General features: G+C 42.7%; 51 protein-coding genes, 3 tRNA genes and 1 other RNA gene (2 of these 55 running past the window's edge). 20 read left to right on the top strand and 35 right to left on the bottom strand.

The annotated features are described in order from the left end of the window. The 4 genes from B2863_RS13665 to B2863_RS13650 all read right to left on the bottom strand — a co-directional run. A protein-coding gene (locus tag B2863_RS13665; protein ID WP_296211517.1) for an SAM-dependent methyltransferase crosses the window boundary here: on the bottom strand, positions 1 to 65 show its 5' portion. It extends 1,387 nt beyond the left edge of the window; the window shows 65 of its 1,452 coding nt (coding positions 1-65); its start codon is at positions 63 to 65; its stop codon lies off the left edge, out of view. A 120-nt stretch (positions 66 to 185) separates the two neighbouring features. Continuing rightward, positions 186 to 1,196, bottom strand: a complete 1,011-nt coding sequence (locus B2863_RS13660) for a DUF1365 domain-containing protein (RefSeq protein WP_296211515.1) — start codon at positions 1,194 to 1,196, stop codon at positions 186 to 188. 84 nt (positions 1,197 to 1,280) lie between these two features. Further along, positions 1,281 to 2,999, bottom strand: a complete 1,719-nt coding sequence (locus B2863_RS13655; protein ID WP_296211514.1) for an NAD(P)/FAD-dependent oxidoreductase — start codon at positions 2,997 to 2,999, stop codon at positions 1,281 to 1,283. Positions 3,000 to 3,061: 62 nt separating this feature from the next. Next, positions 3,062 to 3,799, bottom strand: coding sequence for an SDR family NAD(P)-dependent oxidoreductase (locus B2863_RS13650; protein WP_296211512.1), 738 nt, complete (start codon positions 3,797 to 3,799; stop codon positions 3,062 to 3,064). A 551-nt stretch (positions 3,800 to 4,350) separates the two neighbouring features. Between B2863_RS13650 and B2863_RS13645 the strand changes: the two genes are divergently transcribed. Beyond that, positions 4,351 to 5,553 (top strand): pyridoxal phosphate-dependent aminotransferase, encoded by a 1,203-nt coding sequence (locus tag B2863_RS13645; protein WP_057760918.1) that lies wholly within the window; start codon positions 4,351 to 4,353, stop codon positions 5,551 to 5,553. A 256-nt stretch (positions 5,554 to 5,809) separates the two neighbouring features. Continuing rightward, a tRNA-Asn gene (locus B2863_RS13640) sits at positions 5,810 to 5,885 on the top strand. Positions 5,886 to 6,382: 497 nt separating this feature from the next. On the opposite strand, the gene B2863_RS13635 is transcribed toward B2863_RS13640, so the two are convergent. The 4 genes from B2863_RS13635 to B2863_RS13620 all read right to left on the bottom strand — a co-directional run bounded on the left by B2863_RS13635 (position 6,383) and on the right by B2863_RS13620 (position 9,332). Continuing rightward, on the bottom strand, positions 6,383 to 7,690 hold the full coding sequence (locus B2863_RS13635) for an arsenic transporter (RefSeq protein ID WP_296211511.1): 1,308 nt from the start codon (positions 7,688 to 7,690) through the stop codon (positions 6,383 to 6,385). A gap of 67 nt (positions 7,691 to 7,757) precedes the next feature. Further along, positions 7,758 to 8,531, bottom strand: coding sequence for an arsenical resistance protein ArsH (gene arsH / locus B2863_RS13630; RefSeq protein WP_296211508.1), 774 nt, complete (start codon positions 8,529 to 8,531; stop codon positions 7,758 to 7,760). Further along, positions 8,518 to 8,925, bottom strand: a complete 408-nt coding sequence (gene arsC / locus B2863_RS13625; RefSeq protein WP_296211506.1) for an arsenate reductase (glutaredoxin) — start codon at positions 8,923 to 8,925, stop codon at positions 8,518 to 8,520. Before arsC ends, arsH begins: the two co-directional genes overlap by 14 nt. Before the next feature lie 44 nt (positions 8,926 to 8,969). Then, positions 8,970 to 9,332, bottom strand: a complete 363-nt coding sequence (locus B2863_RS13620; protein WP_296211504.1) for an ArsR/SmtB family transcription factor — start codon at positions 9,330 to 9,332, stop codon at positions 8,970 to 8,972. A gap of 356 nt (positions 9,333 to 9,688) precedes the next feature. Between B2863_RS13620 and B2863_RS13615 the strand changes: the two genes are divergently transcribed. Next, positions 9,689 to 11,038 carry an MBL fold metallo-hydrolase gene (locus B2863_RS13615; protein WP_296211501.1) on the top strand — a complete coding sequence of 450 codons (1,350 nt, stop codon included), beginning with the start codon at positions 9,689 to 9,691 and terminating at the stop codon, positions 11,036 to 11,038. Between the two features lie 306 nt (positions 11,039 to 11,344). Here B2863_RS13615 and B2863_RS13610 read toward each other — a convergent pair. The 4 genes from B2863_RS13610 to msrB form a co-directional block, all read right to left on the bottom strand. Then, positions 11,345 to 11,421: transfer RNA gene (locus B2863_RS13610), tRNA-Asp, on the bottom strand. Between the two features lie 37 nt (positions 11,422 to 11,458). Next, a tRNA-Val gene (locus tag B2863_RS13605) sits at positions 11,459 to 11,534 on the bottom strand. 225 nt (positions 11,535 to 11,759) lie between these two features. After that, positions 11,760 to 12,245 (bottom strand): glutathione peroxidase, encoded by a 486-nt coding sequence (locus tag B2863_RS13600; protein ID WP_296211499.1) that lies wholly within the window; start codon positions 12,243 to 12,245, stop codon positions 11,760 to 11,762. A 137-nt stretch (positions 12,246 to 12,382) separates the two neighbouring features. Continuing rightward, complete coding sequence (gene msrB / locus B2863_RS13595) at positions 12,383 to 12,808, bottom strand: peptide-methionine (R)-S-oxide reductase MsrB (protein WP_057760931.1); 426 nt, start codon at positions 12,806 to 12,808, stop codon at positions 12,383 to 12,385. 444 nt (positions 12,809 to 13,252) lie between these two features. Here msrB and B2863_RS13590 point away from each other — a divergent pair, with 444 nt between their 5' ends. Next, the gene (locus B2863_RS13590) at positions 13,253 to 14,905 is read left to right on the top strand and encodes an aminotransferase class I/II-fold pyridoxal phosphate-dependent enzyme (protein ID WP_296211497.1); all 1,653 of its coding nucleotides are present in this window, start codon (positions 13,253 to 13,255) and stop codon (positions 14,903 to 14,905) included. Between the two features lie 288 nt (positions 14,906 to 15,193). Here B2863_RS13590 and B2863_RS13585 read toward each other — a convergent pair whose 3' ends face one another. Further along, complete coding sequence (locus B2863_RS13585) at positions 15,194 to 16,801, bottom strand: inorganic phosphate transporter (protein ID WP_191113934.1); 1,608 nt, start codon at positions 16,799 to 16,801, stop codon at positions 15,194 to 15,196. 569 nt (positions 16,802 to 17,370) lie between these two features. Then, a complete protein-coding gene (locus tag B2863_RS13580) occupies positions 17,371 to 19,062 on the bottom strand; it encodes an ATPase (RefSeq protein ID WP_296211494.1) in 1,692 nt (563 codons plus the stop codon). A gap of 320 nt (positions 19,063 to 19,382) precedes the next feature. Between B2863_RS13580 and B2863_RS13575 the strand changes: the two genes are divergently transcribed. The 4 genes from B2863_RS13575 (at position 19,383) to B2863_RS13560 (ending at position 23,891) form a co-directional block, all read left to right on the top strand. Next, positions 19,383 to 20,096 carry an FFLEELY motif protein gene (locus B2863_RS13575; RefSeq protein ID WP_296211493.1) on the top strand — a complete coding sequence of 238 codons (714 nt, stop codon included), beginning with the start codon at positions 19,383 to 19,385 and terminating at the stop codon, positions 20,094 to 20,096. A 107-nt stretch (positions 20,097 to 20,203) separates the two neighbouring features. Next, the gene (gene ubiE / locus B2863_RS13570; protein WP_414706953.1) at positions 20,204 to 21,304 is read left to right on the top strand and encodes a bifunctional demethylmenaquinone methyltransferase/2-methoxy-6-polyprenyl-1,4-benzoquinol methylase UbiE; all 1,101 of its coding nucleotides are present in this window, start codon (positions 20,204 to 20,206) and stop codon (positions 21,302 to 21,304) included. Between the two features lie 118 nt (positions 21,305 to 21,422). Beyond that, positions 21,423 to 22,127 carry a ubiquinone biosynthesis accessory factor UbiJ gene (locus B2863_RS13565; RefSeq protein ID WP_296211491.1) on the top strand — a complete coding sequence of 235 codons (705 nt, stop codon included), beginning with the start codon at positions 21,423 to 21,425 and terminating at the stop codon, positions 22,125 to 22,127. 102 nt (positions 22,128 to 22,229) lie between these two features. Next, entirely contained in the window at positions 22,230 to 23,891 is a 1,662-nt protein-coding gene (locus B2863_RS13560) for an ABC1 kinase family protein (RefSeq protein WP_296211489.1), read from the top strand. Positions 23,892 to 24,003: 112 nt separating this feature from the next. Here B2863_RS13560 and ruvB read toward each other — a convergent pair whose 3' ends face one another. The 5 genes from ruvB to B2863_RS13535 all read right to left on the bottom strand — a co-directional run bounded on the left by ruvB (position 24,004) and on the right by B2863_RS13535 (position 29,171). Beyond that, the gene (gene ruvB, locus B2863_RS13555) at positions 24,004 to 24,987 is read right to left on the bottom strand and encodes a Holliday junction branch migration DNA helicase RuvB (RefSeq protein WP_057760949.1); all 984 of its coding nucleotides are present in this window, start codon (positions 24,985 to 24,987) and stop codon (positions 24,004 to 24,006) included. Positions 24,988 to 25,162: 175 nt separating this feature from the next. Continuing rightward, a complete protein-coding gene (gene ruvA, locus B2863_RS13550; RefSeq protein WP_102090462.1) occupies positions 25,163 to 25,783 on the bottom strand; it encodes a Holliday junction branch migration protein RuvA in 621 nt (206 codons plus the stop codon). A 78-nt stretch (positions 25,784 to 25,861) separates the two neighbouring features. Then, the gene (gene fba, locus B2863_RS13545) at positions 25,862 to 26,899 is read right to left on the bottom strand and encodes a class II fructose-bisphosphate aldolase (protein WP_057760953.1); all 1,038 of its coding nucleotides are present in this window, start codon (positions 26,897 to 26,899) and stop codon (positions 25,862 to 25,864) included. Positions 26,900 to 27,312: 413 nt separating this feature from the next. Continuing rightward, positions 27,313 to 27,699, bottom strand: coding sequence for a hypothetical protein (locus B2863_RS13540; protein WP_296211485.1), 387 nt, complete (start codon positions 27,697 to 27,699; stop codon positions 27,313 to 27,315). Positions 27,700 to 27,956: 257 nt separating this feature from the next. Beyond that, the gene (locus tag B2863_RS13535) at positions 27,957 to 29,171 is read right to left on the bottom strand and encodes a phosphoglycerate kinase (protein WP_296211484.1); all 1,215 of its coding nucleotides are present in this window, start codon (positions 29,169 to 29,171) and stop codon (positions 27,957 to 27,959) included. Between the two features lie 501 nt (positions 29,172 to 29,672). On the opposite strand from B2863_RS13535, the gene B2863_RS13530 reads away from it, so the two are divergent. Continuing rightward, positions 29,673 to 30,002, top strand: coding sequence for a TraR/DksA family transcriptional regulator (locus B2863_RS13530; protein ID WP_296211482.1), 330 nt, complete (start codon positions 29,673 to 29,675; stop codon positions 30,000 to 30,002). 65 nt (positions 30,003 to 30,067) lie between these two features. On the opposite strand, the gene B2863_RS13525 is transcribed toward B2863_RS13530, so the two are convergent. Further along, complete coding sequence (locus B2863_RS13525; RefSeq protein ID WP_296211480.1) at positions 30,068 to 30,736, bottom strand: thiamine phosphate synthase; 669 nt, start codon at positions 30,734 to 30,736, stop codon at positions 30,068 to 30,070. An 87-nt stretch (positions 30,737 to 30,823) separates the two neighbouring features. Next, on the bottom strand, positions 30,824 to 31,906 hold the full coding sequence (locus tag B2863_RS13520; RefSeq protein ID WP_057760963.1) for a serine hydrolase: 1,083 nt from the start codon (positions 31,904 to 31,906) through the stop codon (positions 30,824 to 30,826). Positions 31,907 to 32,299: 393 nt separating this feature from the next. Here B2863_RS13520 and B2863_RS13515 point away from each other — a divergent pair, with 393 nt between their 5' ends. From B2863_RS13515 to B2863_RS13505, 3 genes are all read left to right on the top strand, one after another. Then, on the top strand, positions 32,300 to 32,935 hold the full coding sequence (locus B2863_RS13515) for a response regulator (RefSeq protein WP_101206382.1): 636 nt from the start codon (positions 32,300 to 32,302) through the stop codon (positions 32,933 to 32,935). Between the two features lie 33 nt (positions 32,936 to 32,968). Then, entirely contained in the window at positions 32,969 to 34,726 is a 1,758-nt protein-coding gene (locus B2863_RS13510) for a sensor histidine kinase (RefSeq protein WP_296211477.1), read from the top strand. Positions 34,727 to 34,804: 78 nt separating this feature from the next. Continuing rightward, on the top strand, positions 34,805 to 36,517 hold the full coding sequence (locus B2863_RS13505) for a sigma-54-dependent transcriptional regulator (RefSeq protein WP_296211474.1): 1,713 nt from the start codon (positions 34,805 to 34,807) through the stop codon (positions 36,515 to 36,517). 74 nt (positions 36,518 to 36,591) lie between these two features. On the opposite strand, the gene B2863_RS13500 is transcribed toward B2863_RS13505, so the two are convergent. After that, positions 36,592 to 38,061 (bottom strand): S41 family peptidase, encoded by a 1,470-nt coding sequence (locus B2863_RS13500; protein ID WP_296211472.1) that lies wholly within the window; start codon positions 38,059 to 38,061, stop codon positions 36,592 to 36,594. 234 nt (positions 38,062 to 38,295) lie between these two features. Further along, positions 38,296 to 39,954: a 2,3-bisphosphoglycerate-independent phosphoglycerate mutase gene (gpmI, locus tag B2863_RS13495; protein ID WP_296211470.1), complete on the bottom strand. Its 1,659-nt coding sequence runs from the start codon at positions 39,952 to 39,954 to the stop codon at positions 38,296 to 38,298. A gap of 247 nt (positions 39,955 to 40,201) precedes the next feature. Here gpmI and ssrS point away from each other — a divergent pair. Next, positions 40,202 to 40,397, top strand: a non-coding RNA gene (gene ssrS / locus B2863_RS13490) — 6S RNA. A gap of 106 nt (positions 40,398 to 40,503) precedes the next feature. On the opposite strand, the gene B2863_RS13485 is transcribed toward ssrS, so the two are convergent. Then, entirely contained in the window at positions 40,504 to 41,112 is a 609-nt protein-coding gene (locus tag B2863_RS13485; protein ID WP_296211468.1) for an FxsA family protein, read from the bottom strand. A 259-nt stretch (positions 41,113 to 41,371) separates the two neighbouring features. Here B2863_RS13485 and ruvC point away from each other — a divergent pair, with 259 nt between their 5' ends. Beyond that, a complete protein-coding gene (ruvC, locus tag B2863_RS13480) occupies positions 41,372 to 41,956 on the top strand; it encodes a crossover junction endodeoxyribonuclease RuvC (RefSeq protein WP_057760973.1) in 585 nt (194 codons plus the stop codon). Between the two features lie 144 nt (positions 41,957 to 42,100). Here the strand turns inward: ruvC and B2863_RS13475 are convergent, their stop codons facing one another. The 5 genes from B2863_RS13475 to B2863_RS13455 all read right to left on the bottom strand — a co-directional run bounded on the left by B2863_RS13475 (position 42,101) and on the right by B2863_RS13455 (position 47,757). Beyond that, a complete protein-coding gene (locus B2863_RS13475; RefSeq protein WP_296211466.1) occupies positions 42,101 to 43,033 on the bottom strand; it encodes an META and DUF4377 domain-containing protein in 933 nt (310 codons plus the stop codon). A 313-nt stretch (positions 43,034 to 43,346) separates the two neighbouring features. Continuing rightward, entirely contained in the window at positions 43,347 to 44,009 is a 663-nt protein-coding gene (locus B2863_RS13470; protein WP_101206376.1) for a glutathione S-transferase family protein, read from the bottom strand. A 219-nt stretch (positions 44,010 to 44,228) separates the two neighbouring features. Continuing rightward, positions 44,229 to 44,867, bottom strand: a complete 639-nt coding sequence (locus tag B2863_RS13465) for a peroxiredoxin (RefSeq protein WP_057760978.1) — start codon at positions 44,865 to 44,867, stop codon at positions 44,229 to 44,231. A gap of 243 nt (positions 44,868 to 45,110) precedes the next feature. Further along, positions 45,111 to 45,854, bottom strand: coding sequence for a phospholipase D family protein (locus B2863_RS13460; RefSeq protein ID WP_296211463.1), 744 nt, complete (start codon positions 45,852 to 45,854; stop codon positions 45,111 to 45,113). A 163-nt stretch (positions 45,855 to 46,017) separates the two neighbouring features. Beyond that, entirely contained in the window at positions 46,018 to 47,757 is a 1,740-nt protein-coding gene (locus B2863_RS13455; protein ID WP_296211461.1) for a glutamine--tRNA ligase/YqeY domain fusion protein, read from the bottom strand. A gap of 321 nt (positions 47,758 to 48,078) precedes the next feature. On the opposite strand from B2863_RS13455, the gene B2863_RS13450 reads away from it, so the two are divergent. Beyond that, complete coding sequence (locus B2863_RS13450; protein ID WP_228153198.1) at positions 48,079 to 48,585, top strand: peptidylprolyl isomerase; 507 nt, start codon at positions 48,079 to 48,081, stop codon at positions 48,583 to 48,585. 123 nt (positions 48,586 to 48,708) lie between these two features. After that, positions 48,709 to 49,593 (top strand): UDP-2,3-diacylglucosamine diphosphatase, encoded by an 885-nt coding sequence (locus B2863_RS13445; RefSeq protein ID WP_296211459.1) that lies wholly within the window; start codon positions 48,709 to 48,711, stop codon positions 49,591 to 49,593. A 118-nt stretch (positions 49,594 to 49,711) separates the two neighbouring features. Here B2863_RS13445 and orn read toward each other — a convergent pair whose 3' ends face one another. After that, complete coding sequence (gene orn, locus B2863_RS13440; protein WP_057760984.1) at positions 49,712 to 50,299, bottom strand: oligoribonuclease; 588 nt, start codon at positions 50,297 to 50,299, stop codon at positions 49,712 to 49,714. 230 nt (positions 50,300 to 50,529) lie between these two features. Here orn and rsgA point away from each other — a divergent pair, with 230 nt between their 5' ends. From rsgA to secB, 4 genes are all read left to right on the top strand, one after another. After that, positions 50,530 to 51,633, top strand: coding sequence for a ribosome small subunit-dependent GTPase A (gene rsgA / locus B2863_RS13435; protein WP_201567344.1), 1,104 nt, complete (start codon positions 50,530 to 50,532; stop codon positions 51,631 to 51,633). Positions 51,634 to 51,854: 221 nt separating this feature from the next. Beyond that, entirely contained in the window at positions 51,855 to 52,310 is a 456-nt protein-coding gene (locus B2863_RS13430; protein WP_296211456.1) for a rhodanese-like domain-containing protein, read from the top strand. A 359-nt stretch (positions 52,311 to 52,669) separates the two neighbouring features. Continuing rightward, positions 52,670 to 52,933, top strand: coding sequence for a glutaredoxin 3 (grxC, locus tag B2863_RS13425; RefSeq protein WP_021813631.1), 264 nt, complete (start codon positions 52,670 to 52,672; stop codon positions 52,931 to 52,933). Between the two features lie 180 nt (positions 52,934 to 53,113). After that, on the top strand, positions 53,114 to 53,566 hold the full coding sequence (gene secB, locus B2863_RS13420; RefSeq protein WP_057760989.1) for a protein-export chaperone SecB: 453 nt from the start codon (positions 53,114 to 53,116) through the stop codon (positions 53,564 to 53,566). Positions 53,567 to 53,760: 194 nt separating this feature from the next. On the opposite strand, the gene adk is transcribed toward secB, so the two are convergent. The 5 genes from adk to B2863_RS13395 all read right to left on the bottom strand — a co-directional run. Next, the gene (gene adk / locus B2863_RS13415; protein WP_296211825.1) at positions 53,761 to 54,414 is read right to left on the bottom strand and encodes an adenylate kinase; all 654 of its coding nucleotides are present in this window, start codon (positions 54,412 to 54,414) and stop codon (positions 53,761 to 53,763) included. A gap of 335 nt (positions 54,415 to 54,749) precedes the next feature. Beyond that, complete coding sequence (gene ccmI / locus B2863_RS13410) at positions 54,750 to 56,030, bottom strand: c-type cytochrome biogenesis protein CcmI (protein ID WP_296211454.1); 1,281 nt, start codon at positions 56,028 to 56,030, stop codon at positions 54,750 to 54,752. Continuing rightward, positions 56,027 to 56,515 (bottom strand): cytochrome c-type biogenesis protein, encoded by a 489-nt coding sequence (locus B2863_RS13405; RefSeq protein WP_379545001.1) that lies wholly within the window; start codon positions 56,513 to 56,515, stop codon positions 56,027 to 56,029. Before B2863_RS13405 ends, ccmI begins: the two co-directional genes overlap by 4 nt. A gap of 65 nt (positions 56,516 to 56,580) precedes the next feature. Then, the gene (locus B2863_RS13400) at positions 56,581 to 57,258 is read right to left on the bottom strand and encodes a DsbE family thiol:disulfide interchange protein (protein ID WP_290177564.1); all 678 of its coding nucleotides are present in this window, start codon (positions 57,256 to 57,258) and stop codon (positions 56,581 to 56,583) included. Position 57,259: 1 nt separating this feature from the next. Further along, positions 57,260 to 57,671: the 3' end of a heme lyase CcmF/NrfE family subunit gene (locus B2863_RS13395; protein ID WP_201571266.1), read on the bottom strand. The gene runs 1,619 nt beyond the window's last position; only the last 412 of its 2,031 coding nucleotides appear in the window; its start codon lies beyond the right edge, outside the window; its stop codon occupies positions 57,260 to 57,262.

Genomic DNA, 57,671 nt, shown 5'->3' with positions numbered 1-57,671 from the left:
CTCACACGAGCAGTTAACTTTTCTAGTTTTGTGACTGGTGCTCGATCGGTCGGTCGTGCTGGCATCGTGTATTTATCCTTGTTTAAATGCTTTATTTTTTAGTATTACATTGACGAGATTTTTGGATTGTTGATATTTGAAAATTGCTAAAACTACAGGGTATCTTTTTGAATATTACTTTACTGCTAGCCGCCTTTCTGTTGACTATCGGCCAATTTTTCATCGTAGTTGATATACGGCACCTTTTTAATCGCATAGAGCTTAAGCGCGTGCCAATAAATACGGGTTAAGGACGTCATATTCATCAGAGGGTTTTTTCGTAAGCTATGACGAACAGCCTCTTCTGTCATCGGCACCCCTGATATCTTTATACCAGTTTTTAGCACTTCACCGCGCTCATCGCTGATATTGATAGCAATACGCACTTGTAAGCCAGTATTAGGTAGCTCATCCGTTTTAGTACCTTTTACTGTGACCTGCCAGCGGTACAGCTGATCGATAGGGTTAAAAGGTGATACGTGAAAATCCTTATCATGACAGAACTCAGTATCTTCTCCTTCTAACAAAAACCCATAGTAATGACGCTTGTCCCATGGCGTATTAGACACTTCAGCCAATAGATGAGTTGGCGTTTGCTGCGCATCAAACCCCAAGTAAAAATTAACTGGGCTAAAGTACATGCCAGCATTACGGCAGACAAGCAATCCCAACATATCGCCTTCAGGTGCGCTCCCCGCATATTTCTCGAATGCTCGGCTTAGACGTTTTTCTAGTGCTGCAATAGACTGTCCGTTACTATCATGTTTTTCATCGTTACTTAGGCTATTGGCACTCTGTAGGTCAGTATGCTGTAAATAATCATCAGCACAGAATCGTTGTAGCGCCTTTTTCTTTGCTGAAAATAGAGGCAGACCTTTTGCTAGTAGCTTTTTCGGCAATACTTTACGTAATGGTAATTTTTCTAAAAACTTACTCTCATCAAATGCTGCCGTACTAATTTCAGGAAGTTCTTGTCCTTTCGCAAGCGCGCTAATATTGACGCCCCAATAGCGATAAGGGTAAACGAATTTATTCACACTAGGTAGCAGCCGACTGTGCCATGTCGTACCCTCAAACAGCTGATGTGGCAATGCAGTGGTATCATAAGAATACTCATGACTTGACATAGCATTGTTATCTTGAGCGGACGTGGTCATAAATAGTCTCTTGTATAACGGCGTACTTTTTATATGGCGAATATTTCAAAACACTTAGAATACATAACAGCATTAATTGTCATATTATTTGGTTTTACGGCGACCGAATAAGCCACGTTTCTTATATTGGCTCGTATCAGCAGTTGAACTCTGCAAACGATCAGCATACTCAACCAGCTCCTGGTTGGTTGTCGCTATGGTGACTTCACGCTTATTCAACCTACGTAATTTGGTATCCGCTTTTATAGGTAAATCTTTATAACGAAACGGCGTATGCGCGCTATCAGCGTCAGGTAAATGGGCTAGATCAACCTCGTCTTTTATATCAATATCAAGACCGAGCGCCTGACAGACACGTAATCCACTGCGCACGCCATCTTCATGAAAGCCATTAAACCAATAAGCCCCGCAGAAATGTGTGTGCGAACCGTTACCAGAGATACTCGACCATTTAGTCTGCGCATCAATCATCGCAAGATCGAACACTGGATGACTGTAATCAATGCTCTTAATTATCTGCTTATCATCGACGCTTTTATTATCTACAGCTGGATTTAGGGTTACCAAATAATTGTGTTTTTTGGTCAAGCGTTGCAGGATATTCATGTGATAAGTCAGCACTGGCTTTGCAGGTATCTGTGCGTTTCCAGACGCTTGCTCATCCTTAACACTGCCTGAAACTGTTTCATCTATTAAGTAATTCCAGCTTGCCCATGCCAGTGGTTTCTTAGGTAAAACACTGGTATCGGTGTGCAGTACAGCCGTATTTTTGGTAAAGCGAAAATGACCTAATACTTCAGATTCATCGGTGCTCGCATCCTTTAAAATCTTTAATACGGTATCTGCATGACAAGCAAAAACAACCTCGTCGAATACAAGGTTTTCGCTATGATTGTTAGCGTTACCTTTATCCTGTATCGTCAAAGTCACTTGATCGCCATCACGAACCACAGACTGTACTGGGCTATTGACTCGTATCTTGCCACCCGCTTTGATAAAACGTGGAATCAGTTTATTGACGTACTGCTTTGAGCCGCCTTTTATCGTAAACCACTGCGGACGATTGACCACATCGAGCAAACCGTGGTTGTCAAAGAACTGTGCAAAAAACACCAAAGGAAATTCTTGCACTTCATCTAAACTGGTTGACCAAATGGCCGAGACCATTGGCAGTAGATAGTTATCAGTAAATAGCTGACCGTATTTCTTTTGTGCCAGATAACCACCGAGCGTTTGTTCTGCAAAGCTACTGACATCTTGCCCTTGAGAGCGCGCGCTATCGTAATCTTGGCGTAGCTGTTTAATATGCTTATTAAACTGCAGAATATCTTTAATGAATTGCCAGAATTTTGGATTAAGTACATTCTTGCGCTGTGATAATAAAGTGTTGAGCGTATGACCATTGTATTCAAAATATCGTGCAGTATTTTTGACAGAAAAGCTCATGTCCGTTGCCTGAAATGGTACCTGCAACTCATGGAGCAAACGAAAGAAGTTCGGGTATGTGCGCTCATTAAAAACAATAAATCCTGTATCTATCGCACTACTCTCTACATTGCTGCTCTTTGCTTTTTTACCGTCTTGTAGTGCCACGTCAATCGTATTTACATGCCCGCCGATATAATCATTGGCTTCAAATACCGTCACATCATGTTGCGTACCTAGATAATGAGCACATGTCAGTCCTGATACACCTGAGCCGATGATAGCAATACGTTTTGGGGTAGTTTGATGGTCAGAATCTGTTGTAGCATCGGTAGCATTCTTTTGGTTACTTGCACGCTTGAAACGAGTAAACGGCATAAAAGCATTCCCTTCTGTATTTTTCTGTCGATATGATGGCTGAGAGTTCTATTAATAGTAGATTATTTTTTATTGAGTTTTTCGCTAACTTGCTGCCAGATCAAATCAGGCAACGTACCTAATGCCTTTAATGGCATAGTCAATTTCTTTGGAAATTCAATCACATCATGCCCGCTTTCGATACCGTCGCGTATAGCCTGACTGGCCTGCGCTGGCGTCTGGATAAATGGCATCGGAAAGTCATTCTGTTTGGTCATCGGTGTCTCAACAAAACCAGGTACAACTAAGCTGACTGACACATCATGCGGAGCAAGGCTAATCTGTAGGGTCTTCATTAGATAATGGATAGCAGCTTTTGAGCTACCATAGGCCTCAGCTCGCGCAAAAGGCACATAAGCAGACGCTGAACCGATACCGACCAAGCGACCTTTTGAAGCGATTAGCTTTGGCAGCACTCCCTCTATCGCATGAGACAACGTACCCATATTGACCGACATGACTTTCATAAAGACACTGCTATCAAAGTTCGGCATATCTAAGTACTCGCACATGCCAGCACCGCAAATCGCTAGATCGACATTGTCGATTTTTTCAAAAGCTTCGATGACCTTTTCTCGATCCATGAGGTCTAAATCAATCGTTTCTGCGCCTAAAGCCTGAAGTTCAGCCAACGCTTCGTCGTCACGGCCAACTGCATATACATGATGATCTGCTAGCAGATAGTCTTTTGCCAACTGCTTACCAATGCCTGACGTCGCCCCAGTAATGAGAATATGTAATTTTTCAGTAGAATCTGTCATCGTAAATATCCTTTTTGAGTATTCTTATCTTTTTAAGTATTTTCATAATATGGAATTAATGCTCTTAAACTGATTGCTTAATGAAAATTTAGATTTTTGATAACAGCTAGCTATTATTGTTATTCTTCGCAGCTATCATTGGTCGCATTTCATTAAGCTATAAGCCATTTTATTTAACAAATCTAAATAATTATAGTGGTCGGCTACAGGTTTATTGTTGTGTCTTCGCAATCGTCTGGGCTCAAGCTTAATCTCAGCGTGTTGTTTGTCATTTCCACAAGGATACTGCTATCACAAGCGACAACACAATATTCTGTTACTAGGGTCATAAGACAGCTCAATATCAGCATGCTACAATGCAAAAATTAGCAATCGCGTCGTTTGCCGAAGCATCATCACCATCGTCTATAATCGAATGAGCACCGTATCACGGTAAGATGATGCTATCTTTTCTTAAACTATCTGACATCTTGTCCTGATAGCAATGAAAACGTTATATAATTAATATCAGATTTCCACCAACCCCACCCTCATATAAAAAAGGATCTCTCATGAGCGAGTTGCAACTGTCTGACCGCGTCAACAACATCCAACCATCACCTACGCTAGCGATTACCAATAAAGCCAAAGAGCTAAAAGCAGCTGGTAAAGACATTATCGGTTTGGGCGCTGGTGAACCTGATTTTGATACCCCTGAACACATCAAAAAAGCAGCAATCGATGCAATCAATGATGGCTTCACTAAATATACGGCTGTCGATGGTACGCCAGAGCTAAAAACAGCCATCATCGAGAAATTCAAGCGCGACAACGACATCAGCTATGAGCCAAACGAAATCCTAGTATCGGTCGGTGGGAAGCAGTCATTCTTTAACCTTGCCCAGGCGTTTATCAATCCTGGCGATGAAGTCATCATCCCAGCGCCATACTGGGTCAGCTATCCTGACATGGTTATCATCGCAGAAGGCGTGCCAGTCATTGTCAAATGCCCAGCTGAGCAAGACTTCAAAATCACCCCTGAGCAGTTGGAAGAAGCCATCACTGACAAGACTAAATTGTTGGTATTAAATAGCCCATCTAACCCAACAGGTATGATTTATACATTAGATGAGCTAAAGGCCATCGCTGAAGTACTGAAAAAGCATCCACAAGTCTATGTAGCTTCAGACGATATGTACGAGCACATCCGCTGGACAGGCGATAAGTTCTACAATATCTTAAACGCGGCACCTGAGCTAAAAGATCGCGCCATCATCTTGAACGGTGTGTCTAAAGCGTATGCGATGACAGGCTGGCGTATCGGTTATGCGGGTGGCCCTGCTAAGCTAATCGGCGCGATGAAAAAGGTACAGTCACAGTCTACTTCATGCCCGACGTCAATAAGCCAAGTGGCTGCCGAGGTCGCTATCAGTGGTGATCAGAGCGTACTAGAGCCGATGGTAGCCGCCTTTGAGAAGCGCTGTGACCTAGTCGTAGATGGTCTAAATGCCATTAAAGGCATTACTTGCTTGCGTCCTGATGGCGCATTCTATGTCTATCCGAATATCGTACCGCTAATCAAAGCGGCTGGCCTATCATCATGTACTGAATTCTCAGCATGGTTATTGGACAAAGTAGGCGTGGCAGTCGTACCTGGTGATGCGTTCGGTCTTGGCGGCTATATGCGTATCTCGTACGCTACTGATGAGGCAACATTAAAAGATGCACTATCACGTATCGAAAAAGCAGTGGCTGATTTAGACGTTGCTGAATAAATCGTAAATAGCAACGAGTCTTACCGCAGTTCATTAAAAAGACGCCCTATAGAGTGTATAGGGCGTCTTTTTTTGCGAAAGTCTTGGGCATAACTAAGAAAAACACGCTATCTCATCATTAAAATGACAATTTTTACTAATTATGCAAAAAAAGGCTTGACGTATTTTTTAACTTTGCTAGAATACGCCCCACTTAGCAAGAACTCGTTAGAGACTTCTAAGGCTCGTTGTAAGCGATTAAACACTTACAGCCTATTCTCCAATAGCTCAGTTGGTAGAGCAACGGACTGTTAATCCGTGTGTCCCTGGTTCGAGCCCAGGTTGGAGAGCCACATTTTAGTAGTAAATTTCTTGAGTCAACTTTGATTCAATTATGGCATTTGCCAAAACCCTCATCAAATTGATGAGGGTTTTTTTATGCGTATCATTTAGGGTCTGTTGAACATTCAAATGTGGTACTGGCAGTGACTATTTTTTGCCAATACGCAGTGAAATTTTTGACGCCTAGTCATTCTAGGTTAGACAATTTCGCCATGTATTGGCAAAAAATAGCCCTGCCCTGAAAGGCTGATGCTAAAATCACCTCAAACGTTGTTGCAAGCCTAGTTAAGGTCTCGACATTATCGTCGGTTTACGCCTAGTTTGATGCGATTTTAGCGATCAGCAGTCCTAATATTTGGATGTTCAACAGACCCTAATGTTGTTTATCTATTTTGCCAATTTGATAAACGCTAATGACTACTTTGTCTCATACTTGATTATGACAATGATATTCAAAAGTAAACATCATGGTCACGATAGGATATTACTGTAGCAAGTTCTCTATTGGCTAGCTTGGCAACAGTGGCAACCAGAATACCAATGCCAACAGTGTCACTAACAACACAGGCGGAGTGATCAATAGACCAATCTTCATATACTGTCCCCAGCTGATTTTGTAGTCCTTCTCTGCTAATACATGTAGCCATAGTAAAGTAGCCAGACTACCAATCGGCGTAAACTTAGGGCCCAAATCATTACCGATGACATTAGCATAAATCATTAGCTCTCGCGTTGCAGCAGGCACTTGTGCTTGATCAATCGCAAGCGCGCCGACTAAAGTTGCTGGCATATTATTCATAACAGAAGCAACTATGGCGGACAAGAATCCAGTTCCAACGGTAGCAATGACTGCGCCTTGTTGACCCAACCAGTTAAGTACTTGCGCACCATAAGCAGTAAGCCCTGCATTACCCAGACCATATACCACCAAATACATACCGATTGAAAATAGTACGATTTGCCAAGGCGCTTTACGTACTACATCGCTCACAGAGACTACCGCACCGTGCCCACCTTGCCATATGCGGCCAGCGATTGCCATTAACGCGACAGCAGCGATGCCCGTGACCAGTGAAATAGGTAGCCCCAACGGCTCAGTCGCAAAATAGGCGACCAGTAGCAAACCTAATAGTGGAAAAGCAGCTCGGAATACCAATGGATCGGTAATAGCAGACTCTGGAGCGCTTAGCTCGCTAGTCGAGTAGGTTTTTGGAATATGACGTGCATAGACAACCCACAATACCAGTAGCGTCGCTAATACAGACACGATATTGACTGGCACCATCACCGCCGCATAACGACCGAAACCAATATCAAAATAATTGGCACTGACGATATTGACTAAATTTGAGGTGACCAATGGCAGACTTGCCGTATCAGCAATAAAACCAGTCGCTATGATAAATGCCAGCGCTGATGGTGGCGAAAATTTGAGACGTAGCAAGATAGCGATGACGATCGGAGTCAGTAGTAGCGCTGCACCATCATTGGCAAAAAAGGCAGAAATAAAGGCGCCGAGCACGACAATCATCGGAAACAATAAGCGCCCTTGTCCATTGCCAAGGCGTGCCACGTGCAATGCCGCCCAGCCAAAAAACCCTGCCCGATCTAAGATAAGCGAGATAATAATCAACGCTACAAAAGTAAAGGTCGCATCCCAGACAATATCCCAGACGATACCCACATCTGATAACTGCACGACGCCAAGCGCTAACGCGACTAAAGCACCACCCATGGCGCTCCAACCGATACCCAATCCTTTAGGTTGCCAAATAACTAAGACTAAAGTAACCACAAAAATAGCAAATGCAAGCATTGTACGACCTTACTTAAGCTGACTTTATTCAGCCGATTTAATATAGAGAATTAGATCGATTAGGGGGTTAGATCGATTTTTGATTGACGCGGCTCGATAGTTCTTCAGCACTCTCAACGCGTTCTGAATAACGATCAGTAAGATAATCTGAACGTCCGCGTGTGAGCCAAGTAAACTTTACTAGCTCTTCACAGACATCGACAAGACGCAGATATAACGGAGACATATCCATGCGATTGTCGTCGTTGAACTCTAAGAACGCTTTGGGTATCGAAGATTGATTGGGGATAGTGATCATCCGCATCCAGCGCCCGAGAATACGCATCTGATTAACCGTATTAAAGCTCTGACTACCGCCGCTGACTTGCATCAGTGCTAGTGTTTTACCTTGAGTTGGACGTACGCCACCTAGTGACAGCGGTATCCAGTCGATTTGCGCTTTCATGATACTGGTAATACTGCCGTGACGCTCTGGACTCACCCATAGCATGCCTTCTGACCACTGCGCCAGCTCCCGTAACTCTTGCACTTTGGGATGGTCTGAGTCTACATCGTCAGGCAACGGCAAGCCGGATGGATCAAACATTTTTACTTCACAACCATACCAACGTAGCAATCGGCTAGACTCTTCAGCGGCCAATCTAGAAAACGAGCGCGCACGGACAGAACCGTATAGCACTAGTATTTTTGGCGGATGACGTGAGTCATTTGGCGCAACCAAAGAATCAATATCGATAGGCTGAAGATTATCTATATCAATATTGGGCAAATCGTCGAGGCTAGATTCTTGCAAAACAGTAGATTTGGCTTCCAATGCTTGGTCAACCTCAGTGTTTATCATGAGTAATAACCTCGCCGTCTTCTTTTGTGAAGCTACTTACTGGATTGGCTAACAACTCAAACACACGCTCTGACGGACGGCATAGAGCAGCGCCTTTATCAGTCACCACGATAGGACGGTTGATTAAAATAGGATGCGCAATCATGGCGTCGATAATTTGGTCGTCAGACAACTCAGGATTATCTAGACCAAGCTCATCATTGATAGTTTCTTTACTTCTTAACAGCTCTCTAGGCGAAATCTGCATTTGTGCCAATAGCTCAACTAAACGGTCGCGCGTTGGTGTATTTTTCAGGTATTCCACCACTTCTGGCTCTTCACCTGATGCTTTAATGATAGCAAGCGTGTTACGAGAGGTTCCGCATTTAGGATTATGAAAGATTAATGGCTTCATAGTGTTTACACCTATTTTATGTATTTATTGAAATGATAATTGGTTTAATCATTACCTTGCTCAGCAGACTCTTTTACTCTGCAGCCGCTTAAACTATCCATGAGTGACGCACACAATTCTGGATGTCCCGCACAGCAATCTTGCAACAGGAACTGAATGACGTTATCCATATGTGATAGCGAAGCACGATAGATAATCTGTCGGCTATGACGCTGTGAGACCACCCATCCTGCCCTTGCTAGCACCGATAAGTGGGCTGACATTGTGTTATGAGGGACAGAGAGCTGACGGGCTATTTCGCCCGCAGGTAGGCCTTCAGGCTCGTGGCTGACTAGCAGTTTAAAAGCCTTTAGACGAGTATCTTGAGAGAGCGCAGCAAAGCTTGCGATAGCATTAGTTATTTCCATATGTCCAATAATACAGACATATTAAAATAATTCAATGTTTTACAGATATTTTTATTCTAAAAGAAATATATCTGTGCAATTAAACTATATATATCAACAAGTAAAAGCGATTAACTAAATAGCGAAAATAATGCTTGTTTAACCTTTTAAACCTAAAATCCTCTACGTTTGGCCTTATGTAAATAACAAGTTTAATATATGTTATTGTATATTGATGATACTTATAAGTTCATGCTAGATTGAATACAAGTTTATGCAATAGTAAAACTAAATTTGGCTGGTAGCTCTCGCTCTGTACTGCCAGTAAACCTGATTAAAATAACTATTATGATTAAAACAACAATAAGGAAATGACCATGCTACTAGAGAAAATTAAGACACCTGGACTTTCGCACCTATCCTACTTGGTAGGCTCTGGTGGTCAAGCAGCGGTAATTGATCCACGTCGTGACTGCGCGATATATGTAGAAAAGGCGCGTGCAGCAGGACTTGAGATTACTCATATTTTTGAGACACATCGTAATGAGGATTTGGTTTCTGGGGCACCTATCTTGGCCGCAATGACAGGAGCAACAGTTTTGCATGGCCCTAATCCAGAGCAACCTGTTGTCTACGCTCAGACCGCACGTAATGGTGATTGCTTTTCAATTGGCCAATTGGAAATCCACGTCCTAGAAACGCCTGGTCATACCGATGATCATCTTGCTTATGCGCTGTTTGATACGGCGTATCCAGACAAGGCGGTTGGCGTTTTTACTGGGGATGCGCTCTTTGTAGGTGATGTCGGTCGTACTGACTTCTATCCTGAGCGTTGTAGAGAAGTTGCAGGTTTACTTTATGATTCGTTACAAGACATTCTAGCGCTCGGTGATCAGGCAATTATTTATCCGGCTCATGGTGCTGGGTCCGTCTGCGGATCAGGTATGGCGGAACGTGAGTTTTCTACCGTTGGTCACGAAAGAATGAACAATCCACGTTTACAGATTACCGATCGTGAGGCATTTATTTATTTCAAGACGAGCGAAAACCATTATCAGCCGCCCTACTTCAGATTGATGGAGCGCCTTAATATGGAAGGTGGTGAAGCGCCTCCAGTCGTTATGCGTCCGCGTAACCTTTCACTTAAACAGCTGCATGACTGCAATGCTGATCATCTCATCGATATTCGTGAACCCATGGCGTATGCGTCAGGACACCTGCCCGGTTCTATGAGCTTACCTGTCAACATGCTACCTGCGTTTGCTGGATGGTTTATCGAGGAAGGACAAAGCTTGGCACTGATTGCCTCTGATGAAAAGCAACTTGCGACTGCGATGGAGCATCTGATACGTATTGCTTTTGATAATATTATAGGTGGCTATGTGGGTGTCGTCCCTGCTGCTGCCACAGGGGAACAGATGCAGCAAACCCCTATGATCGATACAACCGAGGTAGAGAGTCGTCTTAATGATGCTCAGAACTGGACATTGCTCGATGTGCGCGATATCGATGAGAGGAATACTAGTGCGATTGAAGGCTCACAGCATATCTATGTTGGTCATCTGAACGAGCGTTGGCATGAGCTTGACCAAAGTCACCACTACACATTGATGTGTGCCAGTGGAGCTCGAGCAACAATAGCAGCAGGATGGCTTGCTAGTCGAGGCTTTGAGCACATTGATATCTATTTAGGGTCAATGGGTGCATGGCAAGCAACGCATGAGTAACTCTTTACCCTTAACTAAAATCTACAATAAGCTAAAACGGGGCTTTAATTGTATATAATGAGTTCCAAGTAAAGCCACCAAAAAATGCTGTAACTAAGATAAATACGACGACCTTTAATCGATACGACTTAAATGGATATAAGTCATAGTACTAGGTACTAGGTTCTAACTTTTACTGTACTTCCTTACCTGACTTATCACTCATAAAACATAGATACATAAAATTCAGACACAAAAAAACCTCAAACAATCTAATGCTTGAGGCGAAACTTGCTTAAACCCAAAGGTTTAAATTCGTTTTAAATATGGCGCAGCGGACGGGACTCGAACCCGCGACCCCCGGCGTGACAGGCCGGTATTCTAACCAACTGAACTACCGCTGCTTAGGTCTCTTAGCTTGTTTAGCCACTTGCTAAGAAGTGGTGGGTGATGACGGATTCGAACCGCCGACATTCTGCGTGTAAGGCAGACGCTCTACCAACTGAGCTAATCACCCTTCGAACAATTGCTAGGCAATTTATTCAACATCAACTGAGCTCTTAAGTTTGTCACTAAGCTCCGTTGCTGTGGGTGTGTATTATATAGATTTACTGTTGGGTGTCAAACAGTATTTACCACTTTTTTAGATATTTTTTCGATTTTTATTAGGATATCCAGCAAGCATTTGTTTTTATTGATTTTATATTTTCATACAAAACCAATGTTTTTTTAGATTTGATGCTTATTTATTGGGTAATGCTTGCTCTATATCGTTTTTGATGGCTTCTGGCTTGGTCGTTGGTGCATAGCGGTCAATAACCTGACCTTTACTATCGACTAGGAACTTGGTGAAATTCCACTTAATACCATCTGTCAGCACGCCACCCTTTTGTTCTTTGAGCCATTCATAGATAGGATGAGCATCTGCGCCATTGACATCAGTCTTTGCCATCATCGGAAAGCTGACACCATAGTTCTTTTGGCAAAACGCACCAATCTCGTCATTGCTACCTGGGTCTTGGCTACCAAATTGATTACAAGGAAAACCGATAACCACCAGTCCTTGGTCTTTATACTGTTGATATAGCGACTCTAAACCTTCGAACTGCGGCGTAAATCCACATTTGCTTGCGGTATTGACGATTAATAATACTTTATCTTGGTAATCTAAAAATGCTTGCGAGCTACCATCCATGCGCTCAGCCGTAAAATCATAAATTGTACTCATCATTTATCCTTAAATTGAGATTTTTATTGTTTTGGGTGTTTGTGCAGTGTTTATTTTCCTATCATACACATAATAAAACTATTGAAAAGGAAGCACCGTGTACTTCCCTTTCACGTTTCTAATACTACTTAGCCTACTTACTTCTCAGACTTATCTAAATCGATAGATACTGAGTTGATGCAATAGCGCATGCCTGTTGTCTCAGTAGGACCATCAGGGAATACATGACCTAAATGTGCGCCGCAGTTGCTACAAGTGACTTCAGTACGAGTCATGCCTAGCGAGTTATCAACGTGCTCTTCAATCGCGCTGTTATCGATACCTTGATCAAAACTTGGCCAGCCACAGCTCGCATCAAATTTATTACTTGAGTCAAATAAGCTTGCACCGCAGCCTTTACAACGGTAAACGCCATCATCAGTCGCATCATTATATACACCTGTAAATGGACGCTCAGTGCCCTTCTCACGCATAATATGATACTCATCAGCGGTTAAACGCTCTTTCCAGTCAGCTTCAGTCAACTGGCTGATTTCTTCTTTGCTTAGTTGATTGTCTTGCATAATTTATCCTTATTCGAGTATTTATTATCTAATCTCGGTAACTATTTTATCGCCATATGATTATGAAAACGACGTGCTCTATCTGTTGGTTATCGACGCACTATTCAAGGCATATATAAGAAAAGTACTCTCTATATTGGGAGATAGAAAGCATGATTGAAGCGATTGATTGAGTTAAATATAGCAAATTACTTTTAGATAATGATGGGTAAAGATGTAATTTTGATAATTATACACTTTATGCTCTATATAAGAGATTTAGAGCTATATAAATATAAGCTAAATGTTAATTGCAAGATATACTTGCAAACACTAATAGAACTGATTGTAAAATCATTTGCAAATTAGCTATCAATGCAATAATATCTTGCATTAGTGTTTAACTAAAATGTTTAATGTATCTCTACACTGAATAATTACTGATTAATAAAGGCTCAAACGACAATGTCTGACGACAATAGCAAAAGTACGCAAGCGGAACGACTGGTACAGTTGCGCCGTGACAAAGGATTTACTGCTGAGCAGCTAGCACAAGCCATGACAGCCGCTGGTGCAAAAGTGAGTCGTGGCGCTATCTCAAACTGGGAGCGCGGTACCAATGGCATTGTCTCATCCAAGCTGCCTACACTTGCACATATTTTGGGCTGTAGTGAAGGCTACCTATTGCGCGGCGACCTCAATAACGAGGCTATTGATACAGACGAATCGACATCATCTGTAGTGCGTAGAGAACATCAAAAGCTAGATACGATTTCACATACCCAGTCAAATATTAAAGCGACTGTCGCTCAATCGATGACACCTTATTCTGCTAGTAAAGAAACAAAAACCAATTCGACAACCAATCCGAAAAACGGCCATGCTATGAACACCATAAAAAAATCTGATAAATTACAAAACGTTTGCTATGACATTCGTGGTCCTCTACTGCAGACTGCCAATAAGATGGAAGCAGAAGGCAAACGCATATTAAAACTAAACGTGGGTAATCCAGCGCCTTTTGGCTTAGAAGCCCCGCATGAGATTTTACGCGATGTCGCTATGAACCTATCTGAGGCGACTGGCTATTCAGACTCACAGGGGATTTTCTCAGCGCGCAAAGCCATTTTGCAATATTACCAATCAAAGGGATTGCTGTCGGCCGTTGACGTACGTGACGTATATTTGGGCAATGGGGTTTCTGAGCTTATTGTCATGACTATGCAGGCGTTGATGAATGATGGCGATGAAGTCCTAATTCCAATGCCAGACTACCCGCTTTGGACTGCAGCGGCCAACCTCGCTGGTGGTACTGCTGTGCACTATCGCTGCAATGAAGAAGACAACTGGCACCCTGATATTAAAGACATTAAGTCTAAAATCACGAGCAAAACGAAAGGTATCGTGGTTATTAACCCAAATAACCCGACAGGCTCCCTTTATAGTGATGAGCTATTAAAGCAAATTATTGAAGTCGCTAAGGAGCATGATTTGATCATCATGGCCGATGAGATTTACGACCGTATTCTCTATGATGATAATGTACATACCCCGATGAGCACCTTGACTGACGACGTGCTGGTACTTTCTTACAATGGCTTGTCGAAGTCGCATCGTATTGCAGGATTTCGCTCAGGTTGGATGATGGTATCAGGCCGCAAACAGCACGCAGCTGACTTTATTGAGGGCTTAGATATGCTAGCATCTATGCGTCTTTGCTCTAACGTGCAAGGACAGTATGCTATTCAAACAGCGATGGGTGGACATCAGAGCATGCAAGACCTGACTTCTGAAAAGGGTCGCCTATATAAGCAACGTGAAATGGCAGTCTCACGTCTTAATGCTATCAAAGGTATTTCTTGTACCATGCCTCAAGGCGCGTTTTACTGCTTTCCAAAAATGGATCCAGAGGTTTACCCTATCACCGATGATATGGACTTTATGATGGACTTGCTCGTTGAAGAAAACGTATTGATGGTTCAAGGTACTGGGTTTAACTGGGACAGACCCGACCATTTCCGTCTGGTGTTCTTACCTAACTTGCTTGACCTAGAAAATGCGATGGATAGATTGGACAGATTTTTTGCCAAAAAACGTAAGCAGTTTGGTACTGAGTAAATCGTCATATATCATTAAAAAAACGCTTATCGGCATAATGCTGATAAGCGTTTTTTATTGCGTTGAACCTAGGGCGTGTCTTCAATTCACTCGATAGTTATCTAAATGGGCTAAAAGCAGCTAAATTTTGCCAAACATCGTCAAATCGCTGGTTAATATCCCGATATTATCGGCACTATTTTCCTCGTTTGACGGCAATTTATCTCATTTTTATCACCATTTTTGAAATGAAGACACGCCCTAGTTATTCAAACTCAATTATGATAATTCACTGATGAAAACAGCGCATTAAAAAATGTTGCTTAATACGAGATAACTAATAGCAGACATAGTAGCCGCTGCAGGCAGCGTGACAATCCAAGCCAATCCAATCGGCTTCATAAGCTTCCAGTTAGTATCTCTGTTGACGATACCGATACCCAGTACTGCGCCTACTAGCGTGTGAGTACTTGATACAGGCAGACCCATCGTCGATGCGCCCATTACAACAGCAGCAGCAGCCAATTCAGCTGAGAAGCCTGAAGCTGGATGCATTTTCGCTAGATTGGTACCAACAGTTTGAATTACTTCTTTACCAATGAACCAAAGACCAACGATTAGTGCCACACCAAAAGTCAGCATGACAGCAGGTGGTACAGCAGCTTCAGTAGCGATACTATTGGTACGAATCACATCCATAATGGCGGCAAAAGGACCAACCGCGTTGGCGATATCGTTTGAACCATGACTAAAAGCAAAAGCTGACGCGGTAAAGACCTGCATCCAGCTAAACATAATGAACGTCGCTTTGGTCAAATCTTCTTTATGCTTACCGCGAATACTCTTGGTATAGATATAGGTCGCTAGCCATACTAGCGCCGCTATCATACCCATAATCAAGAAGCCCTGTAGTGTGGTCAGGCCGCTATTAACATTTTTAAGACCTTTAAAGACGACTAGAGAAGTCATTACCGCACCACCTGCGGCAGCAATGATAGGTACCCATTGCTTAAGTGCTTTTAGAGTATCAAGGCTACTACGCTCATTCTCAATATCATAAAGCTTTTTGTAGTAATCAGTTTCTAGGTCTTCAACGATACAATCGTCATCTTTATAGATTTCCTGATCACGTAGCATCGCTGACGTATAGGCCAATTGTTCAGACTCTGTCAAACCATCCAAAAACTCTTTATGGTTTTGCTTTAAGACTTTTTTATTGCCTTTTAGCGTCGCAATATAGGCTTCGGTTTTATCATTATATTCAATGATGTTTTTCTTGATTTGTCCATATAAAAGATAAGACAACACGCCACCTAGTAGCGGTGACAGCACCCAAGAAATAGCGATAGTTCCAACCGTTCCCCAGTCTACCGTTGATAGCGCCATGTCCGTACCACCTAACGTGATACCTAAGACAATGGAGCTACCAATCACACCGCCAATAATGGAGTGAGTGGTCGAAACAGGCAGACCTTTTTTGGTCGCAAATAACAGCCAAAATGCTGCTGCAACCAATGCGGAGAGCATGACATAAATGAACTGATTGGGCGTCACTGATAGACCATCTAGATCAACGATGCCGCTTCGAATCGTATCAGTAACCTCCCCGCCTGCAAGGACTGCCCCCGATACTTCAAATATCGCGGCAATACCCAATGCTTGCGGGATAGTCAACGTCCCTGCACCCACCGAAGTACCAAAGGAGTTGGCGACATCGTTACCACCGATATTGAATGCCATAAAGACACCAAAAGCGGTCGCCACGATGAATAGCGTCGTTTGCTGACGCATGGTGTAATCTAAACCCCACCACAAAAAGTAGGAAGTCATCGCAATCAGTAAAATGGCAAAAAATAGATTTATTCTCATAGAGCCAACTGGCTTGATTGACTCTGTAGAACTGCTGCTAATACCCATACGTTAGTACGTCCTGCGTAAGCTGATTAAAATTATATGAGGTTGATAATATTGCTCTACTACTCAAAGTACTTGTTACGGCATCTAATGAAGTAGCATATATAAAATATACAACATGCGGTTAAAAGGTCTTAAACCGACTAGAGCGAAAGTAAATAATACATCTCTCAACATGTCACAAAGCCGCAAGTGATATTGCCAAATCGTCTGATTACAGCATCTTGCGGCTTATATATTTCTTAGCGATATTTGTGGTACTACTAACAGCTATTGTAACAATTTTTGTCGTAATTATTAAGTTATCTATACTAAATAACCAAAACACGTTATTTGCTAAATTAAAATTATTATTTAGCAGAAGCTGTTTCGCGCTCTATTATATTAAATATGAGCACATAATGCATGATGATATTGCGAGATTTGTAACTGCGAGTGTATACGGACAAGACCACACTCTGTAAAAGACAGGATAACTCGAATATGTTTCGAGCCATCCTACTTAGGAAATACGTGGAAAATACAATTATATAAATCTATGACAGTCCTTAAACTTCAGGCATCTTTAACAACTACTTGCTTTTGGTGATTGCCGACAACTGCTCTATAGCATGATCTAACACATCTAAACGCGCCTGACGCTTTTCGTTGGTTGCAATAACACACCATGGCGCTGTCGTTGTATCCGTGCGTGCCAGCATATCTGCTGCAGATTGCACGTAGTCTGACCATTTATCACGGTTACGCCAGTCATCATCCGTTAGTTTAAACTGCTTATGCGGTGTTTCTTGACGATCTTCAAACCGTTTAAGCTGCTCTTTTTTATCAATCGCTAACCAATACTTGATAACCAACGTTCCTGCTGCTGCCAAGTCCGCCTCGAAACGGTTGATTTCATCATATGCTCGTTGCCATTCATTAGGAGATGCAAATCCTTCGATGCGCTCAACCAGCACACGCCCATACCAAGTACGATCGAAAATAGCGATACGGCTAATACGACTGGTTTGCTCGTCAGGCAATCGCGTCCAGAATCGCCACAAGTAAGGATGCTGAGTCTCATACAACATCGGCGCGCCAATATTATAGATTTGATACTCGCGAGGATCTAGCGGTGCGACCAACCTTTTGATCGCACCGCCCTTTCCCGCAGCGTCCATCCCTTCAAAGGCAAACACCACATGCCGACCTTGACGGGCACGTAGCAACTCAGCAAGCCGCGCTTGCTTCTCCGCCAACGCCTCACGATAGTCGGACTTACTGATTTTTTTATCTTTAATAGACGTCAGCTGCTTAGGTATCGACACAGGCTCAAACTGTTTTTGTTTAGTATCTGAATTAAGTTCCAGTTTTTCGGACTGGGAATGGTTTTTTGAAGTTTTCTTGTCATGGTCATTGCTATCTGTCTGGCTACTTGCTAGCGCGGTTTGCATAGCATGTAGCACCAAGTGACAAAAGTTATCAGCGGCCTCTAACTTATCGTCACCATCAATGATGACCCAATCATCCTGTTGACGCAGCAAGGTCGCAGCCACCTCATTAAACTTTTCGATGACTTGCTTATTATGCCAGTCAATTTGATACAGAAACTGCGGATCTGCTTCATCATCCTTTAAGCGACTGTGCAACGTTTCGATATCAACATGAAACCAGCATTTTAATAATTTGGTTTGATTGGCACTGAGATCTTTTTCAAATGCTTTTAGTGTATTTAACTGCTGCTGTAGATAGTCTTGCCACTGATCGATAGGAAGCGGATTTTTATCTTTTTGACCTTTATCATTTGATAATGCTTCAAGGTTTTCACTATCAGATGTCGCTAGTCGCATGACGTTGTATAATAAATCAGCATACCAGTTGCCAAAATACACCATGACATCACCATGACGCGGCATGGCGCTAGTATGCGCTTGCCAAATAGGCTGATAGTTCAATGGCGAATGACCAATGGTTGCCTCAACTTTAAGCAGCCTGGGATCTACCCATTGCCGTAACTGCTTAACGGCGGTACCTTTACCTGCTTGCTCCATTCCATTAACTAGCACCAATAGACCTGTTGGCTTGTTGAGGGTCGGCGGCGTTTGCTGGCGAGTGGCTTTTAAAGCATACTGAGCTGTTACCAATGCCAATCTAAGCGAATCCTCATCCAGTGAAAACTGACTTAAAGGATTGGGCTTTAGACGCTGCTCCACAACTTGCTCACTAAATTGTGTACTTACCGCTTGTGGTGCTTTTGGTTCAGTAGTATCATTTTTTTGAGACATGATTACACTCGCTATTATTGTTGTTGGGCTGCTTTACCGTTGAATGACTTATGGGATAGCTATTAATAGGACAACTTTCCATATTTCGACCTCATCACTCATTTTTATCTCATTTAATCATAGCACTGCACCAATCGAGTAAATAATATTGCTGTGTAACAGATTGGTATTTGTATTCTTAATTATTTTCTTTTAAGGTGAACACAATTTTGGGTATAGGGTAGAACAGTTGTTGAAAGCCTTATAACCCTGACTCACGATATTTAAAACAACCATACTTAAATTTGATTACCCTATTTACTTCTACAGGATTCACTGCCATGACCGCTTTAGCTGATTTACAACAGCATTTGACACGTTTTTGGGCGATGCCTCATCACCAAGATGATGAATTAAATGCTAAGCTCAAAGAAGTACAATCATGGCAACAAACACGTCTCCAGCAGACGCATCGCGAGCTATTTGAACAACCTAAAAACCAATTAATGGCAGATTACTTTCTCACCCAGCTGTATGGCGGCGAAGAGTTCAAATTATTAGCAGAGCAGTTAGCACGTATCCTGCCAAAAGCGAAAAAGCTAGAACGTCTTGCCAAAGAGTCAGCCTTAGAGGCTGGTAGCATGGGCATCCAAGCGGCGATTTTTGCTATTGAGCTAGATCTGCATTTAGCCCAGTGGTTACTCGCTCAAGATTTACCAGTAAACGAAGAAAACATGCTAGCCGCCTATCGTACTGTCGATGAAGAAGATGAGCGACGAGTTCAGATTGCCAATTTAAAAGATGTCTGCTATCGCACGGACAAACATCTAAATTCGTTTATGCTCAAAAAAGCCTTTGCACTAGCAAAAAGTACAGCCTATCGTCATGGCTACCAGCCGCTTTATGATTTTATTGATACAGGATTTAAGGCCATGAAACCTCTGAGCAGCGTCAGCGATTTTATTGAGCCGTTCTGCAAGCGTGAACTGTCCATTATTGATCAGGTTCATGATACGGATAATGGCAGTAAGCCGGTAGCGTTTGGTGTATCATAAGGTCAATATGCTAAACAGCCAATTGATGCTTACTATTTAACGATTGCTTCCGATAAAGACAATCATACGATAAAGACAATCATAAAAATAAATTCTAGGACAACATGATGACTGATAATTCAAAAGATAGCAGCGCTCCTTCTAATCAAGCCACAACGACCAATGGTCATTTGCAAGACAAACTGGTAAAAGACAGTATTGCTCATAATCAGCAGATTAGCGCGCAGATATTACGCAACCAAACAACCAATGTCGTGCCGATCAAGAATAATAGCGTTGCTAATGACGACAATAGCGACTTTACTAAAGTTCAAGATCTACCAACTGGAACGCCGCAAGGCCAACAAACTACTATGCCAAACAACGACAAAACGACTCGCACAAACCCTTCAGAGCAAACCATAAAACAAACGCTATTCAATCAGCGTGATGATATCAATAATCCGCACACGCCTGAAACAGACGGCAACGAGCAGACGCATTTTGGTTATAAGACCGTCAATAAAGCAGAAAAACAAGCACGTGTGGCTGACGTATTCACTTCTGTTGCCAAAAAATACGACATCATGAATGACTTGATGTCATTTGGTATTCATCGTCTGTGGAAGCGCTATGCGATTAGTCTATCAGGCGTGCGCGCTGGTCAACATGTCCTTGATATCGCTGGTGGTACGGGCGATTTGGCCAAAGTATTTAGCCGTGAAGTCGGTAGAAATGGCCACGTGGTACTATCTGATATTAATGCTGCGATGTTAGAAGTGGGCCGTGAGCGCCTAATTAATGCAGGCTGTAATAACGTCGATTTTGTATTAGCTAATGCTGAGACGTTGGCCCCTTTTGATGACGAAAGCTTTGATTTGGTGACCATTAGCTTTGGTTTGCGTAACGTCACAGACAAAGATGCCGCGTTAAAGTCTATGTATCGCGTCCTAAAGCCAGGTGGTCGTCTATTGATTTTGGAATTCTCCAAGCCAGTATTTGAGCCACTATCTAAAGCCTATGATTTGTATTCATTTACTGCATTGCCAGTAATGGGTAAGCTGATTGCTAATGACGCTGAAAGTTATCAGTACTTAGCTGAGTCAATTCGTATGCATCCTGATCAGCAGACACTCAAGCAGATGATGCAACAAGCTGGGTTTGAAAACTGCGATTATCATAACTTGACTGCTGGTATCGTGGCTGTCCATCGCGGCTTTAAAGCGTAACGATAGAGTACGATTTGCAATACTATTACGTTTAACAGACCTTATTGAACCTAACACGAACACACGATGCGCTGATGCAGCTAATGCGAAGGCGCTCACTTAACGATGCGAGAGCCTTATGCTGACTGTCCTTCTATTAGCTGGTGCCGAAAAGCTAATTAACATTGCCATTGCTAGTGATGAGATTACCAAAGCAGGTTTAGCGCCCCTTGCAGGTAAGGTGTTACGTCTTAATATGGGAATGCCGGAGATTCATTTAGATATCTTGTTCACTCATGAGCGTTTGCGCTTTGAGCCAGTCACGACAGAGAGCGTATTTGAGCTAAGTGGCCAGATGAATGAGCGCCAAAGAGCCGGCATGGAGCGCGCACGTTTTGGTCACAGTCGTCCGGACTGTACCATCACCGTAGACAATGCCGCTCAACTACTCAATCTAATGCGCGGTGCGGAAGGTAACCTGCCAATCGCTGGCGATTACAAAGTGCTAATGCAGCTCAAACAACTGGTTGCAGGATTTGATCCTGACGTGGCTGGACAGCTTGAACCATTTATTGGTAAACCAATGGCTAGCCAGTTACACCTTCTTATCTCTCAGCTTAAAGGTAGCTGGCGTCATAGTGCCAGACGTGCTTTTGATGACGTCAGTGATTGGGCCAATGAAGTAGCTGGCAATAGCACACCTGACCCTATCGAGGTGGCTGAAGCAAATGATCTTAAGCAGCTATTGTTAAAATTACGTGCTGACGTCGAACGAGAAGAAGCCAAACTTGCTGCTATCAAAGAAGAGCAAGCTCAGTTTCTTAACAACTCGTTTCATCAATAGCCGATTGTCTCAATCATAAATGAACGCTATTACCGATGGCACTATTTATGATTAAGCACAACGCCTACCCCATTTTCGTCTTTGTTTAGAGTACCTAACCTCATGCTATTATCGCACCGCGCTCGTCTACTTGAGCTTTGGCGTATCGCCGCAATGTATCGCCTTGATACCCATTTTTCTATCGAAGAAGCACCGCAACTGCAACCTTTGGCGCGATTAATTCGCATGCACCCAGCAGCATGGGGTAAAAAGCACCAACCAAATGCGATTAAGTATGCGCTTGAAGATATGGGTACGCTGTTTTTGAAACTTGGCCAGTTACTCTCAACGCGTCGCGACTTGGTACCGCCTGAGATTATCGCTCAATTGATTCAGTTGCAAGACAAAGTGAAGCCTTTTGATGCTGATATTGCTGTCGCCCAAATTCAACATCCTAAACATGGTCTTGGCCAGTCTATTGAGACCTTGTTTGCACGATTCGATATCAAACCGTTAGCGGCCGCTTCTATTGCCCAAGTTCACACGGCTGCCCTACATGATGGCCGTGAAGTCGTGGTAAAAGTGGTTCGCCCCGATATTCGCACTGTGATTGTCTCTGACTTTGAACTACTGCGGGAATTGGCAAGTTGGGCATCTGCTCGTATTGAAGCGGCACGTGCCATTCATATTATTGATATTGTCGAAGACTATCGGCAAGTCATGCTCAACGAGCTAGATTTAACGCTTGAGGCTGATAATACTACTCAAATGCGCAACAACTTCTTGGGTTCAGCACTGATGTATGTGCCTGAAGTTTATGACGCTGCAAAAAACGTGATGGTTATGGAGCGTATCCAAGGCGTCCCTATCTCACAAGTTGAAATGTTTGATCAGTTAGGTTATGACCGTGCAGCGCTTGCAGAAAAAGGCCTAACGATATTTTTTACCCAAGTCTTCCGTGATAACTTTTTTCATGCTGATATGCATCCAGGCAATGTATTTGTAGAGACACCACCTGTGCAAACCTTACATGCAGGTATGGTAGCAGTTGATTTAGGTCATGAGCCACGTTATATCGGGCTTGATTGCGCCATCATGGGCACTTTATCAAAAGACGATCAGCTCATCGTGGCGCGGATGTTACTTGCCGTAATGAACAATAACTTTATCGCTGTAGTTGATATCGTCAGTCGTGCAGGTTGGATACCACCAAATGCTGATAAGCATGCCCTGATGCGTGATATGAAACGTACCGTCGGCCCTATGCTACAAAAGTCAATCGATGATATCGACTTTGCTGGCGTACTGATGCAGATTTTGGACATTGCGCGTAGACATCATATGAGTATCCCGCCGCAGCTGATGCTTTTGCTAAAAACCTTGGTCCATGTGGAAGGACTCGGTCGTGATTTATATCCTGATCTAGACATTTGGTCACTTGCCAAGCCAATTCTAAGCAGTTGGATTAAAGAGCAGTTAGATCCTATGCGTAATCTACAGCAACTGCGCCAACAACTTCCTGAAATACTCCTGTCTACTACTGATATTCCTAAACTATTAGATCAAGGACTACAGAGCCTTGCCTCACAGGGCTCTCGACAAGACAGTCAACTACGTGAAATACAGCAAATTCGTGCTGACATGTTAAATGACCGTCGCCGCGATTGGTTGGCACTTGCAGGGTTTGCTATTTTTATCGCTATCGCTACGCAAGTCATCGGCTGGCTATCACCTATATTTTATATACTGGCTGTCTTGGTAGTTGTTTGGCGAATTTTAGCTTAGAAATCAGATTTATTTTTAACCAATCAGTTCAGAAAATTTTTCACAATTTTAGACTTAAACAAAAAATGCGCCTACTTCTCATCAAAAGCAGGCGCATTTTTTATATTGAATACTATAACATCTGGTCGATTGCCATCTGTGTCAGTACGCGGCCACGAGCAGTACGCAGCACATAACCTTGTTGAATCAGATACGGCTCAATTACGTCCTCAAGTGTACCCCGGTCTTCAGCCATCGCTGCTGCCACTGCTTCAACACCAGCAGGACCACCATCAAAGCGCTCATGCAATATTTCGATATAGCGTCTGTCTAAATGATCAAGACCGCGTCTATCCACTGCCAACATATCTAACGCACTACCTGCAATCGCGCCATTAATACTACCATCGCCTCTTACCTCGGCATAGTCACGCACGCGGCGTAATAGGCGGTTAGCAATCCTTGGTGTACCACGTGCACGGCGCGCAATCTCTACAGCGCCATCTTCACTCATTGGTACGCGCATTAGACGTGCTGCGCGACTGACAATCGTCGTTAGATCAGCAATGTTGTAAAACTCAAGGCGCTGTACAATCCCAAAACGGTCACGTAGTGGTGAGGTTAACAGTCCTGCTCTCGTCGTTGCTGCTACCAAGGTAAACGGTGGCAAATCAAGCTTGATAGAACGCGCAGCAGGCCCTTCACCAATCATAATATCTAATTGGAAATCTTCCATCGCTGGATAAAGTATCTCTTCAATGACCGAGCTTAGACGGTGAATTTCATCAATAAATAGTACGTCACCCGCTTCTAGATTAGTCAGCATGGCCGCCAAATCTCCTGGGCGCTCAAGCACAGGCCCTGAAGTAGAACGTAAATTACCACCCATTTCACGAGCGATAATATTGGCGAGGGTCGTCTTGCCCAGACCCGGTGGACCAAATATAAGTGTGTGATCTAGCGCTTCGTCACGGCCACGAGCAGCACCGATGAACACTTCCATCTGCTCACGTACCACCGGCTGACCAATATACTCGGCCAATAATGCTGGTCGGATATTGGCATCAGGAGCATCACTTGCGCCTTCTAGCGGATTAATTAAACGATCTTGCGTCATAGAATTTATCATTGTATTAAAAAATTAGTTAACAAATAGCATAACCAAACGCTGCGCATAAGTCATGCAAAACCTCATTGAGCGAGTACTAAAACGAAAATAAGCGACATTTAATGTCGCTTATTAATTTAATACATTATGTGGTTGTCATCGATAGACGGCTAGTTAATATGAATTAAAAGCCAGATAGTTGCTGTAAAGTAGCTTTTAACAGACCTTGAGTATCAGCAAAAGTATCTCCTTTACTCTTAGCAGCTTTAATCGCCAGCTGAGCTTCTTTTTCTTTGTAGCCCAAGCTAATCAACGCGCCTTCCACTTCAGCGATGATACTGCCTTCGTGAGAAATCGTAGTTTCCTGAGGTGTCAATTCAAACGAGCCACTATCAACGTCGATATTCTTTAACTTGTCTTTTAGCTCAATCAATAAACGTTGCGCTGTCTTTTTACCGATACCTGGGATACGAGTTAATGCCATCTCCGACTCTTGCTCAACATGCATTTTTAACTCAGCTGCTGACATTGCAGACAGCATAGCCAAGGCCATTTTTGCACCAACCCCGTTAATTTTAATTAATTGGCGAAAGACATCGCGTTCTTTTCGATCGATGAAGCCGTAGAGTAACTGTGCATCTTCGCGAACATGGAAATGTGTCCAAATGCTGGCTTGTTCGTTAAGCTGTAACTGGCAAAATGAAGGCAATGGCAGTTCGATATCATAACCCACACCAGAGGTCGTCATGATACAAGCAGTCGGTGCCATCAAGTACTGCACCTGTCCGGTAATCAATCCAATCATTATTTACGACCTCTTATGTAAAATATTATAAAATCAGCTGCTACTTCATGATTAACAACTACGTTCTACAACACAGTCTTATTGGTAAAAATTTACCATACCTTCAAGACTGGTTGGACGAATTTTATGTGCTTGACCTGCAGAGCCGAACGCTTCAAAACGATTGGTACAGATATCTGACATCGCTACCATAGACGCTTTGAAGTACTTGCGTGGATCAAATTCACTTGGATTTTTCGCAAGGAATTCGCGGATAGCACCAGTTGATGCCAGACGTAAATCCGTATCGATATTTACTTTACGCACACCATGTTTGATCGCTTCAACAATTTGTTCAACTGGCACGCCATAAGTTTCGCCGATATCACCGCCATTTTCATTAATAACTTTTAGCCATTCTTGTGGCACTGATGAAGAACCGTGCATGACAAGGTGGGTATTAGGAATACGGGCATGAATCTCTTTTACACGCTCAATAGATAAGATATCGCCTGTCGGTGGACGTGTGAACTTATAGGCACCATGGCTAGTACCGATAGCAATCGCTAACGCATCGACATTGGTATCTTTTACAAACTGCTCAGCTTCATCAGCACTGGTCAATAGTTGCTCATGATCTAGCACACCTTCAGCGCCAGAGCCATCTTCTTCGCCAGCCATACCAGTTTCAAGACTACCTAGGCAACCGATTTCGCCCTCTACAGAGACGCCGCAAGCATGAGCCATCTTAACAACTTCGCGCGTGACGCTAGCATTGTAGTCATAATCCATTGGCGTTTTGCCATCTTCACCAAGTGAGCCGTCCATCATCACTGATGAGAAACCTAATTGGATTGAGCGTTGGCAAATAGCTGGTGACATACCGTGATCTTGATGCATTACCACTGGAATATGTGGCCATTCTTCGATCGCAGCGATAATCAAATGACGCAAAAATGCTGACCCTGCATAGTTACGTGCGCCTGCACTGGCTTGGACAATAACAGGTGAATCACAAGCATCCGCAGCCATCATGATTGCACGCATTTGCTCTAAGTTATTGACGTTAAAGGCAGGAACACCATAGCTGTGTTCAGCGGCATGATCTAGAAGTTGACGTAAGGATATTAGGGCCATAAGACGCTCTCTGATTGGATTTTGAATAGTATTTTAAAAAACAGCTTAATAGCAATCATTTCACTGTATATTCGACCATACTGACCGTATATAGGCTAGTGAAAGTCTGAATGATATTGGATATGATTACCACGCGGTGATTATAGCAAAAATTGTTCTGTCTTCGTAGCGGTTGACCGACTATTTGTCAGTCTATACCGTCTCTTAATATCAATTTAACTTTTATAAACTGTCACTTTATAAACTGCCACAATGACATATAACGCAAAAAGCCTTGGCAATCACCAAGGCTTTTTTAGTATTTTGAGGCTTATAAAGCAATGACTCTTTTTAGATATTATTTACCGATGATTATCTATCAATCAATAGCATCCCAGCAAATCAGTCATTATAGTGCTTAGTTATCGCGTAGCTTAGTACTGTTGCTCTGCATCAACTGCAACATCATTTGCGCCATCAGCAACAGCGTTAGCGCCATCAGCAACAGCTTCAGCAGTATTTTCAACCGCTGTGTTAGTGCCTTCAGCAATAGCATCGCCAGTGTTTTCTAGAGCGTCTGTCGCAGCTGCACCAGCAGTGTCAGCGCCTTCGGCAACTTCAGTACCAGCGTCTTGAGCAGCAGCTTCAGCTTCAGCAGCAGCAGCGTCTGTTTCAGCGGCAGCAGCATCAGCGTTTGCAGCAGCATCATCGCCAGCAGATTCAACAGCAGCTTCAGTGTTTTCTTCTGTTTGTTGGCTACATGCAGTGATTGCAAAGGTACCAGCAAGTACACTAGCAAGTAATAAATGACGTTTTAACATAATAAACCTCTCGTAAATAATGCATGTCAAAATACATGGTCGCGCTATTTTATAGAGTGCGAATCAGACATGCAATAATAATTTTCAGTATATAAATAAATAATTACTGCTTAATAATAATCGATGACTATTGCACTTACTTGTACCAATAAAGACAAGCAAATCAACAGCCAAAATATTATTTTTACAGACTACCTTAGTTATTTAAAGTTAGTTGTACGTCTAATGTTACTAAGCTACAGAGTATCGTTAATTAGTTAGGCATCTATTTGCAGTGCAGCGACTGCTGGAAGTACTTTACCTTCAACAAACTCTAAAAACGCACCGCCACCTGTTGACATATAGCTCACACCATCAGAAACTTGATATTTATCAATAGCCGCTAACGTATCACCGCCGCCTGCGATAGAGAAACCATCGCTGTCTTTTACAGCAGTAGCTAATATTTGTGTACCTTGCCCGAAAGCATCGACTTCAAAGACACCCACTGGACCATTCCATAAGATAGTTTTTGCATTGATAATGGCATCGGCAAGCTGTTTTGCGCTTTCTGGTGCGATATCCAATATCATGTCATTGTCACCGATAGCATCAACTGATTTGATCGTTGCAGTGGCTTTTTGCAATGAGCCAGTAAAGTCAGCAAAATCGATGTCGTTTTTATCAGCGACTACGACGTATTCAGGCAGTAGAATTTCAGTCTTGGTCATAATGTCACGTGCAGTATCGAGCAAGTCTGCTTCGTACAATGAGGCGCCAACACTGTGACCTTGTGCTGCTAAGAAAGTATTAGCAATACCGCCACCAACGATAATCTGTGTGCAAACTTCAGCCAAGCTGTGTAGCACTTCTAATTTGGTTGATACTTTTGACCCACCAACGATAGCAAGCATTGGTTGTGCTGGTGTTTCAAGCGCTAGGCTCAAAGCATCAAGTTCAGCAGCTAACAATGGCCCTGCACAGACGGTTTTGTCTGCTTGACGCATCGCTTGCGTAACACCCTCTGTTGATGCCTGTGCACGGTGCGCTGTACCAAAAGCGTCCATCACAAACACATCGCACAAATCAGCATACTTTTTCGCTAGCGTGGCATCGTTTTTCTTTTCACCGTCATTGAAGCGTACATTTTCTAATAGAACCACTTCGCCAGATTTCACATTGGCACCTTGGGTAAGATAATCACTATTAAGACGTACAGGCGTCGATAGTTGCGAGCTTAATTTTTCCGTCAGATAGTCAGCAACCGGCGCTAATGAGTATACAGCTTCAGGATTGCCTTCTGTTGGGCGGCCTAAATGTGAGCAAACAATTACCGCAGCGCCTTTTTCGAGCGCCATCTTGATGGTAGGAAGACTGGCTTGCAAGCGCGCATCGCTCGTGACCTTGCCGTCTTTAATAGGTACATTTAAATCTTCTCGGATCAACACCACTTTATCCGTTAAGTTCAACTCACTCATACGCAAAAAATTCATCACCTGCTCCTATGCATCAATATATCTGTTAATTTGCGATTACTGTCGTTACTGATATGACTATTATAGTCAGCTCTATATAAATCAGATTCAGTGCTAAGCTCGCTCTACTATTTCGTCGCACTCTTACTAACCGGCTTTATAAATACGCTATTTTATATCCAAGCTATATCGTCACTATCAGCTTTATTACTTTTTAATGTTTTTTAACGCTTGGCTCTGGCACTTATCAAACCACTCTGATGGATCGATCAAGTAAGCAGAATTTAGCGGCGGTGTATTCTACCAGTTTTCTAGCGCAGTCTCACAAGCAACCTGACACAAATTTCAGTACGTTTAAAATATTTAGTCTAAATTCTCAGACCATTATTCGATTGCAACAATTGCAGTTGCTAGCTTCAAGCATAATCAATAAACCGTAACATTTCGTGGTGGTACTCAGCAGTCAAGCTCTTTATGATAGAAACATTGACAATAAAAATAATCCATTAGGAGAAAATAATGAGCATCAACTTAGACACTGCTAAACAAAACCTATTAAAATTAAAAGATGAGTACGAGTCTCGGATTGATAAGATAGAAGATCACATACAAAACCCGCAAGATGATCTCAATGAACACTGGGAAGATCAGGCCATATCCTATCGTCAAAATGACATGCGCAAAAACTTAATGAGTGAAGCGCATCAAAGCTTAATCTATGTCGAAAATGCATTGAGCCGAATTGAAAATGGTACTTATGGCGAGTGCGAAGTCTGCGGTGAACAGATCGAAGAGCAACGCTTAGAAGCGCTACCCTATGCTACCTTATGTATGGAACACGCTGAGTAGCGCTGTCATATTAATATTCTATTATAAGACTATTACTACTCTAAAACCTCTCTAATAAGAGTACTTCAAGTAGGTATTTTCCATTTAGAAAATGCCTGCTGCCACTCACAACAGCGCTGAGCTATGTCTGCTGCTGGCAAATCCATGATATCCCCGACTACTGCCACAAGCGCAATGGGCAAATCTACTAAATCTGAGACATTTTCTGCGGTTAACCCCCCTATCACACAGATTGGTATGCCTTGCTGACACCCTTCCACAAGCTGCTGACGCGAAATGATATTAGCATTTGGCTTAGTTGTAGAAGTAAATACAGCACCCATCGCAGCATAGCTTGCACCATCATTTTTTGCTTCTTTAATCAGCGCTACATCACCATGGCAGGTACGACCGATGATTTGATGCGGTGAAAGGGATTGCAAAGCATTACCGATACTGCCGTCTGTTTGACCAAGGTGTACCCCAACGCCAAGCTTTTCGGCCAACTTCACGTCATCATTAATAACAACTGGCACGCTATACGTTTTAGCTAACTCAACGATTCTTTGCGCCTCATCAAAAAGCTTCAAAGCTCCATCAGGTAGACTAAGAACTTGCTTACGACGAATTTGTAATAGTGCAATCAATCCTGTCGATAAGGCTGCTTCTAGCTTTTGATATAACAGCTCAAATTCATCATCGTTGGTCAACAAATATAGCTTAGGCATAACTGAGGAAAATGATGAACGACTCATAGCGTTTATCCTTAATTCTTAAATTCAACACAATAAAAAAGCCGTTATATGATATAACAGCTTTTTTATACATTTAGAACAGCAAACTTACACTGTGCGACGTGTAGCCAAACTATTTAAGATATTTTTAGCATCGCCCCAACGTGTTGCTGAGCTGTTTGCTCCTAAGATAACAATAATTGCAGGACGATTATTGACACGAGTTTCCATTACCACACAACGTCCAGCTTCATTGATAAAGCCTGTCTTAGAGATACCGATTGGATAGCTGCCGTCACGGACCAATGTACTGGTATTACTGGCTTTATAGGTACGGTTACCACTTGAGTAGTTTGAGACAAAAAAGTCATAGCTCTTAGTGGTAGAGAAACGACGAATAACATCATAGTTGCCAGCAGCACGTACCATTTTGACCAAATCTTTTGAAGAAGCTACGTTGCGCTTATCAAGTCCAGTTGGATCACCAAAAAATGCCGTATTCATGCCCAAATCTTGCGCTTTACGATTCATCGCACGCATAAAGGCATCATAGCCACCTGGGTAGTTACGTGCCAGACTCTTCGCCGCTGGATTTTCAGACTTCATCAACGCCATCAATAGCATCTCAGCGCGGTTTAAACGATCACCTGATTTCAAACGCGAGCTTGCACGCTTTGGACCAACGAAATCTTCTGGATCAAGCGTGATTTCTTCACGCATATCAAGACCGGCATCCAACACGACCATCGCCGTCATGACTTTAGTGATACTGGCCATCGGGCGTGCGATATCAGCATCTTTTTCGTAGATAGATTCGCCAGTTTCAGCATCGATCACCGCAACACTACGTGAATCAGTACTAATCGGAATCATATCGCTGCTACCAAATGCCCCGCGATAGGTTGTGTTATAGCGAGCACTATTGGTGTTATTACTACTAGCAAAACTATTGGTATTCGTGATGTTGGTAGTACCATAGCCATTATCGACTTTCTTAATAGCAGAGCCATTAGACTTGTACATAATGTTGCGGGCTTCAGACAAACTATCAGCGCCGCCCCAACTCAGGCGTGCACTAGAGGCAGTGTCAGTGCTACCATTAATTGTAAGTGCGGCTTGTGCAACACTGCCCAAACTCAATGAAATCATAGCAGCGATCAATTGCTGTTTGGTTAATGGTAGTTGCTTCATTATGCCTCCTGCTGTCGCTATTACGCCAGTTACATATTGTCTGACGCCAAAAACGTACGTAGCGTTTATAGATGTGTTTGTAAGTACTCACATAGAGCTTTTGTATTTTTAGTGTATCATGGTTTACATTTAAGTTTAATCTATCAAACTGATTTAGTAGTTTTTTTTGGCTTCGTTCAAACTTTGCTACAACCAATTTATATTATAGAAACATCAATTCACACTGCAGCAATATAATTTAACTTCGAATGTTATGATTACTCGTATTTTGTTATATTAACCAGCAGTATTTTGAATATATAAAAATAAGAATAATAGTTGGAATATATTCGTTTTTTATACTATTTGAACCTAATAAAGCGTTCATTCTGACAATCAATAAAGAGTATGGTTATGATTAAAGTATTAGTAGTAGATGATCATGATTTGGTACGGATGGGTATTAGCCGTATGTTGTCAGACAGCCCCGATATTGAAGTGGTAGGTGAAGCAGACAGCGGTGATATGGCTATCAAACAAGCCAAACAATTACATCCTGATGTGATTTTACTAGACGTCAACATGCCGAATATTGGCGGGCTTGAAGCAACCAAACGTCTGATACAACTTGATATGGGTATCAAGATTTTGGCGGTCAGTAGTATGTCTGCACAGCCCTATCCCTCAATGCTGATCAAAGCAGGTGTTAATGGTTACATTACCAAAGGCACGCCACTTGATGAAATGATACGTGCGGTCAAAAAGATTTATCAGGGAGGTCGTTACTTCAGTCAGGATGTTGCTGAACAGTTAGCAGACGTTTTGTTATCTGATAACGCAAACTCACCTTTTGACTTATTGAGTGACAGAGAAAAACAAGTAGCCATGATGGTTGTTAATTGTCAAAGCCCTCAGCAAATAGCCGATCAACTGTTTGTTAGTGTCAAGACCATTAATACGTATCGCTACCGTATATATGAAAAAGTTGGGGTTGATAGTGATGTTAAATTGACTCACTTGGCCATTCGTCATGGTCTGATTCAACCATAAACCATTTAGCGTTTATTTTATTACGGCCAGTTTATGAACTCTGCTACCAATTCTAGCTCTGTCATTACTCATTATGTACATCATGATGATACGCTTCCTCTGTCGATGTTGCGTAAGTTGGGGCTGATCTATAGCAGCTATCGCTTCGTCGTTAGCCTGTTCTCTATGCTCATGCTATACATCTCTGCTCGTACTGGTGATGGCGCTTCTTTACCGAGTTTTTTACAACAAACGACTCTAAGCTTCTATGTACTGTTAAGCTTGATACTGCTTGGATTGTTTTATGTCGTTAGAAAACATATGCGCCGCCAACTGGCATTCGGACTGGCCTTAGACGTTATTATATTAAGTCTGCTGCTCTACACGACAGGTAACCCTGATTTGCAGTTAACCATGCTATACATGGTGGTCGTCGCAGCTAGCTTTATGCTACTACATGGCTCACAAGCATTGGTTATTACTTTACTTGCCATCATTCTCGTTATTTATCAACAATTTTTTTACGCTATTGCTAATAGCATGAGTCTAGCTAATCTAGGTGATGCGCTACTGATGTCAGCGAGCTTTTTAGCAGTAGGCGGTTTGAGTTGGTCTATCTCTCAACGATTGGTACAGCTTGAAAAGGTCGCGGCAAACCATGCTAAGGAAGTCGAGCGACTAAATGTGATTAATCAAGAGGTTATCACGCAGATGGTGAATGGTGTTATCGTTATCGATAAGCAACATATTGTCTTAGCAAATCTTGCCGCACATCAGTTGCTGAGCCTTTCTCTTGTCACACCTACCACAGCGCAGAATACCTTTGACGATACAAAAGAAACTCATAACAAAGCGCTTCTCTCTAATTTCGAGCAGCAACTTAATAAGCAGCATTCACAGTTGTTTAATGCCTGCTTGTCGGTAGCATCTGGGCAGTCACGCGCTTTTACCTACGACGTGCCAGCTGTCGCAAACGCTTCAATATTTGGCAAATTACGTGTACAAATTATTCCACTAAAAGACGATAGTAAGCTTGTCATATTAGAAGATTTACGCCGTGAGCAAGCCAGTGCTCAACAGTTGAAACTGGCTTCTTTAGGGCAATTAACTGCCAGTATTGCCCATGAAATCAGAAACCCATTAGCAGCGATATCGCAAGCCAGTCAGCTATTAATGGAAGATGTTGCAGAACAAATGGAAGATGACAGTGCATTAAAAAGTGAATCGAATGCTGCCATAACCGGCAACCATGAGCTTTATGAGATGATATTTTCACAGACAAAGCGTGTAAACCGTATCATTGAGGATATTTTAAAGCTGTCTCGTCAGCAGACGGCTACTCAGCAGGTGCTCGAATTGGCTGAATGGATGCCATCGTTTTTGAAGAATTACTTTCAAGGACACGACATTTTTCTACGAATAAAAACCAAACCCATCATATCATTTGATACTCATCAGTTAGAGCAGATATTAATCAACCTAATCAACAATGGCCTGCGTTATAGCAGCTATGCTCATCCCCACGCTTATGTGGAAATCGACATTTACTGCGCAGACAACGATGTTATAATCGATATATTAGATAATGGTAATGGTGTTAGTGCTGGAAATTTAGAACTTTTGTTCGATCCGTTTTTTACAACAGATAAAGCTGGTACAGGACTGGGGCTCTATTTATCACAAGCATTTTGTGAAGCCAATCAAGCGCGTTTACTCTACATTCCTGAACATGAGAAAACATGTTTTCGATTAATTGTACCTTCTATTAAATCTGATAATAAATTTCAAACTATCGAAGAAAATCTTACCTAAATTTATCTTTTGAAAGCTATTACACCTATTTAGACCCAGCTATTGATTTTATAGCCATAAAATACGATGAGATGATGTATGACAACAACCGCGCTAGTCGTCGATGATGAAGTAGATTTATGTCGATTGATGCAAATTACCCTAACTAAAATGGGTATCAAAAGTGATGTGGCTTATACATTGTCGCAAGCAAGAACATTTTGGCAAGACAATGACTACGATTTCTGTCTGACGGATTTAAAACTGCCAGATGGCTCGGGACTTGAGCTGGTAAAAGAAATTAGCAATAGCTCTAATATTCCAATAGCGGTGATCACGGCTCATGGCAGCATGGATTTAGCTATTGAGGCATTAAAGCTTGGTGCCTTTGATTTTGTCAATAAACCGCTAGAACTACCACGTTTGCGCCAACTGGTAGAGAATGCCCTAAAAGTTATTCATCAAGACAACGAAGTACAGGCCACACCAGAATGCTCTCCTGAACAAAAAATGCTAGATAGTAGATTGATTGGTAATTCTGCTGTCATGCATCCCCTTAAAAATACTATTTTAAAGCTAGCACGCTCACAGGCACCTGTGTTTTTATCGGGCGCTTCTGGCACAGGTAAAGAAGTGGTCGCCAGATTGATCCATGATTTAAGTCCACGGCGTGATGGCAGCTTTGTACCAGTGAACTGCGGTGCGATACCATCGGAGTTAATGGAGTCGGAGTTTTTTGGTCATAAAAAAGGCAGCTTTACAGGGGCTGTCGCTGATAAACAAGGGTTATTCCAGCAAGCCAATGGCGGCACGTTATTTTTAGATGAAGTAGCAGATTTACCTTTAGCCATGCAGGTTAAATTGTTACGTGCCATTCAAGAAAAAACAGTAAGAGCAATTGGTGATACAAAAGAAGTGCCAGTAGACATCCGCATTTTGTCTGCCACTCACAAAGACCTGAGCCAATTGGTACAAGATGGTGCATTTCGACAAGACTTATATTATCGCATCAATGTCATTGAGCTAAAGCTTCCAACGCTTAATACACGACGTGATGATATTCCTGTGTTAGCAGACCACTTTTTGGCGATGATTGCTGATGACTGGCAATTAGAGTCACCGCCCTCATTGACGCCGGAAGCCTGCGAACGCTTACAGCGCCACGATTTTGCAGGTAATGTCCGTGAACTACGTAACTTACTGGAGCGTGCAGTTACGTTAGCTGATACCTCATATATAGACGTTAGTCATTTAGGTCTCCCTGACATTGAACCTGAGCTTGTAAATACACAAGAGCAAAATCATAGCTCAGCTATCGATAGCTCTGAGCCACCTGCTCGCAACGTAGAAAATCAAATAGACGTTCAATCTACAGCCCAATCTACAAAGGACGGTGAGCAAGTCATTCAATCTAGCAATATGGCGACGCAGGTTGAGCAAAGAGCGACCAATTTACATCCCTATCGTACTAACACCAACCACTACCCTTCAATGGTGCAGCATTCGTCAGCTAGTAATAACAGTTCGTCAACCAACGTAGCAAATACTTATGACGAAGAATCGCTCCTTGCTTCCACCGCCCAACAAGAAACATCTAAAGATATATCAGATTTACAAGAATTGTTCGACGGTCAACTACCGCCTCAAGGGTTAGAGCATTATTTACAGGAACAAGAAAAGCAGCTAATTATCACGGCACTCAGACAAACTGGCTGGAACAAAACCCAAGCAGCTGAGTTATTAGGAACTACTTTTCGCTCTTTACGCTACCGTATGAAAAAGCTCGAAATTTCTGAAGATGCGTCTGATTAGCTTCTTTTGAACGTCATCTTCAAATATTTTTAAACGTTGGATGGTATGCGCGGTTAATTGACTGCTACGAAAATCTATTCTTTAGTAGCATTTTTTCTAACAAAACGAATACCCGAATCAAGCGCGCGCGCTTTTACTAATTCTAATGCTTGCTGTTCCCACGTGTTCTCGCTGCCTGATAAAGTCACATCAGGTTCTACGCCGATCTCATCTATTTGTTTGCCTGCTGCCGTCATATAATTGGCCACAGTCAATTTGACGGCTTGCTCATCGTTTAGCGGTATGACCGATTGTACTGAGCCCTTACCATAGCTGACTTCACCGATAATAGTAGCGCGTTTTCGTGCTTGTAAACTACTGGCAAGCACCTCTGCCGCTGATGCTGAATAGCGATTTTGTAATACCACTAATGGCAAAGGTTTAAGTATCGCATCACCTTGAGTCGATAGTACCCGTGATTTATTTTGACGTGCTTGCACCTGCACCACATCAGTATCATCCATGAATAAACTGGCCACGCTCACTGCTGATGTCAGTACGCCACCTGGATTATCACGCATATCTAGCAAAATGCCTGATATCGGAGCGTTTAGGTTAATTAAACCTTCTAGTAACTTCTCACGGCTATTATTTTGAAAAGCCGGTAATTTAACAATAGCAATACCATCAACCAGTTTGGTCTCGATAATCTGCGGATGACTATTATTACGCTGTAGCGTCGTTGTGTGTTTACGGCGACCAGCTTTGGAAGTGATAATATCTACCTGCGTACCAGCAATACCCGTCAAAAGCTGCTCAACGTCATTGACCTGTCGCCCTTCGTCTAGCTTAAACTCATCAACTTGATGCAAATAATCACCAACTGCGATGCCTTTTTTGTCTGCGGGTGAATCATCGATAACCTCTGTCACAACCCAATAACCTGCATCTGGCTGGTAATTAACTTTAATACCAATATCACCAACGTCGCCCTCAGTAAAAGCACGCAGGTTCTCATAAGCTTCTGCGTCCAAAAACTCAGCATGGCTATCAAGTTTGGTCAGCATACCGCTCATCGCATTGCTAAATAACTCTTCGTCATTGACCGCATCGACGTATTGACGACGTACTAAATCCACCACAGCCACAAATGTCTTTAGCGTCTCAGGAGAGATAGCATTTAACGATACTTGTGCAACTTCTGCTGGAATCTCCGTATCAATATCATCGGCATCATCCGTTAGCGCGCTTTCATCTGGCACACTATCTATCGAGTCATCTGGCTCATCGGCGACATCTAACATATCAGCAATATTCGATAAGTTATCAGCGTCGTTTTCATCCGCTATCTCATCTGCATTCAAACTGATGAGCTGTAGACCATTCGTAGGATTATCATTGTTTGTAGAAGCTCCCACTGCTGCTTGTACATTTACGCTAATCGCACAACCAAGCACACCTATTAAAATTGCAGGCTGCAAAACCTTGGACACGACTGATGCCCTCCCTACTGATTTACTTAACTCTTTGGATAAAAAAGAACGTGCAAAAGAAATAGGCTGCATAAAAGAACTCATTTGAATAATAGAGAATACGAATTTATCGTTATATAGCGATTTATAAGATAGCACCAAACGCATATTTCGAACTAGCATAGTATTGCAAGTAAATTAAGTAAAATGTATCACAAAAAAAGGAAAGGATAATAGGTTATCCTTTCCTTTTTGATATCTTCTGGTACAGCTGTCAAGTCAGTATAAACCACAGTCATTCAAGTACTGTGGTTTAACTCGACTGGCTTAGACTGCTGGAACCAATAAGCTCTCACCTGTCATCTCAGCAGGGGCGTCGACATTCATTAGTGATAAAATAGTCGGCGCCACATCACTAAGTTTGCCGCCACGGCGTACTTGCAGCTTTTGCTCACCTACGTAAATTAATGGTACATGCTCTGTCGTATGCTGTGTATGTACTTGACCACTTTCATAGTCTTGCATCTGCTCGCAGTTACCATGATCGGCTGTGATAAGCATGTCACCACCAGCAGCACGCACCGCTGACTCGATACGGCCAACACATACATCCAAAGCCTCTACCGCTTTTACCGCTGCATCAAAGATACCCGTGTGCCCAACCATATCACCATTGGCATAATTAACCACCAATACATCATACTTACCAGACTCAATCGCTTCTACTAGTTTATCAGTGACTTCAGGCGCGCTCATCTCAGGCTGTAGATCATAAGTCGCAACGTCTGGAGATGGCACTAATATACGGGTCTCACCCTGATATTCTTCTTCGCGGCCACCACTAAAGAAAAATGTCACATGCGCATATTTTTCAGTTTCAGCGATACGTAGTTGAGTTTTTCCTTGATCCTGCAAGTACTCTCCCAATGTATTGGCCAAAGACGTTGGGTAATAAGCAATGCTAGTTTTTGGATTGTCAGCTAGGACATCTGAATACTTAGTTAGCATCACAAATGCCGCCAGTTTTGGTTGTTTTTGACGCGCAAATCCAGAAAACTCATGATCTGGCAATACAAACGCTTGGGCAAGCTCACGAGCACGGTCAGCACGGAAATTCATAAAAATAAGTGCGTCGTTATCATTAACAGTATATGGCACTTCATCACGTCCAATTACGGTCGTTGGACTGACAAACTCATCGGTCTCACGCGCTTTATAAGCAGCTTGAACAGCGCCATCTGCCCGTGTCGATAGACGATCAGCTTTGCCTTCAGTAATCAGCTCATAAGCTTTTTGCACTCTATCCCAACGATTGTCGCGATCCATTGCATAGTAGCGACCGATGATACTTGCAATCTGTACGCGGCCACCTTCGTAATGAGCATTCAACTTATTGATATAATCACGCAGACGATTGATGTACTTATCAGCAGATTTAGGCGGAGTATCACGGCCATCTAAGAAACAATGAATAAAGACATTCTTGGCACCATGGACCAATGCTGAATGACACATACCTTCGATATGGTCTTGATGTGAGTGGACGCCGCCATCAGAAAGCAAGCCCATAATATGGACGTTACCGCCACGCTCATTAGCCGCTTTTACCGCATTGACCAATGCTTCGTTCTTATAAAATTCACGATTGGCAAGCTCACTTGAGATACGTGTTGAGTCCTGATACAGAACACGACCCGCCCCTAAGTTCATGTGACCAACTTCTGAATTACCAAACTGACCATCAGGCAAACCAACATCTTCCCCTGAAGCTGAAATCAGCCCATGAGGATATTGCTGATAAATCTTGCCTAAATTTGGCATATTGGCTGCAGCGATGGCGTTATCTTTATCTTCTTCACGATGACCAAAGCCGTCCAATATCATCAAGACATGCGGTATTTTTTTATTCTGTGCACCGTCTTGGTTATTGCTAAGCTGTTTTTTATTATTATCAATAGAGTCTGATGCTTGTTGGGTACTGGTCATATATTACCGCTCCTCGAGTGAATGAACGCCTATAATGCTGTGTAAGGGAATATAAAGCCCTCTATATTAACACACATCTTGAAATAGCTGAAAAACTGAGCATTTTTCGTGAGTTTATGAATGATTTTATAGGGTTAGCTTGTGATGGTTTTTCTAGACAAGATAATATAAATGCGGCCAATTAACCAAGCTACGTATCAATCTGTAATTCAGACTTGCAATCACTCTTTTCATTGGTTAAGATAAAACTATTCTGAAGTGTTGGCTAGTAGATGTTTATTCCCTGAGCCGATAATGCTTTACCAGGATGTGGTACCTATTGTCTCATTGTGTATGCCTGCACCGCTTGCGGTGTATCAGGAAACCTGCAGAGATGATGACGCATCCGCCCTGAACTTCACGGTTCATGGGTCACCATCTTACAGCGGCACTTCGGTTGTTTCATTCGGTTAGTAAGTATATTCCTTATAATTTATTTACTACCACTAAAAAGCCCCTTTCGTCATTGATGAGAGGGGCTTTTTTTATGTTTACGATTTAACTTAATGGTTATTCGTCATTAGCAGACTTGGTAATTTTCTTGACATCTTTAGGGATGTTTTTGGCAGTACCATCAACCGTAGTATGCTGTTTAAACACATCACCAAATGGATTCTGGCCATTCATGCCACCTGCACCACCGAACGGATTTTGACCGCCCATACCACCAACACCGCCAAATGGATTTTGACCGCCGCCCATTTGACCACCCATCTGCTTCGCCATCATTTCCATCATTTTTTGCTGGTTATTCATGACGTAATTATTGGCCAAGTCTTTTAGCTTTTTCTGCACAGGTGGCAATACGACCAACAGCGCCATCAAATCACTAAGCACCCCAGGAATAAGCAGTAAAATACCTGCAGCTGCCATCGCGATACTCTTAATCATCGTGGTCTCTGGCGGACGCATCGCAGGGTTCATCATACCACCAGCTTTCATTTGCTGCGCCATTGGATTAAGAGCAGCCATACCTTTGCGCATCAAGGAGATACCGATAACCGCGGCGATAATAAACCACATAAACACCCACCAGCCGCTCATAAACTGAGCAAGCAAATACCACAGTAGCATCTCGATAATAAACCAAACGATGGCTATACCAACTATCTGACCCATAAAGTGTCGTCCTATAAAATAAAAACCAATAAATTGAGCGCCATGAAAATTAAAATGGCTAACATATGATGTATATGGGGATTGGTTGCTATACTATCAAACTTAAGGCTAATTTTTAAGCCATATAGTCGGTACAATATAATTTGGCTACAAGGAAGACAAACGTCAGTGCTACTAGCAGTAGGCTAAGCGAGTCTGACTCCGTATCCAATTTATATAGGACTGAATATAAAATGACAGGTAAGCAAGACGGAATATTATGGCAATTATTATAGGAATTGATCCAGGGTCACGCATGACCGGTTATGGGATAGTACAGCAGACAGGTGACAAGCTGACCTATATCGATGCAGGGACGATTCGTACAGATACCAAAGAGATGCCTGAACGCCTTAAGCGTATCTTTAATGGATTAACGCGTATCACACAGCATCATTTAAAATATGCAGACGAGCCTATCTATACAGCGATTGAGCAAGTATTTATGGCGGAAAACCCTGATTCTGCACTTAAGCTTGGGCAAGCACGAGGTGCAGCGATTGCAGCAATGGTTGCACTAGATTTAGAAGTGTCAGAATATACGGCTCGGCAGATCAAACAAGCCGTCTGTGGCTATGGAGCGGCGGCCAAAGAACAAGTACAAGAGATGGTCTGCCGGATATTAGCGTTAGAAGTCGTGCCGCAACAAGATGCTGCCGATGGACTTGCCTGCGCCATCTGTCATGCTCACTCAAGCCATTCAATGAACAAACTGATATTGAATAGCGCCATGCGTGGTCGAGGTGCTTCCAAGAAGAAAGGCCGTTGGCGTTTGACGGAAGAAGATTTGGGTAACTTGCGTTAGAGATCAGTGTTAAAGTAGCTGAGCGTTAGAGCAGACAGTCGTCAAAACAAATAAACAGCAAAGTAGACATCCCATAAAAAACACGCACTATTAGGCGCGTGTTTTTTATGACTATGAGCATTTCAAAGCTCAAACTATAATAGGCTACTCCACCACTGAACTTTCAATGACTGCATCTAATATATAAGCATACTGTTCATCCGCGGTATCATCTTCTGGCAATTCATTGATATTTATCTGATAGCGTTGTAAGCGTAATACTTCTTCGTGTTTGCTGTCATGCTGATAGCCATCGATCTCACCAACGAATACTCGCCACTGTCCTTCGTGAGTTTTAATGCCCTGATCATTGTAGGTAATAGGCTTAACTTGTAGACACTGCTCAGAGTTACCTGCTTCGCAAGGTACTGTTTCGGAGTTTACTGCCCAAAATACTGTTTCACCCTTACTGTTATATTTCGCTTGTGCAGTAAGCCTACCATTCCATACTAAAGTCACATCATCGTCAGTAAACTGGGTCAATACTAGATTATCGCCTTGATCAATTTTGAACTCACTACTGCCCTGCATCAACGTATTCAAGGTGTTCTCTGCCAAATCTAGCTCGCCACAAGACATCTTTGTACTCATACCCTCTTCAGTAGTTAAGGTATGCCCTTTTAACTGATAGCCAGCACTAATCGTATTACAGCCTACGCTATAGCTTAGCGTGTCTTGCCCTTGATATTGGTTAAACGCAAGCGTTACCTGACTATTAATATTCGCAAATTCAGCCACAGGTTGTTCATTGGCGTCGACTGCACTTACTAACGTCCAACGATGATGAGATAAGGTGGTCGTCAGCTTTTCTTGAGCGGTTAATTCAACAGGCACAGATTCATCTGATGTAGGGTTCATACTAGATACCAGATCTTCACTTACGGCTAAGTCTGTCATCTCGCCAGCTTCAGCACCCTGAGATGTATCATTCTCGCTAGACGCCGCTTCTTTTTGACACGCACTTAGCATCAGATTAACTGCCATCATACTGGGTAATAGTAGTAATTTTAACGTTGGCTTATTTCGGCTACCTACCATATTCCATACCTCTTAGTAAGCTTGTACAACTTATCTCGCGTACCATCTATGTTTCAAAAACCTATTCAAAAGGAGTCATAATTTAAAAGCGTTCCTCTTTAATGAATAATTTAAAAACATAATTGATATAACTAAGCTAGATTAACCACTATAACCTTGGCACTATTAACCTATGTAACGAAATGTTGATTTTTATTATATTTCATAAAAAAACAGCTAACGATTGAGGTTAGCTGTTTTGCTTTATAGCGATCAATTTATCGGATAGGTTAATAGATAAATTTTATGATTTAAACTATTTTTCTAGAACCTTTTAGTCATTCACACTGGCAGGTTTGGCTTTAGCCATATTTTTAATACTGAAGCGTTCATTCATCTTTTGATAAAAACGAGCTAGGTTTTCGCCTTGCTCATTGGGATTAATCTTCAATACTTTGCCAAAATCCAAGCTTAGATATAGCACGATATCCGCAAAACTTAATTGTTCACCTACTAGGTATTCGCGACCTTCTAGTATCGTCTCAAAATATGCCATGGCTTTAACAGCACGAGCAATTGATGGTGCGACGAACTCTGGCACTTGCTCAACACGTTGTGCTTTAGATGGATGACTGTGCTGAAATGCGAGCATCAAGTTATACATCACCTCAAACTCTGCAACACGGCGCATAGAGCAAACTTGCGCACGCTGTACCACATCATTACCCATGACTGAACGCTCACCGTAAACGCGATCCAGATATTCACAAACTGCCTGAGAATCATTTAATACGGTACCATCATCTAAGGTTAAAACAGGTACGGTCTGCATTGGATTCATTTGTGTAAAAGCTTCTGACATTTGCTCATTTGCCGCAAAATCAATGTCTATCACATCGACATCATCCATATCGTCGACATCGATACCTTTTGAAGCCAATAAGATAAGCGCTTTACGTGGATTGGGCGCTGTACGGGTAATATATAGTTTTTTCATAGCAAACTCCTTGTAAGAATGATTAGACAGCGATTTGACGCTGATACGCTTTATTATGGTTGTTGTACTGATAAGCACAAATATTGATACGCTATACCACAGTTATAGCCTAATCTGGCCATCATGGCAAAGTGTTATTAATCATAAAGTAGAAATAATAAAAGCCCCATAACCTTGAGTCATGGGGCTTTATTTAATCACATTTATACATCAGTCTAATTATTTGTTTGGTGCAGGTGTGGTGCGTAGATACGGCTTAATCTCTTTGTGACCTTTTGGATATTTTGCAGCGATATCTTCATTTTTCACACTTGGTGGAATGATCACATCGTCGCCATCTTTCCAGTCTACAGGTGTTGCAATGTTGTACTCATCCGACAACTGTAGTGCGTCAATTACGCGGATAATTTCATCAAAGTTACGGCCACAGCTGGCAGGATATGTCAGCGTTAGACGAACTTTTTTGCTTGGATCAATGATAAAGACGCTACGTACTGTATGAGTGCTGTCGGCATTAGGATGCATCATGTCATATAGCTCAGCGACTTCTTTATTAGGATCAGCGATGATTGGGAAGTTCATATCTGTGCCTTGAGTCTCACCGATATCGCTCGCCCACGCTTTGTGATCTTCTAAGCTATCAACAGAAATACAAATCGGCTTTACATTGCGCTTTTGGAACTCGCCATTCAGTGCAGCGGCGCGACCAAGCTCAGTGGTACATACTGGCGTAAAATCTGCTGGATGCGAGAAGAAAACGACCCAATGATCACCTGCCCACTCGTGAAAATTGATGTCACCTTCTGTGGTTGTAGCGTCAAAATTTGGTGCGGTATCACCTAAACGTAAATGTGCCATGCTTGATTCCTTAGCTATGTGAATGAACGCTTATATCGACACGTCGGCCTCGCGTTCTATTATTATCATCGACGTGCTCAGTTATCAAATATAACATAAAGCACATCCGTAAAAACTGACTTTATCTTAACAAACTGGTTATGAATGTCTTGTGACGGATTGTAATGCGGTTATTCCGTTTAACTCTAAGCTGATGGACAAATCTTTTAATAAATTTTATTGACAAGCATCTTTGATAAATAATCAAACCACCATACCTGCATCCCATAAGCAAAACTCGCCAAACTTACCCTTTTTACTGGTACCACCAGCTGCACGTCCAGCATCAGTCAATACTAGCTCACCATCTTGCGATTGTAGGTAACCCGCTGCAAGTAGCTTTTCATTCAACTCTTGAGTTTTAAAGCCCAATTCTTTAGCAAGCTTTGCGGTGGTCAGTTTAGAATAATTGGGTGTGGCTTCTGTCGTAGAGTTACCATTTACGTTGGTAGTAGAGTTTGTTGTTTTGGTACTAGGCTCAGACTTACTTTCAGTTTCGGTCACTTTTTCAAGGGACATTCTCACTTCATCACTGATACGAATGATGCGCTGCGCTTCCTCATAAGTATCGGCATAAAGTTTGGCATCATCATTACGATAAATCAGTACACCCATCTCATTGTTATTAACTTGGCTAAATTCATAAAGATTTAAACTGGTAATAATGCATTCATTTTCATTCAGGTAGCATTTCGCATGTAAATTTTTGCAAAAGCTAGTACGAATAAAGGTCAGGTTTTTGAGCCAGTTTATTTCTTCAGGATGTAAGTCATTCTTACCATAAACAATGCGAATGTCGATCTTGAGGCGGTTGCGGTCTTCCAATAATTCTTTGATACGTTCATTAAGCTTCAAGTATGGGCTAATAATAATCAACCTGTCAGAAGCGTTTTTAATCAACTCTTCTAAATGATACGTTGTACCACTGCTGTTTAGAAACTTTGCCATTCTTATTTCCTCAAATCTTACTATGCTTAACTTTATAACTACACACAAAAAAGCCCATTCCTAGCGTACTAGAAATGGGCTAACTTGCAAACTACTATTGTTCAGTATTATTTCAAAATATCTATTTGGATAAGGATACTTTTAAATACTAAGCCAACATAAATCAAGCTGGCTTATAACTATCACGTAAGCTAACGATTTGGTTAAATACTGGCTTATCAGTGCTATGATCTTCGCTATCAGAGATGAAGTAACCTTCACGCTCGAACTGGAAACGCGTGCCAGCATCTGCATTGACCAAAGATGGCTCAACCACTGCATTTAGCTCAGTGAGCGAGTTCGGGTTTAGCGCTTGATGAACATCAGCGACGCCACTTGGGTCCTCAGCACTGAATAGCTGCTCGTACATACGTACGGTCGCTGGCACACCTTGACTGGCTGATACCCAATGAATCACGCCTTTGACCTTACGCCCTTCAGGGTTATTGCCCAAAGTAGCAGGATCAATCGTCGCTTTTAGCTCAACGACATTGCCATTTTCATCAGTGATATGTTCAGTGACTGCTAGTACGTAGGTGTTACGCAGACGAATCTCTGGCTTTTCTGGAGAGAGACGCTTGTAGCCTGCAGGTGGCTCAATTTCATAATCACCTTGGTCAATGTATAGCGTTTCGGTAAATGGGATCTCACGCTCACCCATATCGACGTTAGGATGGTTTGGCTGAGTCAACCAAAGCGTCTGAGTCGCATCGTCAAAACGCGCATTAACGCTATCGGCTTTTTGCGACTCCCAACTGCTTACCGCTTCGCTAAAGTTAGTGATAGTCACTTTCAATGGCTTTAGTACCGCCATACCGCGACCAGTTGTCGTCTCTAACGATTGACGAACGCTAAACTCTAGCAAACGGAAATCAACGACACTATCCGCCTTGGTCACACCCACACGCTCACAAAAATCGCGCAAGCCCTCTGGCGTATAACCACGGCGACGCATGCCAGCGACAGTCGGCATACGGGGATCATTCCAACCACTGACGATACCTTCATCTACTAGCTGCTTTAGCTTACGCTTACTGGTCAATGTATGGTCAACGTTTAAGCGGCTAAACTCGTACTGATGCGGCGGTACATCAAAGCCGATTTTTGCAATGACCCAATCATAGAATGGACGATGATCTTCAAACTCAAGCGTACATAATGAATGGGTAATCCCTTCCAACGCATCCGAGAGTGGATGAGCAAAGTCATACATCGGATAGATGCACCATTTATCACCAGTCTGATGATGCGCTTGATGCATCACGCGATAGATAACAGGATCACGTAGGTTCATATTTGGGCTGGCCATATCAATCTTGGCACGTAAGATAGCCTTTCCTTCAGCGTATTTACCGTCTTTCATATCGTTGAAAAGCGCTAGGTTGTCTTCAACGCTGGCATCACGATATGGTGAAGGCGTTCCCGCTTCATTAAATGAACCACGGTTTTCTTTGATTTGCTCAGGGGTTTGCAAATCAACATAAGCGTCGCCTTGCTCAATCAACTGGATTGCCCATGCATGTAGCTGATCGAAATAACCTGAGGCATGATGCGCCTCGCCTGCCCACTCAAAACCTAACCACTGCACATCGTTCTTAATATTGTCGATGTAATCTTGCTTTTCAGCAGTTGGGTTGGTGTCATCAAAACGCAGGTTGCACACACCGCCGAACTCTTTGGCCACACCAAAGTTTAAGCAGATAGATTTTACGTGACCTAAATGCAAGTAGCCATTTGGCTCAGGCGGAAAGCGCGTTACAATTTGCTGGTATCTTTGCGCATCGACATCGTCACGAATGATATTACGAATAAAATCGTTTTTTGGTTCGTCTTTTTGTGCATTGTTGCTTGAGTGATCACTCATCGGGCATTGCTCCTAACGCAAATTGTCAGTTCATGGTGCGTGCCATCACGCATCACGAAACGTTTAAACTAAAGTGTTAAAATAAAACGAGAATATTAAAATAAAGCGAGAATATAAAAACCTAGATAGTGCGACCGCATTATCAAAATTTGTCAAAAATGGGTAAAGTTGCGTTATTCTATCAGGTTTCGCAAACGCATTAACAGCCTGATACATGACACGGGATAAAAAAGCCGTTAGACTACCCGTAACTTTTTAACCACCACTCACAATAGTGCTATTTAAGGCGCTGCAATCAAAAAGGAATATCCCATGGTAGACATGCCACCAGTAGTAGAACTTGAAACTAATATGGGTGCGATCGTTATCGAACTCAACGAAGAAAAAGCACCAAAAACTGTAGAAAACTTTTTAAACTACGTAAAATCTGGTCAGTATGACGGTACAATTTTCCATCGCATCATTGATGGTTTCATGATTCAAGGCGGCGGAATGGACGCTGAGATGAATGAAAAACCAACCAATGCGCCTATCGAAAACGAAGCGGACAACGGTCTAAAAAATGACAAAGGTACTATCGCAATGGCGCGTACCCAAGATCCGCATTCAGCGACTAGCCAGTTCTTCATCAACGTAAAAGACAACGACTTCCTAAACCACTCTGGCAAAAACATGCAAGGTTGGGGTTACACCGTATTTGGTAAAGTAACAAGCGGTATGGACGTTATCGAAAAAATGCGCAGCGTACCAACTGGTCGTTTCGGCATGCATGCTGATGTGCCAAAAGAGCCAGTTGTTATCAACTCAGCAACCATTATTACTCAGTAATAGTCATTCAATAGCAGCTATTCAGTAATAGTTACTTAGCGATAGCTGTGAATGAGCGAGCATGATTTAATAGAGTTTATTAAATCATGCTCGCTATACGATAAGTCACGAGGACCAAGATAAATGCAAAGTTTTAATCACTTAATCACGACCCGCCCTCATCAAGTGCGGCAAGTATTGATTAGCGATTTGCATTTATCGCCTCAGGAGCCTGCCTTAGTGCAGGCTTTTTTGGCGCTATTAGATGACTGTCTCGCCCTACCTGCGCTCAAACGCCTCTTTATATTGGGTGATTGGTTTGAGGTGTGGCTAGGTGATGATACCTATTTGTCCCTATTAAAAGAGAAAAGATCAGAAGATGAACAAATAACGCATTGGCTAACCCCATTGATTGCAAAGCTAAAACAGCTACGTATCAATGGCTGTGAGATATTGGTCATGCACGGTAACCGTGACTTTCTATTGGGTCAGCCGTTTTGTAATCTATTCGGCGGTGAGCTTATCAGCGAGCCATATACTTTGCCTATTGGTCAGCAGAACTACCGCTTAGAACACGGTGATGCACTCTGTACCGATGATAAAAAATATCAGTTCTTTCGCAAAATCATGCGTAACCGATTAACCCAATGGTATTTACTCAATAAGTCGTTAGAAAAACGCTTAGCCATCGCAGACAACATGCGCAAAAAAAGCCAACAGAATAATGCGAACAAAGCTGCCCATATCATGGATGTGAATGATAAAGCCGTACGTCAAGCCATCACTACTAGCGATGCATTATTACACGGACATACTCATCGTCCAGACATTCATCAGGCGACTGATGATAAAAAGCGCTACGTGCTTGGTGACTGGCGCTTGATAGATAACGACACACGCCAGCCGAAAGTCAGTGCTGTGATTGGTGCAGTAACAGGCGACGAGCATTCAAATGACGGTTTTAGTAGTAACGACTTAAGCAGTAATGCTGCTGAGTTTGGATTGTTCGAGTTTACAATGCTTGTTTGACTTGATCGTTGAACCTATCTAGAAAACAAAAGGGGCTGTTGAAATATCAACAGACCCTTTTGTTTTTTACTACAATTCTTTGACTACACTTTTAAATAGCTTATCGCTTGCTAGCTATTTAAGGTATTAACTTAAAGAAATGTTGACGGTAGTGCTTTAGCTCACGGATAGAGTCACGAATATCATCTAGGGCTAAATGACTGCCACCTTTTTCGAAATTCTTTAAGATATCAGGACGCCAGCGGAAACAAAGCTCTTTAATTGATGACACATCAAGATTGCGATAATGGAAGAATCGCTCAAGCTCTGGCATTTGGCGCGCCATAAATCGACGATCTTGGCAGATAGAGTTACCGCACATTGGCGACTTGCCACTATCAACCCATTTGTTTAGGAACTTGATGGTCTCCGCTTCGGCTTCTGCCAATGTCACCGTACTACGACGTACACGATCGACCAATCCTGACTGACCATGCTGCTTAGTATTCCAGTCATCCATCTTATTTAAGACTTGATCTGATACCTTGATAGCAAACACAGGCCCTTCAGCAAGTACATTCAAATCTTCGTCAGTAACGACAGTAGCAATCTCGATAATCTCATCGTTTAAGGTATCAAGTCCGGTCATTTCTAAATCAATCCACACCAGCCCTTTTTTGCCTTGATTTTTGATTTTAATCTTGTTGGGATGGTCACCGGTAGTCATACAATATCCTATGGTCATTAAATTTTGGGACAGTTTTAAACATAATTTACAAAACGTATTACGGTTGAATACTCATGTTCAGACAGCATTGTAATGCACTGATTGATTCAAAAAATCTAGCAAGCAGCCAAAATATTACAAAACCACTGTCTGACGCAGACGCTTTAGGCTGTATGTTAGCAAATTTTCACGCTACACTTAGCAATATTTTTATAATAGGTCAAAAACCCATGGCATTAATCCGGCAACGCAAACTGACTAAACAACAGATTCGTCGCATCGACAAGCAGCAACTGTCTAATCAAGATAGTATTGATGACAGTTTGATGGATGGCGTGGTCATGGCGCATTACGGTAAGCAACTAGAAGTACAAGTCACTAGCCTGCCAGCTGTCATACCTGAGCAGCCAGAGATTGCCCCTGATGATCCTGAGCCGTTTTGGCAAACGCTTGAGCTAAATGATATCTGGCGCTGTCATGTGCGTACCAATCTACCGATGCTAGCTGCTGGCGATCAAGTACGCTGGAATGCTGACTCTAATACTGGCTTTGGTCGTATCGAAGCGGTCAAACCGCGTACATCGCTGGTTTCTCGTCCTGACCGCTATCATAAGCTCAAACCTGTTGCCGCGAATGTCGATATTTTGGCGATTGTTTTTGCGCCATTGCCTGCCGCTGCGCCAACGCTGATCGATCGCTATCTTGTGGTATGCCATCATGCAGGGGTCAAACCACTGTTGGTACTCAACAAAGCCGACTTATTGGCAGCAGAAAACGGTGTGGATACCAATGAGCTATTGGCGCAGTATGCCGCGCTTGGTTATGAAAGTGTTCTAACTTCGGTCGACTGCCCTGAAAATATCGCTGAGAGCGATGAGCAAGAAGGCCTTGATGAACTAAAGCGTTATATAGATAAAAAGCTGGTTATCTTCGCGGGTCAATCTGGCGTCGGCAAAAGCAGTTTAATCAACGCCCTACTGCCTGACTCTGGACAGAGCGTCAACATCATCTCACAAAACTCTAAGCTCGGTCAGCACACCACGACGACAAGTCGACTGCTGCCATTTAACCCAGAAGACCTTACCCAAGGCGGTATCGTCGATACACCAGGGATTCGTGAGTATGGCATTTGGCACCTTACTCCTGATGATATTATTTCGGGCTTCGTTGAGCTAGCACCATTAGCCGGTGACTGCCAATTCCGTGACTGTCGCCATACTCACAACAGCAAAGGCTGCGCACTATGGCAAGCAGTAGCTGATGGTGAGGTATTGCAGCGCCGCGTTGAAAACCTCGTTACGCTACGAGAAGAGGCAGATACGAAGCCTTATTAATATTTGGCTTGTTAGTGACCGCCTTAATTAAACGCGGTCTTGTGAGTAGATATTTTTATTAGGCTGAGAAGATCCATAGATAGGTGCAATAACCGCCTAATTATTGCCCATGTCATCGCCCGTTTACTATAGATGGCCTTATCGGTATAATAGCGCCTTGTTCAATATCATTGGGCTGTCTTCTCAGCTTAATAGAACACTTATTTTTTTGGAGGTATGGTTTGGATCGTGCGCTGGAATTTGTGGGCAACCACCCGTTTTTATTTGGTATATTAGCCGTACTTGCTATACTGTTTTTTACGATTGAAAACAAACGTAGCGGTAGAAAGATATCGCCTAACACGCTTGGCATGATGGTCAATTCTCAAAACGCGCAACTTATCGATATTCGCGCTAAGAAGAAGTTTGAATCAGGCTATATTCAAGGCAGCCGTAACATACCGTTCACTGACCTCAAAGACCGCTTAGAAGAGATTCGCGCGATTGAGCAACCAGTGATTATTATCTGCGACATGGGCGTCCAAGCAGGCGCTGCGATTCAGATGATTGGTAAAGATAGTGTCTATCGCTTAGATGGCGGTATTGGCGGCTGGCAAGGCGCTGGCATGCCATTGGTTGGTGTAAAAGACGCCAAAGCAAAGGCTAAAGGTAAAATAAAACCAAGTCTAAGCAAGTAATAGACCTGTATGGGCGCTTAAGTGAAGCGTTTATACACATCGCTTAGCTGATGTTTATGCGACCTGACTGACGTTATCAGCGCTACCAACGCTATAAAGAAGACACCTTTTTATCAGGTGTCTTTTTTTGTGGTTTATTTTTTATGTTCTATTTGTCATGTTTTACAGCTCTAAAATACGTTTTGAGCCAAAACGGCTTGAATTTGTCATGCCCATCCCCACTTTAGTAATGAGCATCACCGAATGCATTCTTGCTTTACTCATTGATAACAGACTATACCAACGCTTAGACTATGATAATTTATCATGCTCTCTATAATACGTTTGTTATCCCATAAATTTATAAATAAGGATTTATCATGACTGTATCTGTGAAAGTTTACACTACCCCTATCTGCCCATACTGCTCAAACGCCAAACAACTACTAAAAACCAAAGGCGTTGATTATGAAGAAATCGGCATGCACGATATGAGCAGCGAAGAGCGTCAAGCGTTGATGAAAAAAACCAATAACTACCGCACTGTGCCGCAAATCTTCGTTGGTGAAACCTTTGTCGGTGGTTTTGATGAGCTCAACCAAATGAACCAGCAAGGCAAACTTGACGAGCTATTGGCTGGTTAATCTGCTACCTTTCTTTACTGTCTGTCTTTTTTTATGTAAAGATAGACAGTGGCACGTTTTAATAGAGCAGTAAGAAGTAATAAGAAAAATATCGAGATTTCGTCTCGATTTATATTACAATGAACTTTTATTGAAATGACGATTTGCCCAATCATTTGATTTAATTTTAGAGGATTTACCATGGCTGAAGAACAAGCACAACCACAATTGGCACTAGAACGCATCTACGTAAAAGACATGTCACTTGAAGTGCCAGGCGCTAGCGTATTCACCAAAGAGTGGAACCCAGAGCTTGATATCAATTTGTCTAGCAACGCTGAAAAACTAGATGACGATCATTATCAAATCATCCTAACTGTAAGCGTTACTGCCAAAAATGCGGAAGAAGCAGCATTTATCGCTGAAGTGCATCAAGCAGGTATCTTCTTACTAAAAGATATTCCAGAAGATCAAATCGGTCAAATCTTGGGTGCATACTGCCCTAACGTGTTGTTCCCATATGCTCGTGAAGTCATCAGTGACATCGTGACGCGTGGTAGCTTCCCACAATTGCTACTAGCACCTGTGAACTTTGATCAAGCGTATGCACAGAGCCAGCAGCAAGCACAAGTTGATGCTCAAGGTAATGCTTAAGCGCTAACCAAAAATATATGAGCTCTACGAGTCGTATATTTGATAAAAGGCCGTTTACTTATAATGAGTAAGCGGTTTTTTTGTGGGTATGTTTTTATAAGGCATAAAATCATCAGCCATAAAAAAACCCTGCTATTAAACAGGGTCTTCAACGACTACATCGACTGGCTAAATTACTTAGCTAACATCGAACATTAGCCTTTTAGTGCAGACAAAATTTGCTGCTTAACGTCATCGATACCTTGCGTACCATCAAACTTGTCATAGTTAGGCGCATCATCGCCTTCTTTAGCTTTGTCTTGGTAGAAGCCAACCAATGCTGACGTTTGCTCATGATAAGTAGATAGACGGTCACGAATAGTCGCTTCTTGGTCATCTTCACGCTGGATAAGCGCTTCACCAGTGACGTCATCGAGGCCTTCAACCTTTGGTGGATTGTGATCGACATGATAAACACGACCTGAACCCGGATGCTGACGACGGCCAGACAAACGGCTCACGATTTCGTCATCAGGTACGCTGATTTCGATAACATGGTCAATAGCAACATCAGCGTCTGCAAGTGCCTGCGCTTGAGGAATAGTGCGCGGGAAACCATCTAGGATACAACCATTCACACAATCAGGCTTAGCGATACGCTCTTTCACTAGGTTGATAATAAGGTCATCAGAAACCAAACCACCAGCATTCATGATATCTTTGGCTTTTTTGCCAAGCTCGCTACCTTCTTTAATTGCTGCACGTAGCATGTCGCCAGTTGAGATCTGTGGAATATCATATTCTTTAGAAATAAACTGGGCTTGGGTACCTTTACCGGCGCCTGGTGGTCCTAGTAAAATAATACGCATCATTACACGACTCTCCTTAATAGATAGGATTTTGGGATTAATAAAACTCTGGGATTAGTTGTTTGCAAAGCTACCTTACCTTGTGGCCCTGCAAAGCTCAAGTATTTTCATTATTGATGTGATAAGTTGGCATGACTTATCTGTTCATACATGGTCGATTCAAGATAAAAAGTAGCAGAATTGACTGCGTTTGAAACGCCCATTTATACATCTGGGTTCACTTCATATCTCTATCAAATTAGAACAATCATAGCACTGCTGCTCGCGTCCGTACTGAGCAACAGCGTTTGTATGATAAATACCATTAGCGTCCGGTATTTATATTACTACTATGACTATGGCACTTGCTGATTGATTTCCACGTTGACCTGATTTTGTTCTGCGCTGATAACCACTGGATTGCCTGAGAGGTCGCCTGACTCTGCGGTAGCATTGCCACTATGGCTGATACGAGCAATGACCGCTAGCTGTACTTTATCAGAACGAGCCGATCCTAGGGTACGTTCTGGCATCATAGCATCAAGGTCACTTAGGCTAATAACAGCTTCGCCTTGTTTGATATTGCTAATTGGTAGACGCTTAGCAGCAAATGGTGGACCACCTTTCACGTCACGTATCGCTACGAATAGCGTATCGTCAGCTTTTACCAATGGTAACAGACTAGCATTAATTTTGATGGTCACTTCGACGCCTTCAGAGGCTTGCTGCTGCTGCATCACCACATTAGCACTAAGCTCATCTAGACTTGATAGCGCTTGCGTATGATCGCCTGGTTTGGCCGCGATACTGTCACGCAGACGTTTAATCCAGCCTTGCGCTTGGTCAAAATTACTAGCACGTGCTTCACCCATCGCCATAAGCATTTGTGCGCCCTCATGCTCTGGATTTGTAGCCAGTATGTTTTCTAATACACGGCGGCTATTGGCATCTAACTGACCCTTATTAGCAAAGAAACTAATCTGCGCATAAGTGGTCGCAATTTCTTCGTTGTCAGGTGATAGACGATAAGCGCGCGACAGAGCCTCTAATGCCGAATCAGTCGCCTCTAAGGATAAGAACAGCTCCGATAAGCGCATCCAGCGATTGTAGTCACTGGCATGACGATAGACGTTAGTCTGCATAGCACTGATCAGCTGATTACCATCTTCAATTGCCCAAGCAGGTGGCTGATCGATTCTACCTGTTAATAGATCGTCCGCCACTTGACCGACTTTGTCCTCGCTTGCCCACAGCTCAAAGACAGGTGTGCGATCACCGACCATCAGATATGCCATGGCCGTTAATACAGGTACCCAAACCATAATAATCAATCGACTTTTGATACCTGGTGTGACCATCGGTGACACTTCACGCTGAGCATCCAAAAGCTGACGTTCAAGCTCAAGTTTTTGGTTTTGATAGTGATGGTCATCAATGATACCACTGTCTTTGTCTGTTTTCAGCTCTGCTAGTCGCTCACGAAACACAGCAACGTTGATATCCAGCAGTTGATTGTCCACAGGCTTACTATGCGAACGCGGTGCTCTTAGCCACGGCTTAATGGTGATAACACCTAACAACAAAGCGACAAGTAAACTCAGCGCAATAAATAAGCCAACAGTAGAAAATATGGTCATTTTTTGCCCCCAAGGCTTGTAGTGTCGTCTTTGTCATCGTTATTGGCTCGTGACAATAAGCGATCAAGTTCTGCTTTTTCAGCGGCAGACAACGCTTTAACGTGGTTGTCTACTGCCACACCACTCTCGCCACTGGCGACAAGCTGACGGCGTTTACTTTGCCAAAACCAACCGACCAATAAGACGATCAATAATAGCGGTGGGAAAAACCATAAAATCCATGTCGAAGGGCGTACTGGTGGCTTATAACTGATAAAGTCGCCATAACGCTCTTGCATATAGGCTCGAATCTCGCCATCACTACGACCATCTTTTATCAAATCATAGGTTTTTTGCTTTAAGTCTTGCGCAATGGGTGCATCAGACCCTGCCAAGTTTTGGTTTTGGCATTTTGGGCAGCGCAGCTCTTCGATGAGACCGCGGTACTGGGCTTCTTGTTGCACAGAATCAAAATCGTAGACATCAATGGCAGCAAAGCTTGCCATACTGAATAGACAAGCGATAAACAAGCTTGCTAACTTTATGGTCGCATTTCTTATTTGGTAGGCTATCATTTGCACGCCTCCGCAACTTGGCTCGGATCTGGACTGACACCATTATTACTAGCGTCGTTGAGTACCATTAAGCAAGGCGTGATACGGCTTTGCCAATTGCTCTCATTGATCTCACCGATGATATGCTGACGAATAATCCCATCACCATCGACAATGAAAGTCTCAGGTGCACCGGTCAGACCTAAGTCAAGAGCGAACTGTCCTGACAAGTCCTGAATAGACATAGAGAACGGGTCGCCACCGCGATTCAGATACCCTAACGCATCCCCAATATCATCTTTGTAGTTTACGCCCACCAAGTTAACACCGCGCTCTTCTAGCTTCATCAAAAAAGGATGCTCAATGATACAAGTTGGACACCAAGAGCCCCAAATATTCATGAGGAATGGCTTATCTGGCAAGTTGTCATTGGTCATAATACGACTGGTATCTGATAACAATGGCAACTCAAAAGCAGGTACTGGACGCTCAAGCGCTGTATTGGTTACGATATCAGTCGGTTTACCCAAACGCATATAGAGCATAGCGACTAAACCAATAAAGATAACCAGCGGAATCAAAAACCCAATTTTTAGTTTTTTCTTAGTTTTTACTTTATTGCTGCTCGCAACTTTAGGGTCGTTGACAGCCTCTTGCTGAGCTTTTTTATCAGGTTCATTGTTTGAGGTAGTCATATTAACGCTCCCCTATCTTTGTAGCTGACGTATCCAAATCTGCAACCGTCGCAAAGCCTGATTTTTTGGCCGCGATTTGCGCAGGTGTTTTGGTTTTTTTGATACGGTAACGATTGTCTAGCATACTGAGCAATGCGCCAAACGCCATGATAAGCGCGCCCAACCATATCCAGCGGATAAGCGGTTTGACATAGATACGGAAAGCCCATTCATTGCTATCTTCAGCAATCGGCTCACCAAGTGCTACGTAGACATCGCGCATCAAATTGGCATCAATCGCAGCCTCTGTCATCGGCATCATACTGATAATATAGTTACGTTTTTCAGGATATAACGTGGTCACTTCTTGACCGTCTTTACTGACTGTTACTTCTGCTTGCGTAGCGTCAAAGTTACTGCCTTTGACTTCACTA

Source organism: Psychrobacter sp. UBA3480 (assembly GCF_002377945.1).
Classification (GTDB): domain Bacteria; phylum Pseudomonadota; class Gammaproteobacteria; order Pseudomonadales; family Moraxellaceae; genus Psychrobacter.
The sequence above is the reverse complement of the archived record's forward strand: the minus strand, read 5'-3'. Positions and strand labels throughout refer to the sequence as shown.

What these genes read in the sequence shown, in the direction of transcription:
- B2863_RS13635 (WP_296211511.1), bottom strand. Translation starts at nt 7,690, where the DNA reads ATGCTTGCATTTGCTATTTTTGTGGTTACTTTAGTCTTAGTTATTTGG.
- orn (WP_057760984.1), bottom strand. Translation starts at nt 50,299, where the DNA reads ATGACTACCGGTGACCATCCCAACAAGATTAAAATCAAAAATCAAGGC.
- B2863_RS13400 (WP_290177564.1), bottom strand. Translation starts at nt 57,258, where the DNA reads ATGACTACCTCAAACAATGAACCTGATAAAAAAGCTCAGCAAGAGGCT.
- B2863_RS13645 (WP_057760918.1), top strand. Translation starts at nt 4,351, where the DNA reads ATGAGCGAGTTGCAACTGTCTGACCGCGTCAACAACATCCAACCATCA.
- B2863_RS13505 (WP_296211474.1), top strand. Translation starts at nt 34,805, where the DNA reads ATGACAACAACCGCGCTAGTCGTCGATGATGAAGTAGATTTATGTCGA.
- B2863_RS13405 (WP_379545001.1), bottom strand. Translation starts at nt 56,515, where the DNA reads ATGGCAAGCTTTGCTGCCATTGATGTCTACGATTTTGATTCTGTGCAA.
- B2863_RS13565 (WP_296211491.1), top strand. Translation starts at nt 21,423, where the DNA reads ATGCTGACTGTCCTTCTATTAGCTGGTGCCGAAAAGCTAATTAACATT.
- gpmI (WP_296211470.1), bottom strand. Translation starts at nt 39,954, where the DNA reads ATGACCAGTACCCAACAAGCATCAGACTCTATTGATAATAATAAAAAA.
- grxC (WP_021813631.1), top strand. Translation starts at nt 52,670, where the DNA reads ATGACTGTATCTGTGAAAGTTTACACTACCCCTATCTGCCCATACTGC.
- B2863_RS13580 (WP_296211494.1), bottom strand. Translation starts at nt 19,062, where the DNA reads ATGTCTCAAAAAAATGATACTACTGAACCAAAAGCACCACAAGCGGTA.
- B2863_RS13560 (WP_296211489.1), top strand. Translation starts at nt 22,230, where the DNA reads ATGCTATTATCGCACCGCGCTCGTCTACTTGAGCTTTGGCGTATCGCC.
- msrB (WP_057760931.1), bottom strand. Translation starts at nt 12,808, where the DNA reads ATGCAAGACAATCAACTAAGCAAAGAAGAAATCAGCCAGTTGACTGAA.
- B2863_RS13450 (WP_228153198.1), top strand. Translation starts at nt 48,079, where the DNA reads ATGCCACCAGTAGTAGAACTTGAAACTAATATGGGTGCGATCGTTATC.
- B2863_RS13460 (WP_296211463.1), bottom strand. Translation starts at nt 45,854, where the DNA reads ATGGCAAAGTTTCTAAACAGCAGTGGTACAACGTATCATTTAGAAGAG.
- B2863_RS13525 (WP_296211480.1), bottom strand. Translation starts at nt 30,736, where the DNA reads ATGAGTCGTTCATCATTTTCCTCAGTTATGCCTAAGCTATATTTGTTG.
- B2863_RS13590 (WP_296211497.1), top strand. Translation starts at nt 13,253, where the DNA reads ATGTCTGACGACAATAGCAAAAGTACGCAAGCGGAACGACTGGTACAG.
- arsC (WP_296211506.1), bottom strand. Translation starts at nt 8,925, where the DNA reads ATGAAGCCATTAATCTTTCATAATCCTAAATGCGGAACCTCTCGTAAC.
- B2863_RS13660 (WP_296211515.1), bottom strand. Translation starts at nt 1,196, where the DNA reads ATGACCACGTCCGCTCAAGATAACAATGCTATGTCAAGTCATGAGTAT.
- B2863_RS13615 (WP_296211501.1), top strand. Translation starts at nt 9,689, where the DNA reads ATGCTACTAGAGAAAATTAAGACACCTGGACTTTCGCACCTATCCTAC.
- B2863_RS13540 (WP_296211485.1), bottom strand. Translation starts at nt 27,699, where the DNA reads ATGTTAAAACGTCATTTATTACTTGCTAGTGTACTTGCTGGTACCTTT.
- adk (WP_296211825.1), bottom strand. Translation starts at nt 54,414, where the DNA reads ATGCGTATTATTTTACTAGGACCACCAGGCGCCGGTAAAGGTACCCAA.
- B2863_RS13510 (WP_296211477.1), top strand. Translation starts at nt 32,969, where the DNA reads ATGAACTCTGCTACCAATTCTAGCTCTGTCATTACTCATTATGTACAT.
- secB (WP_057760989.1), top strand. Translation starts at nt 53,114, where the DNA reads ATGGCTGAAGAACAAGCACAACCACAATTGGCACTAGAACGCATCTAC.
- B2863_RS13455 (WP_296211461.1), bottom strand. Translation starts at nt 47,757, where the DNA reads ATGAGTGATCACTCAAGCAACAATGCACAAAAAGACGAACCAAAAAAC.
- ruvC (WP_057760973.1), top strand. Translation starts at nt 41,372, where the DNA reads ATGGCAATTATTATAGGAATTGATCCAGGGTCACGCATGACCGGTTAT.
- ruvB (WP_057760949.1), bottom strand. Translation starts at nt 24,987, where the DNA reads ATGACGCAAGATCGTTTAATTAATCCGCTAGAAGGCGCAAGTGATGCT.
- B2863_RS13470 (WP_101206376.1), bottom strand. Translation starts at nt 44,009, where the DNA reads ATGAAAAAACTATATATTACCCGTACAGCGCCCAATCCACGTAAAGCG.
- B2863_RS13575 (WP_296211493.1), top strand. Translation starts at nt 19,383, where the DNA reads ATGACCGCTTTAGCTGATTTACAACAGCATTTGACACGTTTTTGGGCG.
- B2863_RS13655 (WP_296211514.1), bottom strand. Translation starts at nt 2,999, where the DNA reads ATGCCGTTTACTCGTTTCAAGCGTGCAAGTAACCAAAAGAATGCTACC.
- B2863_RS13485 (WP_296211468.1), bottom strand. Translation starts at nt 41,112, where the DNA reads ATGGGTCAGATAGTTGGTATAGCCATCGTTTGGTTTATTATCGAGATG.
- B2863_RS13535 (WP_296211484.1), bottom strand. Translation starts at nt 29,171, where the DNA reads ATGAATTTTTTGCGTATGAGTGAGTTGAACTTAACGGATAAAGTGGTG.
- B2863_RS13520 (WP_057760963.1), bottom strand. Translation starts at nt 31,906, where the DNA reads ATGAAGCAACTACCATTAACCAAACAGCAATTGATCGCTGCTATGATT.
- B2863_RS13475 (WP_296211466.1), bottom strand. Translation starts at nt 43,033, where the DNA reads ATGGTAGGTAGCCGAAATAAGCCAACGTTAAAATTACTACTATTACCC.
- B2863_RS13515 (WP_101206382.1), top strand. Translation starts at nt 32,300, where the DNA reads ATGATTAAAGTATTAGTAGTAGATGATCATGATTTGGTACGGATGGGT.
- B2863_RS13585 (WP_191113934.1), bottom strand. Translation starts at nt 16,801, where the DNA reads ATGGGTATTAGCAGCAGTTCTACAGAGTCAATCAAGCCAGTTGGCTCT.
- B2863_RS13600 (WP_296211499.1), bottom strand. Translation starts at nt 12,245, where the DNA reads ATGAGTACAATTTATGATTTTACGGCTGAGCGCATGGATGGTAGCTCG.
- arsH (WP_296211508.1), bottom strand. Translation starts at nt 8,531, where the DNA reads ATGATAAACACTGAGGTTGACCAAGCATTGGAAGCCAAATCTACTGTT.
- B2863_RS13620 (WP_296211504.1), bottom strand. Translation starts at nt 9,332, where the DNA reads ATGGAAATAACTAATGCTATCGCAAGCTTTGCTGCGCTCTCTCAAGAT.
- B2863_RS13530 (WP_296211482.1), top strand. Translation starts at nt 29,673, where the DNA reads ATGAGCATCAACTTAGACACTGCTAAACAAAACCTATTAAAATTAAAA.
- ubiE (WP_414706953.1), top strand. Translation starts at nt 20,204, where the DNA reads ATGACTGATAATTCAAAAGATAGCAGCGCTCCTTCTAATCAAGCCACA.
- ruvA (WP_102090462.1), bottom strand. Translation starts at nt 25,783, where the DNA reads ATGATTGGATTGATTACCGGACAGGTGCAGTACTTGATGGCACCGACT.
- fba (WP_057760953.1), bottom strand. Translation starts at nt 26,899, where the DNA reads ATGGCCCTAATATCCTTACGTCAACTTCTAGATCATGCCGCTGAACAC.
- B2863_RS13650 (WP_296211512.1), bottom strand. Translation starts at nt 3,799, where the DNA reads ATGACAGATTCTACTGAAAAATTACATATTCTCATTACTGGGGCGACG.
- B2863_RS13465 (WP_057760978.1), bottom strand. Translation starts at nt 44,867, where the DNA reads ATGGCACATTTACGTTTAGGTGATACCGCACCAAATTTTGACGCTACA.
- rsgA (WP_201567344.1), top strand. Translation starts at nt 50,530, where the DNA reads ATGGCATTAATCCGGCAACGCAAACTGACTAAACAACAGATTCGTCGC.
- B2863_RS13500 (WP_296211472.1), bottom strand. Translation starts at nt 38,061, where the DNA reads ATGCAGCCTATTTCTTTTGCACGTTCTTTTTTATCCAAAGAGTTAAGT.
- B2863_RS13445 (WP_296211459.1), top strand. Translation starts at nt 48,709, where the DNA reads ATGCAAAGTTTTAATCACTTAATCACGACCCGCCCTCATCAAGTGCGG.
- ccmI (WP_296211454.1), bottom strand. Translation starts at nt 56,030, where the DNA reads ATGACCATATTTTCTACTGTTGGCTTATTTATTGCGCTGAGTTTACTT.